The organism is Nocardia brasiliensis NBRC 14402 (assembly GCF_000308475.2).
GTDB classification, from domain to species: domain Bacteria; phylum Actinomycetota; class Actinomycetes; order Mycobacteriales; family Mycobacteriaceae; genus Nocardia; species Nocardia brasiliensis.
In genome coordinates this window covers 115,344-173,014 of record NZ_BAFT02000112.1, presented here as the reverse complement: position 1 = coordinate 173,014, position 57,671 = coordinate 115,344, and the positions used below count along the sequence as shown (strand labels likewise).

The window sequence follows — 57,671 nt, the reverse complement described above, 5'->3', positions numbered from 1 at the left end:
CGCGGCGGCTCCGGCGGGTACGACGGCGGCCGTCGGCGGGCTGACCGCGGTCTTCGTCGACTTCCAGGACGCGATGAACCGGGACTATCTGATCGTGTTCCCGGTGGCGGCGATCCTGATCATGATCGTGCTCGGTCTGCTGCTGCGCAGCCTGGTCGCACCGTGGTACCTGATGGCCTCGGTGTTCCTCGGCTTCGCCGCGACGCTCGGCGCTGCGGTGCTGGTGTTCCAGCACATCCAGGGCAATTCCGGGCTGATCTTCACCCTGCCGTTGATCATGTATCTGTTCGTGGTCGCGCTCGGCACCGACTACAACATCCTGATGGTCGCCCGGTTGCGGGAGGAAGCACGCGAAGGCCATGACCCGAAACAGGCTGCGGCACTGAGCCTGCGGCACACCGGCCCGACGGTCGCGGCGGCCGGGGTGATCCTGGCGGGCACGTTCGCCTCGATGATGCTCGCGGGCAACAACGTGCTCTCGCAGATGGGCTTCGCCATCTCGGTCGGCATCGGCATCGCCGCCTTCGTGATGGCGATGTTCTTCACGCCGGCGCTGACGGCGCTGCTCGGGCACCGGGCCTGGTGGCCGGGGCACGGGGACGAGCGGCCCGGCGACGCGGGCCCGTCCGCCGGGAGTGGTGAACGGCCGGACCTGAGGCACGATCCCGCTCCCGCGGGCGGTGGCTGGTCCAACGCCGGTGAACGACGGCAGTAACCCGAAATGACAAGGGCCGCCCTCTGGTTGATCCGGAGGGCGGCCTTCGTCGTTCAGTCGCGAGAGCCTGCCGCCAGTTTCGCGAGCGTGTCGCGGAGCAGACCGGGGGCCAGCCCGCGGTGCTTGACGGACAGCCGCTGCCAGACGGTCGCGGCGAGCGGGCGGTCGTATCTGATGATCGTCAGCAGGGTGACCTGCTGCTTCTCTACCTTGATCACGAGCTGCCCGACGAGCATCCACGAGTGCGCCTCGAGCCGGATCCAGTCGTCCCCGTGCCCTGCGATCCGCCATCCGGCGATATGCGCGGACGAGCGCCGCCACGCGAGCCGCATGCCGAGCAGCACCCGCCAGATGAATTGTCCGCCAAGGCCTGCGACGTCTTCGAAGGCCGCGTGCGCCCACTGGTCCGGGGTCCACTTCGGGCCCGCGTCGGTGCTCAGGGTGAAGGCGTCGGAGTAGTCGGCGTCGGCGAGGGTGCCGAGCGCGCGCAACGATGCGGGAATGTCCCGGAGTTCGAGCACGGCGGGCTCGAATTCGCTTGCGGGCGCGTCCTTCCGGTCGCCGGTCTGGACGGTGGTGGGCTGATTCGGCACGGCAGGCTCCTTCGACTGCGAACGCCGTTTCCGGCGTCGGATCGACCTGGTCGGCGCGTGCGACGAGCCGTTCGATCCATCTATACGGTTGCGTATAGATGGAGGTTAGCGCGCGATATACGGCGCCGTATAGACGATGTGACGGAGGTATCGCGAGGAGAACGCAAGCGCACCCTTCTGTATCCGCGCACCCGCGCTGGCATGCGGCTTCGGGTGCGGGAAGGCAGAAGGGGTGCGGAGTGACAGAAGGGGTGCGGAGTGCCGGCTAGCCGCTGATCGCGTACGGTCTGCGTACCTTCATGGCCGCCTCGACGGCACGATCGACGGCGGCGCGGGACACGCCGACCTCGTTCGCGATACCCGGTGTCGCCCAGGCCTCGTCGGCGAGGCGCAGGATCTCCGTGAGCTGCGCGGCGGGCAGGTTCGACATGCGGCGACGCACGATTTCGTGCGCTATCACCGCGATCTCGTTGTCCTCGTCGAACTCGTCTTCGTCCTCGTCGTCGAACATCTCGGGTTCCGGCTCGATCGGGGCGCGGGCCACGACGCTGCTCGGCTCGACGCGAGCGCGCGGCCGGGACGGTTCCGTGGGTTCCTCGAAAACCAGCTGCTCGATCTCGGCCTCCGCCCGAGCGCCGTTGTGCGCAGCGGGCTTCCGGCGAACAGCGGGCTTGGGCGCGGGTTCACCCGAGATCGCCTGGGCGACCGTGTCGGCGATGGTTGCGGCGGCTTTCCTGATGGGGTCACCAGGGTGAGGCTCTTCGGGATCGTCGCCGCGCGGCGCTTCGGCGCTGGGCTCGTTCACCGGCGGGACCGCGGTGCCGGGGCCGGGCTGTTCGCGAGCTACCTCGTGCATCGGGAACAGCGGAATGGCATGCCCGTTCGTCCCATTGGCGCGGGCCGCCTCGTCCCCATTGGTCAGCGGCCGACCGTTGGCCGCGCCGGTCCGTCCGTTGACGGCATGACCGTTCGTCACAGCATGGCCATTGGTCCGAGGCTGCTGCACCGTGCCGTTCTGCTCAGCTGAGACAGGCTGCGCGCCAGCGCCGTTGATCGGTGGTGTCGCCTGCACCGGCCGTGTTTCAGCGGGGCGGGTGTACCCGTTGACCGTCTGCCCGTTACTGCCGTGCTGGTTCGGCGCGGGCGAATGCGGCACGTCGTGCCCATTCATGCGCGGCGCGGCAGACGCATTCGGCTCGCCCGTAGGGATCGCATCGAGATCGTCGGCCGGGGAAGTCCGCGGCTCCGGGTGATCCTGCGTCGGGAACGCGGGAGCTGCCTGGTGATCATCGAGAATCGCCTGCTCCGCATACCCATTGACCGTCGCGTCGTGCAGGCCGAAGACGTGATCCAGCCGGTGCCCGTTGGTCCCGGGCGACGCGTGCCCATTTGTCGCCGAGCCGGCGGGCTCGGAGGAAGTCGACAGGGGCCGCTCGTTGCCGCTCGAAAGTCCGGGCACCACATGTTCGTTGGTCACTGGAGCGGCAGCTGCCCCATGTTCCTCGGTAGATTCACTCGCACCGTCGGGCGAAGTGCTCAGTGTCGACCGCTGGTGATCAGAAGTCGCCTCGAATGCGAACCGTCGCGGCTGCCCGTCATCGTCCAGGCTCGCATGCTCCCGATCCCCGTTGAGGGCCTTGGCCGAACGATCCACCGGCTGGTCGGTCCCGTGCACCGCCCGTCCGTCGCCCACCGCGGTAGCTGACGGCGGCAACGGGTGCCCGTCCGCCGGCGAAAGCCCATGCACCCCGTTGCCATTGGCGCCCGCCCCGGCCGAAAGGCCCTGGACAGCCCGGCCATTGGTGACCGAACCGGTGGATCCGTGCGCGTGGCTCGCCCGCCCATTGACCACAGGCACGGTGTGACCGTTGTTCGCGCGCAACGAATGCCCATTGGTCGACGAGGCCGCCGACTCGACCGAGTGCGCCAGCTCGTGACCATTGACGCCGGTAAGCCCCTGCGCTGCAAGTCCGTTGGCGGCGGAGCGGAGGGTGGAGGTGTCCCCGCGCGAGTGGCTATCGACGGTGCCCGCATACTCTTCGGCGATCGAAACCGCCTGGGCCGTGCGGAGGTCGGTCGCCTGACCGGCGGCTGCGGCCGGATGCCGCACTTGGTCGCCATCGGCGGACGGGAAGGCAGCACGCTCGGCCGGTGCGAGCCCGCTGCTCAACTGCCCACCGTCCACTTCCCGGGTGGGCAACCAGGCGCGGTCGTCGGGGGCGTCGAGGGTGAATCCGCGTTCGGCCGGCCGCCGCAGCATGCCGGGCTCGGGATCCACCACGGCCGCGCCGTCGATGAGTAGTGCGTAGCGGGCGGAAACCCAGGCGTGCAACCAGATCACGACGCCGACCATGACGGGTGCGATCGCGTATTCCGCGGCTTGCCCGTAGGAGCCGGACGCCAGATGCGGTCCCGCGTTGAGTGCGATGGTGGTGCCGAGCAACGCGGTTTCGAAGAACACCACTTTGCCGCGGTCGAGTTCGCGTCCCCAGCGGGCGGCGGTGGTGGCGGCCACCATGATGGTGATGATCGGGATGGAGATCATCGCTTCGATGCCGTAGCTCAGCCAGTACAGCGGGTCGGACATGTCGCCGCTGGGTACCAGGTTGTGCTGCACGTTCACCCCGGCCCACACCATGCCGAGCACGACCACCGCGATCAGTGCGCGCGAGGACCATTCGGCCCGCCGGTACAACTGCGCGAGCCGGGCGTCTTGGCTGGATACCCGTCGTCGCGCGGCCAGTGCGCGCCGATGCCACCGCGCGTCGTCTTCATCGGAGCGGCGAATGTGGGCCGCGGTGCGCCGGTCGCGTTTCTCCGCCGCGAGTTCCGCTTCGACGGCGCGCTTGCGCTGTTTGCGCCGTTGCGCGCGAACCCATTCCGCGAGTTCGCGTTCTGCCGCGATTTCGTCTTCGGACAACACGTCGAACAGGGCGGCATCGTGTTGCAGTGGCAATTTGCCGCGGGCGGTTTCGACCCGCTGCGCCAACGCGGCGATTTCGGAACTGCCGGTCGATTGTTCGTCGCGCATCGCGAGCCTTCCCGGAGCAGATCGTGCAGCAGACCTACTTGCTCGAACGTATGTGTGATCGGAGTGAGACTAAACCGGCCACCGGCCGCGGTCAACGCCGACGCTCGAAAACATGTGCGAAATTGTCCGCCCCGAAAAGGCGCTCCCGCCGAACGTCCCGGTAAACACCCTTTCACTTCCGACACACCGGTTCGGGCAACACGCCGGTGTTCGGACGGCGCGATAGGCGGGGAATTCCGCTGAGGGATGGCGGAATTCGGCGCGGGGAAACGCTCAGCTGAGGGTGGTGTGCCACACGATGGCGGCGGCGAGTGCGCCCGCGCCGTTGACCGACCAGTGCAGCGCGATCGGGGCGAGCAGGCTGCCGCTGCGGCGGCGCAGCCAGGTGAAGACGACGCCCGCCGCCGCGGTGGCGAGGACGGCGAGCAGAATGCCGGCGATCTGCCCGGCCACGCCTCCGCCGACGAACCCGGCCAGGCCGCGATTGCTGCTGGTGAGTCCGAGCGAGGAGGCGATATGCCACAGTCCGAACAGCAGTGAACCGGCCGCGAACACGCCGCGCACGCCGTAGACCCGGTCGAGCGTGCCGTGCAGTACCCCGCGGAAGGCCAGTTCCTCGGGGATCACCGTCTGGAGCGGAATAACGATCATCGAGGCGATCAGCGCGCCGGAGATGGTGGCGTAGCGATCGGCCAGAAAGAACGGGCGGGTGATGGGCAGTAATGCGCCGATGGCGACAGCGGCGAGCACCACGCCTACCGCACCGAGCGCGTAGAGCGTCCCGCGCTTCCATTGCCGCGGCGAAAGCCCCAGCTCGTGCCAGTGCATGCCCCGCCTGCGCATCAGCGCCAGCAGAACCACGGCGGCGACGGGCACGGTCACGATGCTCGCCCAGGCGGTGGTGAAGTGGGCGATGAGATTGGTGCCCGCCAGCGCGAGGACCACGACCGCCACATCGAGATAGGCGTGCAGTTTGTGGCGGGGCGGGGCCTCGTCCGCGAGTTCCGGTGCGAGCATCCCGCCTAGTGTACGGATGGTCGCCGGGGGTGCTGATCGATCGGTCATTTGTGGTCGGTCTACCCGAATTCGCCCGATCCACCGGTCTCGGTGTGCCGCCGCCATTCGCGAGCTACTCTGACTAGAACTCGTTTCAATTGAGTGGGCCACGCCCGGCGCGGCTCGAGCCACCGCGCCGGACGTCCGGGCCGGCTGACCGTCAGTGGGTCAGCCGGCCCACCCGGCCGGATCGGTCCAGGCCTGCAGCGTGCGAGTGGTCTCGAAACGGCGCGGCGCGCGGCTGATCGGATCGGTGAATTCCAGTGTCGCGGCGAGCAACTGCAACGGGCGGGTGAAGTCGTCGACCGGTTTGCCGGTGAGCATCGGATAGAAATCGTCGCCGAGGATCGGGATGCCGAGGCTGTTCATATGCAGCCGGAGTTGATGGGTGCGCCCGGTGCGCGGCCGGAGCCGGTAACGGCCGAGCCCGTCGCGATGCTCGATCAACTCGATCGCGGTCTCGGCGTTCGGCTCGCCCGCGACCTCCTGCGCGGCAAGGACATGCTTTTCTTTCACGATCCGGCTGCGCACGACCCGGGGCAGGGCGAGCGCGGGATCGTACGGCGCGATCGCTTCGTACTCCTTCAGGACCGTGCGCTTGTGGAACATCGTTTGATATGCCCCGCGCCGCGCCGGATCGATGATGAACAACACCAGTCCCGCGGTGACCCGATCCAGCCGGTGCGCCGGAATCAGATCGGGCAGCTCCAGGTCTCGGCGCAGCCGCACCAGGGCCGTCTGCAGGATGTGCTGACCGCGCGGGATAGTCGCGAGGAAGTGCGGCTTGTCCACCACCAGCAGTGCGTCGTCGCGGTGCACGACGGTGATCTCGAACGGCACGTCCGTCTCGACCGGAAGGTCGCGGTGGAACCACACCGCCCCGCCGGGTACGTATGGCGCGTCCGGGGCGATCGGACCGGTGAGGTCGACGATCCCGCCGTCGCGCAGCAACTCATCGATGCGGGCCGGGTCCACGCGGGGGAGTCGCTGCACGAGGTGGTCGCGAATCGTCGCCCAGTCGCCGTCCTCCGGCAGCCGGAGCCGGGCCGGGTCGAGGCCGTGCCGCTTGGGCAACGGCGGTTGTTGCCGCCTTCTCATCGGCATCGACCCTAGTCGCCGCCGGTTTTCCCGGTTGCGGCGGACCGTGCGCGCGGCTCAGAAACCGCGCAGCCGATCCGGCCGGATGCGCACGACGGCCGAATATTCGGCGTAGAACTGTTCGGCGCTCATCGAGAGGTCGGCCAGTCCGTCACGGTATTTCGTGGTGAAGGCGGCGACTTCCGCTGCGGACGGCGCGTTTTCGTCGATCCTGGCCGTGCCGGTGAACACGACGACGTCGCCGCCGTGCGGGGTGCTGTTGAGGTGCAGCGCGACCCGCGGGTTGCGCACGAGGTTGCGCAGCTTGGCCTGGTCGGGCTTGCTGAACAGCAGGAATTCGTCGTTGCGCCACTGGAACCAGACGGGATTGGGTTGCGGGGTGCCGGTGGCGCCGACGGTGGTCAGCCAGATCACCTGTTCGGTGCCGAGGCGCTCGGCCACCCGCGCGCCGAAGTCGGTGCCGGGGTCGAGGACCGGGGTGGAGCCGGAGGCCGTTGTGGTCATAGGTGGCACAACGCCGGCCCGCTCGGGGGGATTCCGCGGACCCCGAGACGATCGCCGAGCCGCGTCCCGCGGGTCCCGGATGGTCGGAGAGCAGCCAACTTAGGCTAGCCTATCTTCTCGGATCGTTCTGTGTTTGGATGAGTCCGATTCCGGGCGAGACATCTGATGATGGTCGAGAGGCGAAGAGATATGACGGTGGAGGTCGCGCCGCTGCCTGCGGCGGAGACGGGGAACCGACCGCCCCGAGCGGTACAGAAGGCACGCAAGAAGCAGGAGGCGCAGGCGCGCAAGGAAATCCTTGCCCCGGTCCGGCGCACGCTCACGCTGGCGAGCCTGATCATGGCGGTCGCCTCGGTGTGCACCGTCGTGCCGTTCGTGCTGATCGTCGAAGCCTGTCGGGAGCTGCTCGTCGCCGAGGTCGACACCGATCGGGTGTGGCGCCTGGTGTGGCTGGCGATGCTCGTGCTGCTGGCGCGCGGACTGCTGCAGGCGGTCGCGCTCACCTGGTCGCATCTGGTGGACGCCGGCTACCAGCTCACCGTCCGGCGGGCGCTCGCGGCCAAGCTGACCAGGGTGCCGCTCGGCTGGTTCGGCGAGCGCACCTCCAGCGAGGTGAAGAAGTATCTCCAGGACGATGTCGAAGCACTGCACTATCTGGTCGCGCACGCGCGGCTGGAGTTCGTCGGCGCGCTGATCGTGCCGCTGGTGACCCTCGGCTACCTGGTGACCGTCGACTGGCGGCTCACCCTCGTGCTGCTGATTCCCTTGGTGGCCTACGCGATCTCGCTCAGCAAGATGATGGATCAGGACAGCAGGGATCGGCTGGCCGTCTACAACCGGTGGGAGCGCCGCGTTCAGGAGGCGACCGTCGAGTTCGTCGACGGCATCCAGGTGGTGCGCGCGTTCGGTCAAGCGGGCAAGGCGCACAGCGAATTCCAGGCGGCGGCGGACGGGCAGGCCCGCAGCCTCGATCGGTGGAAGACGCCGATGATCCGGTTGCAGTCCGCCTCCGACATCACGCTCGCCCCGGTGTTCGTGATGGTGCTCATCGTGGTCGCCGGATTGGCGGGCGTCGGGCTCGACTGGTTCGCCCCGCTCGACGTGCTGCCTTTCCTGCTGGTCGGCCTGGGGCTCGGCAGTTCGCTGCTCGGCCTCGGCTACGGCGGCCAGGCGTTGCGCGCCGCGGGCGCGGCGGCACTGCGCCTGCACGAACTGCAGCAGACGCCCGAACTGGTGACCGGGACGGGCGCCGCACCGGCGGGCGATGCAGCGCAAGGCGTGGTCCGGTTCGAGGCGGTCGGCTTCGGCTACCGCAGCGACCACCAGGTATTGCGCGATCTCGACCTCGAACTGCGGCCGGGCACCATCACCGCGTTGGTCGGCCCGAGCGGCTCGGGTAAATCGACGCTCGGCAAACTGGTGCCGCGCTTCTACGACGTCGACTCGGGCCGAATCACCATCGGGGGTCGAGATATTCGCGACTACTCGACCGAAGAGCTGTATCGCACCGTCGGATTCGTCTTCCAGGACGTGCGGCTGATCCGCGGCACGATCCGGGAGAACCTGCGGTTGGCCGATCAGGACGCCGACGACGCGGCCCTGGAGCGCGCCGCTCGGGCGGCGCAGATCCACGACCGGATCCTGGCGCTGCCGCGCGGCTACGACTCCGAGATCGGGGTCGACGCCAGCCTGTCCGGCGGTGAGGCGCAACGACTCTCGATCGCCCGCGCGCTGCTCGCGGACAGTCCGGTGCTGGTGCTCGACGAGGCGACCGCCTTCGCCGACCCGGAATCCGAGGCCGCGGTGCAGGACGCGCTCGCCGTGCTCGTCGCGGGCCGGACCGTGCTCGTCATCGCGCACCGGTTGCACACCATCACCGGCGTGGACCGAATCCTGGTGCTGGAGAACGGATCCATCGTCGAGCAGGGCGACCATCAGAGCCTGTACCAGGCCGGCGGCACCTACCAGCGCCTATGGGAAATCAACGAGGCGGCGCTCGGCGCCGTCTCCCTCATCGAGAAGGAGGCGGCGCGATGATCCGCAAGTTGCTCGGGCTCGTCCCCGACGAGTTCGCCCCGCTGACACCGAAATTGTTCGCGGCGATCACCGCGCAGGCGTTGAGCCAGGCGGTCGCATATCTGCTACTGGTGCCGGTGCTCGAGGCGTTGTTCGATCGCGACCTCGGCCGGGCCTGGTTCTGGGCGTTGCTGATGATCGCGGCGGTCGCGAGCGTCGCGATCTTCGGTTATCTCCAGGCCGTGCTGGGCCTGCGGATCGCGGTCGGCATGCAGCTGAAGGTGCAGACCCGCATCGGCGATCAGCTGAACGCGTTGCCGCTCGGCTGGTTCGAAACCGCCAATGCCGGAAAGCTATCCCGGATCGCCGTGGAGAACGTGCGGGAAATCCAGGGCGCCGTCGCGTATCTGCTCGCCAAGGTGCTCAACAGCGTCATCGTTCCGCTCGGCGTCGCGGTGGGCATGCTGTTCATCGACTGGCGGATCTCGCTGGCGATGCTGCTGGCGGCGCCTGTGCTGTTCGTGGTGAACAGCTTGGCGAACCGGGCCTACACCAAATCCGATGAGCGAGTGCATGCCGCGGCCGCCGAGGCGGACGCGCGGGTGGTCGAATTCGCGCAGGCCCAGCCGGTGCTGCGGGCGTTCGGCGCCGTCGGCGCGGGCAACCGGGCGCTCGATTCCGCACTGCACCAGCAACGTTCGGCGATCACCCGGATGGTGTTCACCGCGGTGCCCGGCCTGATCGTGTTCGCGCTGTTCGTGCAGGCGGTGTTCCTGGTACTGGCCTACGTGGTGATCAGCCGGTTCACCGACGGCGCGGTCTCGGCCGCCGCCGCGATCGCCCTGATCGCGGTCAGCGCGCGGTTCATCGAGCCGTTGAACCAGGCCGCGCAGCTGGCGAACGGACTGCGCGCGGCCGCGGGCGCGGTCGGCCGGGTCACCGGGCTGCTCACCGAACCCGTACTGCCGGAGGCGAAGTCGGCGATCACGCCGGGCGCGCCCGCGGTGGTGTTCGACAACGTGAGCTTCGGTTACCGCCCCGGCGAACCGGTGGTCGCCGACCTGACGTTCAGCGTGCCCGCGGGCACGACGACGGCGATCGTCGGCCCGAGTGGCGCGGGCAAGACGACGCTGCTGCGGCTCGCGGCTCGTTTCTACGATGTCGACGCGGGCCGGGTGGTCGTCGGCGAGCACGATGTGCGGGAGCAGCCCTCGGAGACGCTGCTGGATCAGCTGTCGCTGGTCTTCCAGAACGTCTATCTCTTCAATCGTTCGGTGGCGGACAACATTCGGATCGGCAAGCCGGAGGCCACCGATGCGCAGGTCTGGGCAGCGGCGCAGGCGGCCCGGGTCGACGAGATCGTGCAGCGGCTGCCCGACGGGCTCGACGCCGCGGTCGGCGAAGGCGGTGTCGCGCTGTCCGGCGGTGAGCGGCAACGGGTTTCGATCGCTCGCGCGCTGCTCAAGGATGCGCCGATCGTACTGCTCGACGAGGCGACCAGCGCGCTCGATCCGCACAGCGAGGCGGTCGTGGTGCGCGGGATCCATCAGCTCACCAAGGACAAGACCGTGATCGTGGTCGCGCATCGGCTGGCGACCATCGCGCACGCCGATCAGATCCTGTTCCTCGACGGCGGCCGGATCGTCGAACGGGGCACGCACGCCGAGCTTTTGGCGGCGGACGGGCGCTACGCCGACTTCTGGAACGAGCGGTCCCGTGCCGCCGGATGGCGACTGGAGCCGGTCACGGTCTGAGCCGGGTCGCCTTACCGCACCGGCCCGCCGTGAATGTTGCGGTAGTGGGCCGCGGCCGCCCCGACATCGCCCTGGCCGAGTCCGAGTGGCGCCTGCAGGAACGCGGTGAGGATGTCGTTGGTCGCGCGCTGTGTTTCGCGCGGCCCGCGGGAGCCGCCCATCAGCTGGGCCATCAGGAATCGGGCCGGGTCGGCGAGGAAACGCGGCACGTCGGTGAAGCTGTAGTGATTCGCCTGCCCGATCTCGTAGCGATAGCCGCCGGCCCGCAACCGTTCGAGCAGGCACCGATTGCCGACCAGATACTCGACGCTGTGCCCGGTCTCCTCGTGATCGCTCTCCAGCAGCAGGAACGGCTTGGCCAGTGCCTGTTCGGGGAGCGTGCCGTACAGCGTGCCGTCGATGTTCGATCCCGCTTTGATCCGGGGGTCGTGCGCCACCGCCGCGGCCGCGGCCGCGCCGCCGAACGAATGGCCTATGGCCGCAACGTGTTCGGTGTCGAGGTGCGCCCCCAGCCGCAGTCCCAGGCGTTCGGGCTTGCTCAGCTGATCGACCACGAAGCGCAGATCGGCGGTGCGGACGTCGAGTTGCCCGGTCATGTACCGGGTTTGGTCCGGATCGTGGTCGAGAAAGCGTTCGCGCGGGGTCGCGAGGGTGCCGTCGGCGAGTTCGGTTACCGCGGATTCGTACGGATGGTCGACGGCCAGCACGACGAAGCCACGACTGGCCAGGTCGGCGAGCAGCCCGGTGTAAAAGGCGCGTGGCGCACTGTATCCCGGCGAGAACAGCACCACCGGCCAGCGGTCCCGTTTCGGACTGACCGGCACTTCGAGCGTGCCATGGGTCTCGATCCGGTCGTAGCCGCGCAGCAGCGCGCTGGGCAGCACGGAGATCCGGTCGGGGAGCCTGCCGTGACCGTCGAGATAGGCCGAAGGTCGGCCCGCCGCATCGGGATCGGCCGGATACCACGCCTGCACCACGACATTGCGCCGGTCGGCGGGCACGTCCGAACTCGGCTCCGGCCGATCCGGATCGACCCAGCGGAAGATCTCGGTGCCCACGCCATACTGCCCGCTCGGCCGCGGCAGGTCGGGCACCGGCAGCAGCGCCCAGGCGGCCATCGCGGGTACCACGAGAAGTCCGACCGCGACGCGCGCGACGATCGCCCATCGGGTTTCCGGCCGGTCCGCACGCCGGAACGCCTGCCGGGCAACGAGTCCGGCGGCGGCGCCCACCAGTAGGTACGTGGGTGCGAACTGCCAGTAGAACCCTTCGAGCAGCCACTGGACCACACCCCCGGCCAGCAGGACGGGCAGCGCGAAGGGAGCGATCCGGCGGGCGAGGTGCGGGGCGGCGATCGCCGTCACCGCGAACGCGAACGCCGCGACGGCGAGCAACGCGTCCAGCATCGACATGACAGGTGACCTCCCGCTCCGTTGCCGGTCCCGCGGGACCGGTCGTGCATCCGGGTCCCAGCTTGGCCGACAGGCAGGTCATCGCGCGTCTACAGCAGGTCGCTATCGAGTCATCCCGTGGGATGAACCGAACCCCGCCGGACGGCGGAGCGGTGTGCTACTTCCAGTAGGCCTGCGACTTGATCGCCGTCTTGGGCAGCTGGTGGGTGGTCTTGAGCGTCTTGACGATGGACCGCGTGGTGTGACCGTCGCAGGTGACCCAGCCGAACGCGTCCTTCGCGCACGACATCTCGTGCGCCTGTTCGCGCAGCAGGCGGCCGTCGTCGATGCGCTGCACCCAGGTGACCTGGTGGTGCGGCTTGTTGCGCACCGGCAGGGTGGTGTCGGATTCGTACTGCCATTCCAGCCAGACCCGGGCCGGGGTGTCGCCGATCGCGTCGAGCAGCGAGTTGATCGCGGGCAGCGAGGCGGTGTCGCCGAAGACGAGGTATTCGCTCGGTGTCGCCTCGGGCAGCCGGAAATTCGAGCCGAGCACGCAGGCCTCGATCTCGTCGCCGACCGCGGCGCGCTGTGCCCAGGCGCTGGCCGGACCGCTGTGCAGCGCGAATTCGATGTAGAAGTGGTCGTTCTCGGGATCTTGATCGACCAGGGTGTAGCCGCGCTGGTGCAGCTTGTCGCTCTCGGCGTCGGGGATCCACAGCCTGACCCACTGCGTGGGGTGCACGGGGTGGTTCGCCAGCAGGCCGCCGGCGGTGAAGCCGATGCGCTGGTATTTGTCCGTGATGCTCTCGGTCGAGGTGACCCGGAAGCGATAGTCGTCCGCCCGCCACGCCTTCAGGATGAGACCATTGGCTCCTTTACCCATGCGGCTAAGGCTAGCCTAAGTAAAGTCGAAAGTCTCGTGGTGGGCGGGCACATCGGGCCCCGCGCGCGGCACGGAGCCCGATGTCGTTGCGGCGCTACGAGATCAGCGCTGCTGTCCGGCGTAGTACGCGATGGTGTCGACGGACTCGCTGGTCAGCTTCCAGGCGCCGTCGATCTGCCGCCAGGCGATCTGGATCGGCGGGAAGGTGCCGTAGCCGGGCACGGTCACCATGAGGTCGGCGTTGAGGGTGTCGCCCGCGGCATTCGCGTTCTGCACCGCCCAGGTCAGGCCGGGCACGCTGCCCATGACGCCGCCGACCCGCTCGATCACCGCGAGGTCGGCCTCGCCGCCCTCGAGCTCGGCCGCGCGCGCGGAACGCGAAGCGCCGGAGTTCAACACGAGCGAGAGCTTGGACTGGAGCTCGCCCGCCGACGGCGCGGCGGTGCGCACGATGGACGGCGCTGCGGTCGCGGGAGCGGCGGCGGCCACCGTGCCGAAGGCGCCGAGAGCGGCGGCGGTGAGGGCGATTGCTGCGGTAGCCACGCGGGCATTGCGCTTGATCATGTGCGTTTCCATTCCTTTGGGGCGTGGTGGTGCTGCGCCTGGGTTCTTCGCCACAGTGCTGGCACTGCCCATAAATATAAGGTAAGCCTATGCATATTAGGGCGGGCCACCCGCCCGACGTCGTGCGGTCGACTGGCCGCCTCGACGTCATCGCAGCTGACGGCCCGATCCGATAGCTGCGAGGTGGCTGGAATCACAGATGGGAGCACCGGTGGACAGACTTCTCGTGGTCGGCGCTGGTCCGAAGGCGATGGCTGTTGCGGCGAAAGCGCATGTGCTTCGTGCGTTGGATCTGCCCGCACCCCAGGTCATCGTCGTGGAATCGCATGCGGTGGGCGGCAACTGGTTGCCCAGCGGCGGCTGGACCGACGGTCAGCACCGGCTCGGCACCAGTCCGGAGAAGGATGTGGGCTTCCCGTATCACTCCACCTGGGCGCGTGGCCACAACCACGCGATCAACGAGGCGATGATGGCGTTCAGCTGGACCTCGTTCCTGGTCGAACGCGGCACCTACGCCGAATGGGTGGACCGCGGGCGACCCAGTCCGCACCACCACGTCTGGGCCAAGTATCTGCAGTGGGTGGCCCGCAAGACCGAGCTGGAACTGGTGCTCGGTTCGGTCCGCAAGATCTCCGCGGCCGCCGACGGCTGGACGGTCTCCGTGACCGACGCGGACGGTGCGGTCAGTGAGATCGACGCGGACCGCTTGATGATCACCGGCCCCGGGCATTCGCGCCGGGCCCTGGCCGATCATCCGAAAGTGCTGAGCATCGCGGACTTCTGGGATCTCGCGGGTAAGCGCAGGCTGCCGGCCTCGTCGCGGGCCGCGGTGATCGGCGGCGGCGAGACCGCGGGCTCGGCGATGGACGAGCTGGTGCGCCACGACGTGCTCACGGTGTCGGTGATCTCACCGGCGGCCACCATCTATACCCGTGGCGAAAGTTACTTCGAGAACTCGCTCTACAGCGACCCGGCGAAGTGGCGGGCGCTGAGCATTCAGGAGCGCCGGGATGTCGTGCGGCGCACGGATCGTGGTGTCTTCTCGGTGCGCGTGCAGGAGAACCTGTTGGGCGACAGCCGGGTTCATCACCTGCAGGGGCGGGTGATGCGGGTGGCCGAGCAGGGGGAGGGGGTCGCGCTCACCCTGCGCAACGATCTGCGTCCGGATCAGGTGCACACCTTCGATCTCGTCGTCGACGCAACCGGCGGGCAACCTCTGTGGTTTCTCGAGTTGTTCGATTCGGACGCCGCGGATCTGGTCGAATTGGCCATCGGCGGACCGATCACGCAGGCGCGAATCGAGGCCTCGATCGGTCATGATCTGGCGATCTCCGGGCTCGATACCAAGCTCTACCTGCCCAATCTCGCGGGCCTCGCGCAGGGCCCGGGATTCCCGAACCTCAGCTGCCTCGGCGAATTGTCCGATCGCGTGCTCGCCTCGGCGCCCGCCCGATCCGCGGCGATACCGCAGGCGGCAACACAGCGGGCAACCAATAGGCTAGGCTAGCCTTACTTATTTTCGAGAATGAGGTTCGGTTCATGCGCATCGTGTCGTTCGGCTTCCAGACCTGGGGCCGCAAAACCCTGCAGGCGCTGCTCGATTCGGAGCACGAGGTGGTGCTCGCGGTGACCCACCCGGCCAGTGCGCAGTCCTATAAAGCGATCTGGTCGGATTCGGTCGAGGAACTCGCCCGCGAGCACGGCGTTCCGGTGCATCTGACCGAGCGCGCCGATGCCGCGACGATCGATCTGGTCAAGCGGGCCGAACCCGATGTCATCGTGGTGAACAGCTGGTACACCTGGATGCCCGCCGAGCTTTACGCCCTTCCGCCGCACGGGACGCTCAATCTGCACGATTCGCTGCTGCCCAAGTTCACCGGGTTCTCGCCCGTGCTGTGGGCGCTGATCAGTGGTGAGTCGGAGTTCGGGCTCACCGTGCACCGGATGGACGAGCAGCTGGACACCGGCGACATCCTGGTGCAGCGCTCGCTGCCGATTCCGCCGGATGCCACCGGGACCGAACTCGTGCTCGCCGGCATGGAACTCATCCCGGGCGCGGTGCACGAGGCCCTGCACCTGCTCGAGTCCGGTACCGCCGTCTGGCGTCCGCAGAACAAGGCCGAACGGACCTACTTCCACAAGCGTTCCGACCGGGACAGCCAGATCGATTGGCAGTGGAGCGCAGTCGATCTGGAGCGTTTCGTGCGCGCCCTCTCCGAGCCGTACCCGCGGGCGTTCGCCTACTACCGGGGCGAACGGATCGAGGTGCTCTCGGCGTCGGTGTCGGCGGCCTGCTACGGCGGCACCGCGGGGCGCGTCATCGTGCAGGAGGGCGGCGGCGCCGTGGTGTGCGGCCCGGATCCGGTGCGCGGCCGCAATCGCGGACTGGTGCTGACCCGGGTGCGCACGGCCGACGGCGTGGAGCACGACGGCGCCGAATTCTTCAGGCGCGGCGGCTATCTCACCGCTACGCCGGAGCCGGTCGCCGGCTGACGGTTGGGTAGGGGGTGCTCGCGGCTCGGACCGCGAGCCGGGAAGCGACGCTCAACCGGGGGGTGAAGGAATCATGTCGACCATTGCCAATACCCCGAACCGCCTGCGGGACAGTCGATCCGATCGGCTGTCGCACGAAATCAGCGAAGGTGCGCGGTATCCGCTGTCGGCCGCCCAGCGCCGCGCCTGGTTCCTGCAGACCCGCGATCCCGCGGACACCACCCTCAATATCTGTGTCGCGTACCGCTTGACCGGTCCGTTGGCCGTGCCCCGGTTACGGGCCGCGGTGAGCGCGGTCGTCGCGCGGCACGACATTCTGCACACCACGTACGGTTTGGCGGCCGACGGCGAACCGTTCCAGATCGTACGGCCGGACGTGTCACCGTCCTGGCAGGAACACGACCTGTCGGAGCTGGCCGAACCGAGTCGGGCCCGGCGCTCGGAAGTGCTGGCGCGCCGCGAATTCGGCCGTCCCTTCGATCTGGCCGCCGAGGCGCCGCTGCGCTGCACCCTGGTGCGCACAGGTGCCGAGGAGTTCGTCTTCATCCTGGTCGCGCACACCATCTGCTGGGACGACGACTCGTGGAGCGTGCTGCGCGCCGAACTGAACGCGGCGTACAACGGCATCGAGCCGCTCGCCGGCCCGGGCGCCCAGTTCGTGGATGTCGCCGTGCTCGGCGAGGCGCCCAGCACGCCCGACGACGCGGCGGTCGACTACTGGCGCCGCACACTGCGTCCGCTCCCCGAGCCGCTCGAGCTGCCGGGCAAGCCGATCGTCGCGGATACCGAGAACCGCCGGACGGGGCGCAGCGTGCTCGCGGTGCCGCCCGAGCTGCTCGCGCGGGTATACGCGTTCGCGGGTGAACACGACTCGACGCCGTTCGCGGTGGCGCTCGCCGCGTTCCACGCGCTCATCCACCGTTACACGGCGGCAACGGATTTCCTCGTCTCGGTGCCCGTCTCCACCCGGGACGCGTCCGCGGTCTCGGTGATCGGGTACTTCGGCAACACGGTGCTGCTGCGTGCGGCGGTCCGGCCGGGCGACACCTTCGCGGAGTTCGCCGCGGGCGTACGGGACACCTGTGCCGCGGCATTCGCGCACCAGGAAGTCGGTATCGATCGGGTGATCCGCGAGATCAACCCGGACCGCGGCAACGGCCGGGACGGCCTGGAACAGTTGGTACGGGTCGGTTTCGGCGTGCGTGAGGCGCCCCGCGGATTCGAGTTCGACGGCATCATCGCCACCGGGGTGGACCTCGGCCGCTCGGTGCCCCAGGTGCCACTGCGGGTCACGGCCGTGTTCGACGTGCACGGTGTCCACCTCGAGGCCGAGTACTGGGCCGACGAGGTCGAACACGGGCTGGTCGAGCAATTGCTCACGCACTACGTCCGGCTGCTCGGCAGTGCGCTGACCGCGCCGGGCGCCCAGGTCGGCGAGCTGGATATGTATGGCCCGCAGGATCGTTCGCTGTTGCTGGCGCAGTCACACGGCGTGCTGGTGGACACCCCGCCGGCCACGATGGTCGCGCTGTTCGAACGTGCCGTCGCGGCCACGCCCGGCGCACCGGCGGTGCTGGCGCCGCGCCACGACGGTGCCGACGACGTGGCACTGTCCTACGACCAGCTCAATCGTCGCGCGAATCGATTGGCGCACTGGCTGATCGGGCAGGGAATCGGTCCCGAGGACGCGGTCGCGCTGCGCCTGGGCAATTCGGTGGAGTTCGTGGTCGCGGTGCTGGCGGTGCTCAAAGCCGGTGGCGCGTACCTGCCGATCGATCCGGCCGACCCGGACGAGCGCATCGAGGAGTTCTACCGAGACGCGCGCCCGCGGCTGGTGTTCGGCATGGTCGAGCTGGTGGCCGCGGAAGAGTCCGCGGTCGAGTTGCCCGAGCACGATCCGGCCGATCCCGAACGGGTCCGCCCGCTGCGTCCCGGCAATCTCGCCTACCTCATCTATACCTCGGGTTCGACCGGAAAGCCCAAGGGCGTGGCGGTTTCGCACGCCGCGATCGCCGAGCACCTGGACGGCTTCCGCGCGGAGTGGGGGATGACGGCCGAGGACCGGCTGTTGCAGTCCTCGCCGGTGAGTTTCGACGCGTCGCTGCTGGATATCTTCGTCACGCTGACTGTCGGTGCGTGCCTGGTGATTCCGAAGCCCGCCGCGTTCCGCGACATCCCGTACGTCGCCGACCTGATCACCCGCTGCGGTATCACCGTGCTGCACATGGTGCCGTCGACGCTGAGCACCTTCCTGCTGCTGCCCGAAGTGAGCGAATGGCGTGCGCTGCGCCATGTTCCGGTCGGCGGCGAGGCGTTGCTCGGCGAGGTGGCCGATCGCTTCGCGGGGGTCTTCGACGCCGAACTACGCAACCACTACGGTCCGACCGAGGCGGTGGTCTCCGCGACGCATATGCCTGTCGACGGTCCGCAGGGCACCCGGATCGTGCCGATCGGCGTGCCGAACCGCAACGTGTACTGCTACCTGCTCGACGAGCGACTGCAGCTGGTCCCGCACGGCGTCGTCGGGGAAATCTATTTGGGGGGAGCGCAATTGGCGCGTGGGTATCTGCATCGGGCCGGGCCGACGGCGGACCGTTTCGTCGCCGATCCGTTCCTGCCGGGCGCACGGCTGTACCGGACCGGCGATCTGGCCCGGCGTGGAGCCGACGGCGTGCTCGAATTCGTCGGCCGCGCCGACGCCCAAGTGAAGGTGCGCGGGTTCCGCATCGAACTCGGCGAGGTGGAGGCCACCATCGCGGCGCATCCCGGCGTCGGGCACTGTGCGGTCGTCGCGGTGGCCGACCGCTCGATCGGCACCATGCTCGCGGCCTACGTGGTGCCCGCCGCCGGTGACCTCGACCTCGAGCAGGTGCGGGCGCGGGCTGCCGCCAGTCTGCCCGAGTACATGGTGCCCGCGGCGTTCATGCTGATCGACGAGATCCCGCTGACCAAGCACGGCAAGCTCGATCGTGACGCGCTGCCGGAGCCGGTCCGGATCGCGCACGGCTATCGAGAACCGGGCACCGCCACCGAGATTCGGCTCGTCGAGCTGTATCAGGAGATCTTCGGCCTGGACCGGGTCGGCGCCGATGACTCGTTCTTCGACCTCGGCGGGCATTCCTTGCTGGCCAACCGGTTGGTGCCGCGGCTGCGTGCCGAATTCGGGGTGGAGATCGACGTGCGGGTGGTCTTCGACAATCCGACGGTGGCCGGGCTGGCCGCGCTCATCGAGGCGACTCCCGTTGCGGCGCCGGAGGAATTGACCGCCGCCGAACGCGAGCGGGTGCTCGGCGAGTGGTCCACCGGCGTCGACCTCGCCGATGTGCCCGACCTGGCCGAGGTCATCCGCCGCGGCCACAGCTTTCCCAGCAGCCGGCCTGCGATCCGTTGCGGCACAAAGTCGTTGACCTACGGCGAGTTGTTCGCCCGCTTGGCCGCCGGTCGCCCTGACGAACTCGCGCCGGCCGACGACGCGGCCGAGCGTCTGGTGCGCTTGGTCACGACGCTGCTCGATGCCGCGACCGAGTCAGGCGAGGACACCTGCGTCCTGCCGCCCGCCGCGGCGCTGGCGGTGGCGGTCGCGGATCGCCGTGCGGTGGCGGCAGATCGGCGGTGCCGAAACGCCGACCCGGCCTACCGCGCACGAGATGTGCGGCTGCTCGCGGTGCGCCGCATCGATGCGCGTGCGGCGGTCGAACTGTTCGCGGCCCTGGCCGATGGCGCGCAGTTGATCGTCGCCACACCGGCGCAATGGTCCGATCCCGCCGAATTGGCGGCGCTGATCACGGAATTCGCGGTGACTCACGTCGTCACCGAGGTCGGCATCGCGGCCGGGATAGCACAGGTCCCCGCCGCGGCCGCCGCGACGGTCTGTCGCTGGGATCTCACCGGAACAGACACTGCGCCAACTCTTCCCGCGTTGCTCGCGACGGCGGCGCCGGGCTCGGCCGGCACCGTGGCCTACGCGGTGCCGGAGTATGTGGGCGCCGTGGCGCGCGGACCGCTGGACGGCACCGGGCGGGTGCGCCCGATTCCCGGCGCACGGGTGCTGGTGCTCGACGAGCGCGGTAGACCGGTGCGCCCCGGGGTGCTCGGCGAGGTCTTCATCGGCGGCGCGGCCCTGGGCCGGGTGGGCGACGCGGCGGCCGGGCCATTCCTGGCCGACCCGTTCGCACCGGGGTTGCTGGTGCGCACCGGCGATCGTGCATCCTGGACCGACGATGGTTGGCTGGTGTTTGCTTAGCCTTGCCTACTGCAGCAAGGATCGGACTTGAGGAGTGACGGAATGAAGCTGGGCCGAAGAACGGCGGGACGGGGTCGCGGCATGGTCGGCCGCGCTGTCGCGGTGCTCGCGGTGGGTCTGCTGCTGACCTCCGCGGCCTGTGGTTCCGACGACAAGAGCGACGACGCGTCCGGTGCGGTGACGATCACGCATTCGCTGGGGGAGACCGCCGTCAGCGGCACGCCGAAGCGCATCGTCACGCTGGGCAACCAGTGGCTCGACGCCACTTTGGCGCTGGGCGTGACGCCGGTCGGCTACGCGGACAACGTCTCGATGGGCAGCAAGTCGAAGGTGCCGTGGGTGCCGGATTCGCTGAACGAGGCCAAGGTGCTCAGCATGGGTTCCGACGTGGTGGAGCAGATCGCCGCGCTGGAACCGGACCTGATCCTGGTGCCCGGGTTCATGGTCGACAAGGCGATGTACGAGAAGTTGTCCAAGCTGGCGCCGACCATCGGACCGGTGACGCCCAACGCGCAGGTCGACCAGTGGTCGGATCAGCTCGCGACGCTCGGCAAGGTGCTGCATCGGCAGGCCGACGCGGACAAGGTGGTCGCCGACGTCAACGCGCGGATCGACGGGGTGGCGCACCGGTATCCGGGCTTGCGCGGCAAGACCTTTCTCACCTGCATGCTGACCGGCTCCGCGCAGTTGATGGTGCTGGCCGACCCGAAGGACGGCTCGGCCACGCTGTTCAATCGGCTCGGCATGTCGATTCCCGAGAAGATCGCGCAGGAGGCGCCCGCGGGCGGCCGCCTGGCGCTGTCGCCGGAACGGTTGGGCGACTTGACCTCCGACATGCTGGTCTGCGGCGCACTGCCCGCGTTCGAGGAGAAGTTCAAGCGGCTGCCCGGCTACGACGCGTTGCCGTCGGTGCAGCGCAACGGCATCGCCTTCGTCGACGTGACGACGATCAGCGCGATCAATACCCCGACGCCGCTGTCGGTGCCTTTCGTGCTGGACAAGTTGGATCCGACGTTCGCGGCTGTGAGCAAGTAGGCACGGCTGGTCCGCTGGCCACAGCTGGTTTAGGATAGGCTAACTTTAATCCGGGGGTGGGTAGCTACGTGCTGTCCACCCCCGATTGGTTGATCGGTAGATAGTGGCCGCGGCGGTTTCCCAGGTGGTTGCTGCGGTGCTCGGAAGGATCGAACATGTCAGATTCGCTGGTGCGAAACGCGAACAGGGCCACCACCACTGGTGATCGTGGCACGCCGCTGTCACTCGCGCAGCAGGCCGTGCTGCTGCCGGAACGCCTGCGGCGCACCGCCGCCGCGAATCTGTTCGTCGCGCTGGAGGTCACCGGCGATCTGGACGACGAGGCGTTCGAGCAGGCGACCATCGCGATGCTGGCCGAGCACGAGATTCTGCGCACGGTCTTCCCCGACGACCGCCGCGTGCCCTATCAGCGCGTGGTCGCCGTGCCGGACGCCGTGGTCGAGACCGTCCGCCTCGAGGAGGCCGCGCTGGACTCCGCGCTGCGCTCGGACGCGGTGCACCGCTTCGACCTGGTACACGATCTCCCGATCCGGCTGCGGCGCTATGCATTGCCGGGCCGTGCTGTCGTTTCGATCACGGTGCATCCGGTCGCCGCCGACGACCGCACGGTGGATCTGCTGGCGGCCGGGCTTTTCGCGGCCTACGAGCACGGCCAGGCCGAGCCCGCCGCGGCGCAGTACCGCAGCCTGGTCGCGGCGCAGCTGAAAGCGCTGGGCAGCACCGCCGCCGACGACCCGGACCTGGCCTACTGGACGGCGCGCCTCGCGGATCTGCCCGAACGCGCGACCCCGATCCTCGACGACGAGCCCGGTGCGGAGGGCCCGCGCCGGTCCTTCCGTCTTCCGCGGCCCGCGTTCGACTCCTTGCGTGGCGAGCACGACGCGACCGTGGTCTTTGCCGCGCTCGTGGCCAGGGCGCTCAGCGAAGCGGGCCTCGGCGACGATGTGCCGGTGGGTGTGCTGGAGCCCGCGCAGCAGGGCACAGTTCTCGGCAATACCGCCAATCAGCTGGTGTTGCGGCTGGATTCGGTGCGGACGGGCACCCCTCGGGAACTCGTCGACGCGACCGCGGCCTGCGCCACCGAGGCCCGTGCCCACGCGCAGACCAGGATCGAACGGCTCACCCATCAGCTGAAGGGCACCGGCGCGGTGGTGACCGGCGCGCTCTTCCAGGTGCTCGTCGGGGTGCGGGCCGATGGTCCGATCGCGCTCGGCACGACCGAATACACCGTGCGCGAACTGCACCGGCGCACCGCCCGCCCGCACGGAGTGGACCTCGTCGTGGACGTCGCGGTCGACTCCGACGGCGCCACCCTCACCCTCGAGTTCCCGGCGCTGTCGGGCCGCCGCGCCCTCGACGAGTTCGCCGCCCATCTCGAAAGCCGTTGCGCGGCATGGGCCGACGGCACCGACGTGGCCATCGACACGGCACTGTTCGCCGAGCCGGGTGCGCCCGATGCTCTCGCGGGCGGCCCCGGGCTCGGCGGCGCGCCGCAGACCGACGCCGAACGCGTTGTCGCGGCGGCGATCCGGAAGGTGCTCGAGCTCGACGAGGACGACGAGGTCGGCCGCGCGGACACCTTCTTCTCGCTCGGCGGTGACTCGATCGCCGCGCTGCGCCTGGTCACCGACCTGGCCGAGCAGGGCTACGTGCTCGACGTGCAAACCGTTTTCGCCTTCCCGACGGTGCACGAACTCGCCACGCAACTGGCCGAGGGCGAGCCCGCCGCGGCGGCGCCCGCCCCGGCGGCCGCGGCGCCGATGAGCGCGTCCGGCCTGGATCCCGCGGCGCTGGCGGCGCTCGGCAAGAAGTTCGGCGCGAAGTGAGCACCGAGATCCTCGACGTCGTCGCGCTGTCACCGCTGCAGCGCGGCCTCTATTCGGTCAGCACCATGTCGGGAGAGGTCGACCCGTACCTGGTGACGTTTGCCGCGCGGATCGACGACCTGCTCGATCTCCCCGGTCTGCGGGCGGCGTTCGACGCAGTGCTGCAACGTTATCCGCATCTGGGTGCGGCTGTACTGACCGACGGCCTGCCGCACCCGGTGCTGGTGATCACCTCGGACGGGCGGATCGGCTGGCGCGAGGTGGATCTGCGCGCGGCTGCGGACCCGGAAGCCGCCGCCCAGCAGCTCTATTGGGACGAAGGCCGGGTGCGTATCGACCTGGACAACGGCCCGTTGTTCCGGGTGACCGTGGCGCGGGTCGCCGAGCACTCCTATGAATTGATCTGCACCGCACACCACATCGTGGTCGACGGCTGGTCCATCCCGTTGATCTTCGCCGATCTGATCGCGTTGTACGGCGGCGGATCGGCGCTGCCGCCCGCCCCGCCGCTGCGCGAGCACGCGGCCTGGCTGGCCGGCCGCGATACCGCGGCCTCCATCGCGGCCTGGACCGAGGCGCTAGCCGGGCTGTCGCCGATGCCGATGCTCGCGCCGCCCGCGCCGGGGGACATCCCGGTGCTCGGCACCGCCGAATTCGACCGCGCGGAAACCGAACTGGTCGCCAACTGGGCCCGCTCACACGGCATCACCATGAACACCGTGTGCCAAATGGCCTGGGCCCGGGTGCTTTCCGGCCTCACCGGACGCGACGACGTGGTGTTCGGGCAGACCACCTCCGGGCGCGACGCGTCGCTGCCCCATGCCGATCGGCTGGTCGGTGCGCTCGTCACCACCATTCCGGTGCGGGTGCGGATGGACGAGCGCTCGCCCGCGCAGATCGGTGCCGAGCTGCAACGCACCGTGGCGCAGCTGCGGGCGCACGAATACCTGGGCATCGCCGAGATCACCAAACACGCCGGAGTGGGACAGCTTTTCGACACGCTGCTGGTCTTCGAGAACACTCCGCTCGGCGAGATCACCACCTCGATGCAGTTGACGGGTGGCGCCACGATGCGGCCGCGCCGGATCGATTCACCCAGCCACTACCCGATCGCGGTGGTGCCGGTGCTGGAGGACCAGCGGCTCGTCACCCGCGTCGAAATCCGCCCGGACCTGGTGGACCGATTCGATCCGGATCAGCTGGCGCGCCGGGTGCTCGCGGTCATCCGGCGGCTGGTCGACGTCGAGCGCGGTTGCGATATCGACCTTTTGCTCGCCGACGAGCCCGCCGCGCTGGCCGTCGCGCCGCAGTCGCCGGCACCGTACGCCTCGGTGCCTGCGGCATTGCTCGCGGCCGCGGATCGGGCCGCTGCACAGGTAGCCGTGGTCGACGCAGCCGGAGCGCAGTCCTTCGCCGAATTCGGTTCGGCTGTAAAGACTTTGGCCGCCAGCCTGCGCGCCGCTGGGGTGCGGCCCGGCGCCGCGGTAGCGGTCGTACTGCCCCGCGATCGCCGGGTGTTGCACGCGCCGTTCGCGATCGGCCTCGCCGGTGCGCTGTGCGTGCACGTGGACCCCGCGACGCCCGCGGACCGGCTGGCCTACATGTTCGAGGTGGCGAACGTCGGCGTAGTGCTCGGCGACGAATCGCTGGCCGACACCTTGCGCCTGGTCCGCGAGCAGGGACGTGAGTTCGTGCACGCGGTACCGGACGACCGCGGTGTGCTGCGGGTGCTCGGTGCGTCCGGCCCGGTCGAGGCGAATGTGCCGGTGCCGCAGCAGGATCGGAACGCGCCCTGCTATGTGGTGTTCACCTCCGGCACCACCGGCCGCCCGAAAGGGGTGGTGGTCCCGCACGGTGCGCTGCTGAATCACTGGTCGAACCACGAGCGCCGGATCTTCGCGCCGCTCGCCGCGCAGTCCGGACGGCAGCTGCGGATCGGGCACGGCTGGTCGACCGGTTTCGACGCCGCCTGGCAGCCGACGGTCGCGCTGCTCAGCGGGCACACGGTCGTCTTGCTCGAGGACAAGGTGCGCACCGACGCGGAGCAGATCGTCGCGGCGATCGAGCAGCAGCGCATCGACATCTTCGACACCTCGCCGTCGATGTTGAACCGTTTGATCGCGGCCGGCCTGTTCACCCCGCGTTCCGGCCCGGCCCAGCCCGCAGGGGAGTCCTGCCCGCTGCTGGTGCTCGCGCTGGGTGGCGAGGCGATCAGCCAGGACACCTGGACGCGACTGCGCCGCCTGCCGACCACCCGGGTCATCAACTTCTACGGCCCGACCGAGACCACGGTGGAAGCCCTGATGGCCGACGTGCACGAGCACGCGGCGCCGACGATCGGGCGTACCTTCGACAACCTGTCGGCCGAGGTGCTCGACCATCGACTGCGTCCGGTGCCGCCGGGTGGTCACGGCGAGTTGTACCTCTCCGGTGCGCAACTCGCGCTCGGCTATCTCGGCAGGCCGGCTACCACGGCGGCCGCCTTCGTCGCCGGAAGGAGCGGAAGGCGTTACCGCACCGGCGATCTTGTGCGCCGGACCGCCGCGGGCACGGTGGTCTACGAAGGCCGCATCGACAGCCAGGTCAAGATCAACGGTTACCGGGTCGAGCCCGACGAGGCGACCGTTGTGCTGCGCGAGCTCGACGGCGTAACGCACGCCGCCGCATTGGCTTTCGTGGAGAACGGCCGGACTCGCCTGGGCGCCCTGGTCGTCGCCGAACTGTCCGTTGCCGAGATCCGCGCCGCCCTCGCGCAGCGCCTGCCCCGGTTCCTGGTGCCGACCCGGATCGTGCACGTCGAACAGATCCCGTTGAACCGCAACGACAAACTCGACGTCCACGCCGCGACGGCGCTACTGCACGCACCGGTCACCGATGCCGTGCTGGCCGAGCCCGCTACCGAGACCGAGCGGACCCTGCTCGGGCTGATCGCCGCGATGGGTGAGGGTCGCGCGGCGGCGGTCGGTGTGCTGGACAATCTGGCCGATCTGGGCATCGACAGCATCGGCATCATCGACCTGGTCTCCCGGCTGCGTGGCGCGGGATACCGAGTCACCGCGAAAGACGTTGTCGCCGCTGGGGATCTGCGCGACCTCGCGAACAAGCTGGACACCGCGGCGGGCGACGACGTCGCCGAGGCCGCGCACACGCCCGCGGGCACCGTCCTGCCGCTCACCGCGCTGGCGCACGAGATCATCGCCAACGGCGACTACCGCTACCTCGCGCAGAGTCAGGTGATCATGCTGCCCGACGACGCGACGGTCGAACTGGTCGTCGCACGACTGCACGCTTTGGCCGCGGCGCACCCGACTCTGCGTTCGCGCCTCGACACCGAAACGCACGACACCCCGGTGCTGATCGTCGAGGAATCCATCGACGCGGCAACATGTTCGGCAGTGGTCACCGACACCGCTGCGGACCCCGCGGCGCGCCTGGCCGAGACCGTCGACCGGCTCGATCCGGCGGCGGGCCGTATGCTCTCCGCCACCGTGCTGGACGGCGGGCCGGGCCGGCGCCGCCTGCTGCTGTCCATCCATCACCTCGCCGTCGACGTGGTCTCCTGGTTGATCCTCGTCGACGACCTGCGCCGACTCGAACAGGGCGACCTCCCGCTGAACGAGCAACCCCGCGAACCGGATCCGAGCTCGGTGCCGACCGCGCCGCTGCCGATTCTCGGTACCGCCCTCGGCGGCCGGTTCTCCGATCCCGCCAGCGACCGTGCGGGCAAGGTGATCCAGCGGGTGCGCGAACTCGGACCCGAGCCCACCGAGCGGTTCCTCGCACGGTGTGCCGAAACCGGGATCCCGTTGGAGGACATGCTGATTCTGGCCTGCGCGCGCACCTTCGCCGACAGCGCCGACGCCGCGGGCCGAGTCGCGCTGACCAGGGAGTCGCACGGCAGGCCCGCCGAAGACGACACCCGCCAGGTCGGGTGGTTCACGGTGGAGGAGACGGTCCTGGTGCCGGTGACCGAACTCCGCGGCTGGACGCCGGGTGCGGGTCCGCTGCCGTGGCACGAGCGCACGCTCGCCGCGCGCGGCCAGCTTCGGCTCAACCATCTGGGCCGGTTCGATGTGCTGAGCTTCGGTTCGGGACCGTGGTCGCCCGCGCCGCTGGCGGAGTTCACCGCCGAGTTCGGCATCGCGGGTCACCCGGATCTGCCGGTGCGGTTCACGGTCGACGTGATGACGGCGGTCGTCCCGCGCGACGGCAGGCCGTCGCTGGTCGCCCAATTCGACGTGAATTCGGCGGTTCTGGACGAAACGGACACCGATGTCCGGGTCGACCGTTGGGCCGCGGTACTGACCGAACTCACCACTGGGTGAGCCGGTAACCGGCTATGTGCCGGTGACTAGACATAGCAAATAGGTTAGGCAAACCACACTCTGCCTCTGGGCGCCCCTCGTGGGTTACGATGCCTTGAGGTTAGGCAAGGCTTGCCTCTGCGGTCCGATGGGCTGTTTCTCGGCTGGTGAGGAGTCTGATGTTCGGCAAGGCTGAACTGCGCGACATGGTGGCAGCGGATCTCGGCGTAGCACCCGAAACGGTGGGTTACGACGACGATCTAGTGAGCCTGGGCATGCATTCGATGAAGCTCATGCACCTGGCCGCCAAATGGCGCAAACAGGGCTACGAGGTGCGTAGTTCGGCCCTCGCGCTGAATCCGACCATCGCCGGCTGGGCGGAGTTGCTGGGAGTGAGCCAGCAGGTCGAGGAGGTCGCGTCCGCGCCCGCTCCGGCCGCCGAAACCGCCACCGAGACGGACGAATTCGCGTTGGCGACGATGCAGCACGCCTACTGGGTGGGCCGACGGCAGGATCAGCGGCTCGGCGGGGTCGCGGCACACCTCTACGTCGAATTCGACGGCCGTGGCCTGCAGGCCGATCGGATGCGGCGCGCGGCTGAACGCCTGGTCGCGCACCATGCGATGCTGCGAGCCCAGTTCCTGGACAGCGGTACGCAGCGGATCCTGCCCGCGCCGTTGGTGCCGGTCTGCCACACCCTCGACCTGAGCGCGCACTCCGCGTCCGAGGTCGAGACCGCGCTCGACGGCATCCGCCAGGACAAGAGCCACCAGCGCATGGACGTCGCGGCGGGCCAGGTGGTGGACATCGCGGTGACGGTGCTGCCCGGCGGCGCGCATCGTCTGCACCTCGACGTCGACATGGTCGCCGCCGACGCCCAGAGCTACCGGCGCATCCTGGACGACCTCGCCACGCTCTACGAAGCCGACGACGACGCACTCGAGCCGCTCGGTTTCACCTTCCGCGAATACCTCGCCGCCAAAGCGCGCACCGCTCCGGACAATTCCGCCGACGTGCAGTGGTGGGCACAGAAGGCGCCGACCCTGCCCGATATCCCGTCGCTGCCGGTGGTGCCGGAGAACGAACGGCCGGACCCGTCGCGCAGCATCCGCCTGCACCACTGGTTCGACGCCGGGGAGAAGGCGCGGCTGCAGCAGTACGCGCACGGCAACGGCGTGACGCCCGCCGTCGCGCTGGCCACCGTGTTCAGCGAGGCCATCGCGCGCTGGTCGGCCCAGCAGCGCTTCCTGCTGAACCTGCCGTTGTTCGCGCGCGAGCCGCTGCACGACGACATCGACCGCGTGGTGGGCGATTTCACCAACTCCGTGCTGGTCGACGTCGACGCTCGCACCACCGAATCGATGGTGGCGCGGGCGAAGCGATTGCAGCGCGAACTGCACACCTCGGCCGTGCACTCCGGCTACGAGGGCTTGGACGTACTGCGCGATCTGGGCAGGCTGCGTGGCGCGCCGGTCACCCCGTCGGTGGTGTTCACCTCGGGCCTGGATCTGGGAGAGTTGTTCTCCGAGCGCGTCACTCGCGTGTTCGGCGAGCCGGTCTGGATCCTCTCGCAGGGACCGCAGGTCGACCTGGACGCGCAGGTCGTCGAGCTCGCCGGCGGTTTGCTCGTCAACTGGGACATCCGCCGCGACGCACTGCCCGAGGGCGTCGCGGCGGCGATGTTCGCCGAATTCCGCGACACCCTCACCGCACTCGTGCGGCCGGACGCGGACTGGTCCGCCGAACTGGCACTGCCGCTGCCGCAACCGCAACGCGCGGTGCGCGACTCGGCCAACGACACCGCCGCCGAGCTGGGCGCGCGCACCCTGCACGACGCGTTCTTCGCACTCGCGCAACAACATCCGGACCGCGTCGCGCTGTGCTGGCGCGACGGCGGGTCGGCCGGCTACGGGGAACTGGCCGCGCAGGCGCTCGCGGTCGCCCGCGCGCTCGCCGACGCCGGCGTCACCTCCGGCGACACCGTGGCCGTGGTGGTGCCGAAGGGACACCGGCAGATTCCCGCTGTGCTCGGTGTGCTCGCCGCGGGTGCGGCCTACCTGCCGATCGGCGTCGATCAGCCGAGCGCGCGCCGGGACCGGATCCTCGCGCGCGGTGGCGTGCGGGTCGCGATCGTCGACGATGCCCAGATCCTGCCCGACGCGGTGACCGGAATCGCGCTCACCGACGCGCTGGCCGGGCCCGGCCTGGACCGGCCGGTGCCCACGACGCCGGACGCCGTCGCCTACGTGCTGTTCACCTCCGGATCGACCGGGGAGCCCAAGGGTGTCGAGGTGAGCCACCGCGCGGCCGCCAACACCATCGACGCGATCGGCGCCCGTTTCGATCTCGGCCCGGACGATCGGCTGATCGGGTTGTCCGCGTTGAGCTTCGACCTGTCGGTCTACGACATCTTCGCGCCGCTGTCGCTGGGCGGGGCGCTCGCCTGTGTCGACGCGGATACCGAGCGCGATGCCGCCGCGTGGGCCACCCTCATCGCGGAGTCCGGTGTGACCGTGCTCAATTGCGCGCCGGGCCTGATCGGCATGCTGCTCGAACTCGCCTCGCCCGAGCAGCTGCGTTCGCTGCGGCTCGTGCTGACCGGCGGTGACAAGGTGAAAACCGAACTCGCACAGCGGATGCGCGCGCAGGTGCCCGGCTTGCGCTTCGTCGGCCTCGGCGGCACCACCGAGACCGCGATCCACTCCACCGTCTGTGAGGTCACCGACGATTTCCCGGCCGCGTGGGTCAACGTGCCCTACGGCACGCCGCTGGCCAACGTGCAGTTGCGCGTGGTGAACGAGCGCGGTGAGGACTGCCCGGACTGGGTGCTCGGCGAACTCTGGATCGGCGGCACGAGCGTCGCCGACGGTTACCGCGGCGACCCGCAACGCACGGCGGACCGCTTCGTTCAGGTCGACGGCGTGCGCTGGTACCGCACCGGCGATCTGGCCCGCTACCTGCCCGACGGCACCGCCGATTTCCTCGGCCGCGCCGACCACCAGGTCAAGATCCGCGGCTATCGGGTCGAACTCGGCGAGGTCGAGTCGGCGCTGCACGGGCTCGCCGCGGTGCGCGAGGCCGTCGCGCTGATCACGCCCTCCGGCCGGCTCGCCGCCGCGGTGACCGCCGCAGCGCCGGTCGAGCCCGCCGAGCTCACCGAGCAACTGCGAGAACTGCTGCCCGGCTACATGATTCCCGAGGTCGTCGAGGTGCTCGACGCGATCCCGCTGACCGCCAACGGCAAGCTCGACCGCGCGGCGGTAGGCGCCCGGTTCGCCGATGACGCCGGCACCCGCAATGTCTATGTGCCCCCGGCGAACGAGGTCGAAGCCGCGGTCGAATACATCACCGCCCAGGTGCTCGGCGTCGATCGCCTCGGCGTCGAAACCGACTTCTTCGACGTCGGCGGCAACTCGATCCTGGCGACCACGCTCACCGGCCAGATCCGCGGTCTGCTCGCGGTGCAGGGGTTCGGTGTCACCGGCGTGCTCGAAGGCCGGACGGTGCGCCGGATCAGCGCGGGTCTGCTCGCCGCCGAGCCGGCACCGGACCGGCTGGTCCAGGTGGCGCGCATCCTGCTCGAGCTGGCCGAGATCGACCTGCCCACGCCGGCGGCCCTGGTGTAGCGCGGAATGTGTTGCCGCACCGGTTGTTTCGAGAAAAGATTGGTTTGACGTAGATGCGATCGCTGGAAGACCTGCAGGAAGCGATGCGGGCGAGGCTCGCCGCCGAGGGCCTGGCGGGCACCCCCACCGTGCCGCAGCGCCGGGACCCGTCCCGCGCGGCCATGTCCTTCGGCCAGCGCTATGTGTGGGCGCACCAGCAGATCTCGCCGGACAGCACCGCATACAACCTGTGTCTGGCGCTGACCTTCGAGGGCGAGGTCGTCGACGACGCACTGCGGCAAGCATTTCTGGCTCTGGTGCAGCGGCACGAGGTGCTGCGCACCACCTATCACAACGACGAGCACGGCAACCCGTACCAGCGCATTCATCCCGAACTCGCGCCCAGGGTCCGCGAATTCGACCTGACCGGTCTGGTGGCCGAGGAAGCGCAGCGCACCCTCGACGCTCGGGTCGCGGCGGCCGCGCACGAGACCTTCGACCTGTCGAACGAGTCGTCCATGCGGCTCGATTTCGTACGGGTCGACGCGCGCAGGCTGGTCGTCATCGTCGTGATCCAGCACATCGCCTGGGACGGTATGACTCTGCCCGCGCTGTCGAAGGACGTCGAGCGGTTCTATCGCGAGGCGTTGACCGGCTCGATCACCGTCGAGCCGCTGCGCCGCCAGGTCGCCGACTTCGCGGAATGGGAGCAGGACCGCTTCGAGACCGCCGATCACCGCGCGGACAGCGAGTTCTGGGCGAGCCGCTTCGACGGCGAGGTGCCCGAGCTGCCGCTGCCGTACAACCGGCGTCCCGCGCTGGTCACCGAAACGGGCAGCCGTCTCGACCGCCTGCTCGGTGCGGCGGCGGACGCCAACCTGCGCAACCTCAGCGCGGCGCTGCGCACGACGCCGTTCTCGGTGTTCCTGGCCGCGTATTACGTTGCGCTGCGCCAGGTTACCGGCCAAGCCGACATCGTGATCGGCACCACGGTCGCCAATCGCGAAGAAGCCGGCATGGAACTGCTGATCGGCAATTTCAGCAACATGCTCCCGCTGCGGCTGAACCCGCTGGGGGAAGGCGCGGGTTCGACCGGCACCTTCGCCGAGCTGGTCGGCTATGTGCGTGCGGTGACCACGGAAGCGTTCCGGCACAAGAACTTCCCGCAGGAGGGCGTGGTGCGCGCGGTCAACCGCGCGACCGGCAACGTGGGCTCCGCGCTGTTCGACACCATGGTGCTGTTCCTGGATCAGAAGATCGACGGACCACAGCTGCCCGGCGCGGTCACCAGCTGGCAGCTGGCCGACCACGGTGCGTCGCTGCTGCCGATCGCCGTGGAGGCGTTCCTGCACAGCGACCGGGTCGATGTGCAGATCACCTATCGGACCGATCTTTTCGACGAGTCGACGATCGAGCGGCTGCACGACTACATCGACCAGACACTCGCCGCCGCCGCGGCGGACCGCCGGGTGGACGAGCTGCTCGTGCTCAGCGCGGCCGATCGCGCCGCGGTGCAGAGCTGGTCGCGCGGTGGTGCGGTGCCGATCGCGGCGGACAGCGTCGACGCGATGATTCGTGCATCCGCGCAGCGGTACCCCGATCGGGTCGCGGTGATCTTCGGCGAGCTGGAACTGACCTACACCGAATTCGACACGCGGGTGAACCGTTTCGCCCGGCGGCTGCTCGAACGCGGGGTGCGCGCGGGCGATCGGGTCGGCGTCTTCGCCGAGCGCAGCGAATGGCTGCCCGTGGTGTTCGCGGCGGTGCTGCGCACCGGCGCCGTCTACGTCCCGATCGATCCGAGCTACCCCGCCGATCGGATCGAGTTCATGCTCCGCGACGCCGAACCCGCCCTGCTGGTTCGATCGGCGCGTCCCGAGCGGCTGCTCGACCCGGAATGCATTGCGGGAGTGCCGGTCCTGGACCTCGCCGACGAGGCGGAGCGCGCGGCGGTGGCGCAGCTCGACGACAGCGCGATCCGGCCCGACGAACTCGTGCGCCCGATCCATCCGTTCGATGCCGCCTACCTGCTGTACACCTCGGGCACCACCGGCAGGCCCAAGGGCGTGGTGAACCATCACCGCGGCGTCGTCAACCACGTCCAGTGGATGCGCGACTACCTGGGCTTCGGCGCGGAACGCATCCTGCAGAAGGCGCCGATCGGCTTCGACGTCTCGGTCTTCGAACTGGTCAACGCGCTGTGCACCGGCTCGGCCACGGTGCTGCCGCCGCCGGATTGGTGGCAGGCCGATGTGGAGGCGCTGGCGGGCATCATCGACCGGCACCAGATCACCCAGATCTCGTTGGTGCCCAGCGTGACCCGGGCCTTCCTCGACGCCGAGCCCGATCCGGCCCGGCTGCAGTCCATGCGCTTCGTCTACCTCGGCGGCGAGGCGGTACCGCCGCCGCTGGTGGCGGAGGCGAGCCGGGTGTTCGGCGGCACCGTCCTGGGCCTCTACGGACCGACCGAGGCCGCCATGGACCTGATGCACGAGAACTTCGCGGGCGCGCTGGCAAAGCCGCCGGAGTTCCGGTCGGCGCTGATCGGCCAGCCGGAATGGAATTCGACGGTCTACGTGCTCGATGACCGGCTGCGGCAGGTGCCGCCCGGGGTGACCGGTGAATTGTATTTGGGCGGAGTGCAACTCGCCCAGGGCTACCACCATCGATCCGATTTGAGCGCGGCGACCTTCGTCGCCTGCCCGTTCGCCGACGAACCCGGCGCGCGGATGTACCGCACCGGCGACGTGGTGCGCTGGCATCCCAGCGGCAGCATGGAGTACCTCGGCCGGATCGACGATCAGGTCAAGGTGCGCGGTCACCGCATCGAACTCGGCGAGGTCGGCTCGGTGCTGCGCCAGGTGCCGGGCATCGCCGCGGCCGCGGCGATCGCGATCAACCGCGACAGCGACGCGGCACTGGTCGCCTACTACGTGCCCGAGGCGGGATCGGCGTTCGAGTCCGGCACCGAGGCCGAGAATGCCGGGGACATCAGGGTTTTCCTGGCCGATCGGCTGCCCGAATACATGATCCCCACGGCGCTGGTGAAATTGGCGGCACTGCCGCTCACCGCGAACGGGAAGCTGGACCGCAAGGCCCTTCCGGTGCCGGATCTCGGCGGGGACACCGGTCGCGGCCGGGCGCTGCGTGATCCGGCCGAGCAGGCGGTCGCCGAAGTGATCCGGCAGGTGCTCGGGCTCACCGCGCAGGTCGAGCTGGCCGCCGACGACGATTTCCTGGCGCTCGGCGGCGATTCCATCAGTGCGATCCGGATGGCTTCGGCCCTCAAGAAGCGTGGCCTGCTGATCAGCACCAGCGCGCTGTTCGCGGCGCGCACCATCGCGCTCATCGCGGCCGCCACCGCGCCGATCGACCTGTCGACCGCGCCCGCACTGGTCGAATCCGGCGACGGCACCGGCTGGATTCCGCTCAACCCGATCGCGACCCTGCTGACCGAACAGAGCACCGATTACGCCGCCTACAGCCAGGCGACGGCCGTGGTGACCCCGGCCGGCAGCACGCGCGAGCAGTTGGGCGCGCTGCTCGACGGGCTGGTCGACCGGCATCCGCTGCTGCGCGCCCGCCTGGCGGCCGGACCGGACGGACGGCCCGCGTACTACGTGCCGCACGCGGACGAGCCGTTCGCCCGGCCCAGCCTGCACGACATCGAAATCGATGGTGCCGCATGGGAATCGAGTGCGACAGAGGTCCTGAACGAGCAGCTGCGCCGGATCGCCGAGGAGCTGGATCCCGCGGCGGGCCGGATGGTCGGCGCGGCCTGGGTGCACACGGACGATCGCACCGCCGGACGCTTGCTGCTGGTGCTGCACCACCTCGTGGTCGACGGTGTCTCGTGGCGCGTCATCCACGAGGACCTGCGCAGACTCTGGGCGGGTGAAGAACTTTCGGCCGCCGACCTGGGTACGTCGGTGCAGGCCTGGAATACCGGGCTGGTCCAGCTGGCCCAGGCCGATTCGATGGTCGAGACGCTGCCGTGGTGGCAGGCTGTCGCGGACAGCGCCGATCCGCTGCTCGGCGACCGCGCGTTCGATGCCGCCGTGGACACGGTGGCGACGGTGCGCGAGGTCACCGCGGAGCTGGACACCGCCGATACGCACTACCTGATGACCACCGCGGCGCAGGCCTTCGGCTGCGACTTCCTCGACATCCAGGTGGCCGCCCTGGCCGTCGCGACCCGGCGGTTCCGGCAGGCTCGCGAGCGGGACGCCGACTCGGTCAAGCTCACCATGGAACGGCACGGTCGTGTCGAAACCCTTTTCGCCGGAGTCGATCTCGCGAATGCCGTCGGCTGGTTCACCACCGCGTATCCGGTCGCGCTCACCATCGCTGCCGAACCGGACATGGTCGGCGCGGTCAAGGCCGTCAAGGAGCAGTTGCGCGCGGTGCCGGACTCCGGCATCGGCTGGGGCCTGCTGCGGCGGCTCAACGCCGGCACCGCACCGCAATTGGCCGCCGCCGCGGCACCACAGCTCAGCTTCAACTACATGGGCCGGTTCGCCGTTCCCGACGCGGCGGGCGAGATCCAGGAATGGGACGCCGCACCGGAATTCGGCTACCTGGGCGGCCACGCCGACGCGACCATGCCCGCGCCCGCGCTGCTCGACATCAACACCGTCGCGTTGCTGGACAACGACGATCCGGTGCTGCGGGCGTCGTTCCGCTACCCGTCGGGCCCGTTGTCCGAGCCGGACGTGCGGGAACTGGCCGATCTGTGGACCGGCGCGCTGCGTGAGCTGGCCAAGACCGTGCGCGAGGATCCCGCGCGACGCTTGACCCCGAGCGACGTACTGGCCCGCGACGTGACGCAGCTCGATCTCGACCGCTGGCAGTCGCTCTACGGCCGCTACGCCGACGTGTATCCCCTTGCGCCCCTTCAGGCCGGGCTGTATTTCACGGCGATCAGCAGCGCGGGACGCGACGCCTACACGGTGCAGACCACCATCACCGTGCGCGGCGCGCTCGACGTGGCGCGGCTGACCCGTTCGCTGAACAACGTGCTGAATCGGTATCCGAATCTGCGCGTCGCCATTTCGGTCTCGCATGCCGGACAGCCGTACGCCGTCGTCGCCGAGCGGATGGAATTCCTGGTCGAGGAGGTCGATTTCGCGTCGAAACCGGACGCCCAGGAGCGGCTGCTGGAATTCCTCGACGCCGACCAGGCGGGGGTGTTCGATCTGTCCCGTGGCCCGTTGATGCGGGCGACCGTGGTGCACCTGCCGGCGGGGGAGCACATGCTGGTGCTCGCCTCGCACCACATCCTCACCGACGGCTGGTCGGGTCAGCTGCTGCCGCGCGAGATCTTCGCGGACTACGCCAGCGGCGGCACCGCCGAACCATTGGGCAACCCGGCCACTTTCGCCGAGTTCCTGCGGCTCACCGAGGACCGCGAAGCGGCGACCGAGGCCGTGTGGAACGAGTACCTGGCCGGCGTGCAGCCCTGCGTGGTCGCGCCGAACCGCGTGCCGGGCGGTTCGAAAGTGCCGGTGGCGCACCGCTTCCCGGTCGACGCCGCGGTCGCCGACGCGTTGACCGAGCTGGCCGCGACGGTCGGCACCACCTTCAGCGCGATCTGCCAGTTGGCCTGGGCCAACGTGCTGCGCTACGTGACCGGCGGCGACGCTGCGGTTTTCGGCGAGGTGGTCTCGGGTCGCCCGGCCGATCTGGACGAGGTCGACAACGCGATCGGCTGCTTCGTGAACACCGTTCCGGTCGCCATCGACCTACCCGCCGGGCAGAGCTGGCGGGACCGGCTCACCGACGTGCAGCGCCGCCGAGCCGAGCTCATGGAATTCCAGCAGTACCGCCTCACCTCGGCGAATCGGGCCGCGGGCGCGCGCAGGCTGTTCGACAGCATGTTCGTGTTCCAGTCCTATCCCTCGGGTCGCGACGAACTGGTGCGGCTGCTCGGCGAAGAGCACCTGGAGCTGGTGTCGTTCGAAGGCCGCGGCGCCACCGACAACGCGCTGCTGATCATGATCTTCCCCGCGGACCTGCTGTTCCCCGGTGAACCCCTTCAGGTCGTCGTCTTCTATGCCGAGGACTCCTTCGACGACAACGACGTTCAGATCATCGAGTCCGCTTTCACCAACACCCTGCGCGCCATCGCCGAGGACGCCGATCGCCGCATCGGCGACACCGAGGTCCTCGACGACTCGGACCTGGGGATGTTGGTCATGCGACGGATGTGGCAGTGACGCACCGCATTGCGGTGCCAGGCAGGAGAACAGGCAATGGCTAGTACACCGGGCTGGATCCGAAAGTTTCACAAACCGCGGTCCGCGGACAACCCACCACTGGTGATCTGTCCGCACGCGGGCGGTGGCGCCTCGACGTACCGACCCTTCTCCAAGGCCCTGAGCGCGAATTTCGATGTGGTGCTGCTGCAATACCCCGGCCGCCAGGATCGGGCGCAGGAGCCGGTGCGCGAGACCATCCAGGAGACCGCCGCCGACGCGTTCGAGGAATTCGCGCGGTCGCCGTTCAACCGGGGCGTGCCGATCACCATCTTCGGCCACAGCATGGGCACCATGGTCGCCTTCGAATTCGCCCGGCTGGCCGACGCCGCGGGCGTACCCGTCCGGCTGCTCGGCGTCTCCGGTGCCTGCGCACCGTGGCAGGTCGCCGATATGCCACCGCACCCGACCGAGGACGACGAACTGCTCGATCACGTGGGCGGCCTGCAGGGCACCGGCGCCGACCTGCTGGCCAACCGCGAGCTGATGCGGATGGCGTTGCCCGCCTTGAAGGGCGACTACCGCGCGTTCGACGCCTACACCTGCGGCAAGGACGTCACCGTCGGCACCGGCATCCACGTGCTGGGCGGCAGCGAGGACGAGTTCGTCGGTATCGGCGATCTGTTCGCCTGGCAGCAGCACACCGAGCAGAAACTGGCGGTGACGATGTTCGACGGCGGGCACTTCTATCTCCACGATCATGTCGAGGGCATCGCGGAAATCCTGTCCGCCGAGCTGGTTTCGGGGGAGGCGACCCGATGAGCGCACAGCGGATCGAAGACGACCCGATCGTCGTGGCGGGCTTGGCGGTAGAGGCGCCGGGCGGTATCGACACCCTCTCGGCGTACTGGTCCGCGCTGGCCGGATCACGCGATCTGATCGGCCCGTTTCCGCGGGACCGGTCCTGGCCGATCGAGCAGCTGATGGCCGCTGCCGGCACCGAGGGCTGGAGCCAGGTGCGCGACGCGGGCGGATTCCTCGACGGCGCGGCCGAATTCGATCCGACGTTCTTCGGCATCACGCCGCGCGAAGCCGTGGCGATGGATCCGCAGCAGCGGGTGGCGCTGCGGGTGGCCTGGCGGGCGCTGGAGAACGCGGGCATCAACCCGGCGAGCCTGGCCGGTGCGGAAATCGGCTGCTACATGGGCGCTTCCTACACCGAGTACGGTCCGCGCGGCGACGAGGCCAACGAGCACACCGGATATCGGGCGACCGGCGCGGCACTGGGCGCGGTGGCCGGACGGATATCGCACGCCCTCGGACTGTCCGGTCCGTCGATGACGGTGGACACCGCGTGCGCGTCGTCGCTGTCCGCGGTACACCTCGCCGCGTCGGCGATCCGCAACGGGGAATGCGACTGGGCGCTGGCCGGCGGTGTCTGCGTGATGGGCTCGCTCGCCGGCTTCTTCGAATTCGCCAAAGCCAACGCGCTGTCCACGGACGGGCAGTGCAAACCGTACTCGGCGGACGCCCTGGGCACGCTCTGGGGTGAGGGTGCGGGTGTCGTTGTGCTGGAACGTGAATCGCGTGCCAACGAGCTGGGACATCGAGTCTACGGGCGGATTCTCGCCACCCGGGTGAACCACAACGGCGCGGGTGCACCCATCGCGGTGCCCAGCGCGGCCGCGCAGGCGCAGCTGATCGCGAAAACGGTACGTGCCGCTGGTATCCCGGCGGAGCTGGTGGGCATGATCGAGGGACACGGCACCGGCACGGCGGTCGGCGATCCGCTCGAATTGACCGCGCTGGCACAGGTTTACGGTGCGGCGAGCGACGGCGGTCACCGTCCGCGACTCGGTTCGGTCAAATCGAACCTCGGTCACGCGCAGGCCGCCGCGGGCATGCTCGGCCTGATCAAGGTCCTGCTGAGCGGCCTGCACGGTCAGATCGCCCCGACCAGGCACACCGAAAACCCGACCACGCAGCTGGATTGGGCGCGGTCGGGGCTGTGCCTGGCCGAGCGGTTGGCGGACTGGACGCCCCACGACGGGGTGCGTTACGGCGCCGTCTCGTCATTCGGCGTCGCAGGCACGAACGCGCACGCGGTCATCGCGATGCCCGTGCTGGAGGAGGAGATCCATGTCTAGCCATCGCCTGCCGGACGGCAGCATCCCGGTGCTGCTGTCCTCGGACGCGCCGGACTCGTTGCGCCGCGAAGCCGCTGCCATCCTGTCCTACCTCGAGGCACATGCCGCGGTCGGCCCGGACCAGGTGGCCGACATGCTGTTCCGGACCAGGGTGGCGCGGCGGTACCGCGCGCTGGCCATGGTCACCGAGCGTGCCGAACTGGTCGAAGCGTTGCGCGCGGTCGCGGCGGGCGAGCCGCACGCGGCCGTGATCGCGACCGGCAGTGCCGCCAAAGCACGCAAGATCGGCTACATCTTCCCGGGCCAGGGCAGCCAGTACGCGGGCATGGGCCGGATGTTCTACGAGAATTCGCCCGCCTACCGCGCCGCGGTGGACGAGGCGGAGGCGGTCTTTCAGGACCTGTTCGAGCTGTCGCCGCGGTCCTACCTGCTCGCGGAATCGGAGCCGGGTCACAACCTGCTGCGTATCGTGCAGCCCGCGCTGTTCATGCAGATGGTCGGCCTCGCGGCGATGTGGCGGGCGGCCGGTGTGGTGCCGGCGGTCACCGTCGGGCACAGCCAGGGCGAACTCGCCGCCGGCGTGGTGTCCGGCGTGATCACGCTGGCCGACGCCGTGCGGGTGGTGACGCTGCGCGGTGGTCTGGTGGACACGATCGCCAAACAGGAAGACCGCGAAGACAAGTACTCGATGGCCGTGGTCGGCGTGGATCGCGAGGAATGCGAGGCCATTCTGGCGCGGCACTCCGGCTGGGCCGAACTCTCGGTGATCAATTCCCCGCACGTGCTCGCCATCGGCGGCGAGCGCCGGACGGTCGCGCAGGTGGTCGCCGATCTGACCGCGGAAGGCAAGTTCGCCAAGGAGATTCGCGTCGGCTACCCCGCCCACACCTCCGTGGTGACCGAGTTCCGGGACAGCTTCCTGGACAATTCGCTGGCCGCCAAACTGGATCGGCCGGAGTTCACCGCGACCGAGATCGAATGCATCGGTTCCACTTTGGGCACGGCGATCACACCCGATCTGCCGGTGGGCGACTACTGGTACTGGAACCTGCGAAACCGGGTCCGGTTCGATCTGGCGATCGCGCTGGCGGCCGAGCGCGGCGTCGACACCTACCTCGAAATCGCCGACCACCCGGCCCTTTTCCTCGCGGTGCAGGAGAACCTGAGCGCCGTCGCGCAGCAGCGTGACTTCCAGACGATCGGCACCTCGCGCCGGACGGCCACCGATCTGCGCGAGTTCACCCGCAATCTCGGACTCGTCGCGGTGAGCGACCTCGGTTACGACTGGTCCGCACTGCGTACGGATTCGGCGGGCGCGCCGCGGCTGCCGCTGCTCGACTTCCCGAACACGCAGATGAACCCGAAGCACCTGTGGGCGGCCTACGACCACACGGCGGCGCGGACCGCAGTACCGAACGCCGTTGCCAACGCACCGATTTCCGTCGTGGCCGAGCAGCGCACCGTGCCCGCCCAGCGCATCGTCGAGCAGTGGGTGCGCTTGCGCAGCCGGGCCCTGGTGCCGCCGCGCACCATCGCGGTGCTCGATCACGGTGGTCGCAGCACCGAACTGGTCGCGGCCCTGGGGGACGCCGCCGCGCTGCACGGGGTGACGATTGTCGATCCGGCGGCGGCCACGCACAGTGCCGGAACGGCTTTCGATACCGCGGTCGTCGTGCTGCCGGAACTCGACGACCTGACGACCGACGCCGCGGTGGCCGAACTCGCCGAATTCCTGGGCGATCGCACGTGGTTGCCCCGGCTCGACGGGGTGCGGGACATATGGCTGGTGACCGTCGGCGGCGAGCATGTGCTCGAGGCCGATGTGCCGAATCTGTTCCACGCGGCCGCCCAGGCCGGGTTCCGGTGCCTGGCCGCCGATCACCTCGGCGTCTCCTTCCGGCACGTGGATCTCGCTCCCGGCCGGCCGCTTCCGGACACGGCCAAGGCGCTCATGGTGGCGCTGCACACCGCACGGGAGCCGGAGCTGGCCCTGCGCGACGGCGGCGTCTATGCGAAACGGCTCGTCGCCGAAGACGTTTCGGCCGTGTCGCCACTCGGCGCGGACGACCTGCGTGAGGTCGTGATCGTCGGCGGAACCGGCAAGCTCGGGCTGGACTTCTGCGAGCGCTTCGCCCGCGACGGCGCCGGGCGGATCACCTTGCTGAGCAGGTCTGGCGGTGCTGCCGAGGCGCTCGCGCGGATCGAGCAGATCAGACAGCTCGGCGCCACCGAAGTGGTCGTGCGGCGCTGCGATGTCACCGACGAGGCCTCGGTGCGCGCCCTCGCCGACGAATACGGTTCGACGCCGGCGGATTTGATCGTGCACGCGGCGGTCGACTACGTCGCGGCCGCCGAGCTGACACCGGTGTCGGTGCGCGAGGCCGCGGCGCCGAAGGTCGTCGCGCTCGAGCACCTGGTCCAGCACTTCCCGCGCACGTCGAACGGCCGTGTCGTGCTGTGCTCGTCGCTGTCGGCCACCATCGGCGGCCGCGGCCACATGGCGTACGCCGCAGTGAACCGCATGCTCGACGCGGCGGCGGCGCGCTACCGCAGCCAGGGCATCGCGAGCACCTCGGTGCAGTGGGGTCTGTGGCGCGCGGTCGGCGCGGATCAGGCGGACGCGCTGGCGGCGATCAGCGGCACCGGCCTGCGGCCGATGGAACCCGCGAGCGCGATCGCCGCGGGCATCACCGCGCGCGCGGAGAACGTCATCATCGCGACCGCCGACTGGGACCGGCTCGCTACCTTGTTCTCCGCCTTCGGATTCGACCCGTTGTTCAGCACGCTGGATCTGGGCGACCTACCGGCGGAGCAGGCCGAACTACCGGCCGATCCGGTCCCGGCGCCCGCGCCCGTGCCCCCCGAGCCCCCAGCGGCGGCCGTTCAGGTGGCCGCACCGAACACCGCCGAGCAGGTGCGGTTCGCGTTGCGCGCGGTGATGGGCATGGACACCACCGAGACCATCGACGGGTCCGTGCCGCTCGTCGCCCTCGGGCTGGATTCGTTGCAGGCGTTGGACTTACGCAAGCGCATCGAGGTCGAACTACAGCGTGAGCTGCCGGTCACCGCGATACTGGGCGGCGCGTCCCTCGACGAGGTGGTGACATTGCTCGGCTGATCGCCCGGCTCGGGCAGGTAGACGACGGGCGGACTCGGCGGTGGCCGGGTCCGCCCTGATCGGGATTCACAGGCACCAACGACGATTCGTACGTAGCAAGGACGGAGAGCAGCACGGTGGATTCGAGCAGGGAAACGGCGGCGGGCACGGCTTCGGCCGATACCGCGATCGTCGTCGAGGGCGTGGAGAAGTCGTTCGGCGAGGTGAAAGCGTTGCGCGGCATCAGCTTCGAGGTGCCGAAGGGCAGTGTGCTCGGTGTGCTCGGCCCGAACGGCGCGGGCAAGACCACCACGGTGTCGGTGCTCTCGACGCTCACCAAGCCGGATGCGGGGCGGGCGCTGGTGGCCGGGTACGACGTCGTGCGGGAGGCCGCCGCGGTCCGGGCGTCCATCATGCTCACCGGCCAGTACGCGGCGTTGGACGAAATGCTGACCGGCCGGGAGAACCTGGTGCTGTTCGGCCGCCTGATGGGCTTGCGGCGCAAGGAGGCCAAGGCGCGCGCCGATGAACTGCTTCGGCAATTCGAGCTGGAGCAGGCGGCCGATCGCCGGGTCGGCCAGTACTCCGGCGGCATGCGCAGGCGCATCGATATCGCCTGTGGGCTGGTGCGCCCGCCCCAGGTGGTCTTCCTCGACGAGCCGACCACCGGCCTCGACCCCGTGAGCAGGCAGAGTCTCTGGGGTCTGGTGCGCGGGCTGAAACAGCAGGGCGTCACGATCCTGCTCACCACGCAGTACCTCGAAGAGGCGGATGTGCTGAGCGACAACATCATCGTCGTCGACAAGGGCACCGTGATCGCCGAGGGCACCGCCGACCAGCTCAAGGCGCGCACCGGCGCGAGCTACTGCGAGGTGGTTCCCGCTGATCCGGGCGAGCTGCCCGCCGTGGTCACCGCGCTCACCGGACTGGGCGAGATCACCGTCGCCGAATCCGCCGACCGGGTATCGCTGCCCGCGCCCGACGGCGCGGCCACGCTGGGGGAGGCGCTGCGGCGGATCACCGAGGCCGAGATCGAGCTCATCGATATCGCGCTGCGCAGGCCTTCGCTCGACGAGGTGTTCATCGAGCTGACCAAACCCGCCGCGGAGGCCACCGCATGACCGCGGGCACCGTCCTGCGGGTGCCGAACGGCATGCAATGGACCGCGTTGAGCGGCCGCGGTATTCGCGCCGCCGTGCGGGAGGGGGATCTGATCCTCGCCTTCGCCGCACCGCTGACCTTCTTCGTCTGTGTCTATGTGCCGCTGCGTCGTTCGATGGAGGCGACGGGCATCGACTACGCGCAGTACCTGCTGCCGTTGATCGCGGTCCAGGCCATGTTCTTCACCGCGATGTTCGCGGGTGACCGGGCGGCGCGAGAAGTGGCCGGTGGCATGGGAACTCGGCTGCGGTCCATGCCGGTGCCGCCGTGGGTACCGCCCGCCGCCCGGATCTCGGCGAACTCGGTGCGCGCCCTCGCCGCGCTGGCCGGCGCGCTGACCATCGGCTCGCTCTTCGGTTTCCGCTTCCACGGGACGGGCGCGACGGTGGCGTTCCTGGTGCTGATCCTGGCGTTCGGCGCGGCCGTGGTGGTCGCCGCCGACGCGCTCGGCACCGCGACGGCCAATCCGGAACTCGGCGCGACGGTGTTGTTCGCGCCGCAACTGCTGCTGTTGATGATGTCGACGGGTTTCGTACCCGCGCAAGGCTTTCCGGGATGGATCCAGCCTGTCGTGCGCAACCAACCGGTATCGCAGGTGGCGGGCGCGTTGCGGGAGTTGTCCGAGGGCCGGTTCACCTCGACCAGCACGGTGGCCGCGATCTGGGCGGCCGGACTGCTGATCGCGGCGATGGTCGTGGCGGTGCGGGTGGAAGGACGGCGGCGATGAGCACCCTGGTCGATCAGAGCCTGGTGGAAACCGGCAGGCTACTGCGCCGCTGGAGCAGGCAGCAGGAGGTGGTGACCACCACGTTGGTGCTGCCGATCCTGCTGCTGCTCATGTTCGATCTGGTGCTGAGCAAATCGCTCGACCTCGGCGACGGCACCGACGCGATCTACGGTTTCGTGCCGATGATCGCCGTGTCCGGCGCGATGTACGGGGCGATGGGCACCGGCCTCTCGCTGTACGGCGAACGGGAAAGCGGTCTGCTGCGGCGCTTCTGGGTGTTGCCGATCAACCGCTCGGCCGGACTGATCGGCAGGCTGCTCGCCGAATGCCTGCGCGCGGTGGCCGCGACGGCGATCGTGCTCATCGTCGGTGTGATCCTCGGACTGCGTTTCGAGCAGGGCCTGCTGGGCGTGCTGGGGGTGCTGCTCGTGCCGGTGATCGTCATCGCGGGATTCACGCCGATGGTGATCGTGGTCGGGGTCAGCCGGATCGGCGACAAGGTGGTGCAGATCTTCGCGGCGGTCGTGCTGCTCGCGATGTTCTTCAACTCCGGCTTCGTCCCGATCGAGAACTATCCGGGCTGGTTGCAGCCGATCGTGCGGGGCCAGCCGATGAGCTGCGCGGTGGAGGCGATGCGCGGATTCACCGTGGGTGGTCCGGTCGCGGTGCCGCTCTTGCAGACCATCGCGTGGTCGGTCGGTCTGGTGCTGGTCTTCGGCGCCCTCGCCGTGCGCGGGTACCGCAAGGCCGCGGAGAGTTGATCGGTCGCACTCGTCCGGCGGCCGCGAGCCCGGCTCGACAGGCCGGCCGGACGAGTGCGCCGGCCGGTTACAGTCGTCGACGATGAATTCCGTACCTGCCCTGCTGATTCTGTCGGTCGGCGTGTTCGCCGCGATCGTCACGGCCGGGCGCTGGCTGCTGGTGCGGGACTCGAGCATGGACCGGCTGCTCAATCGCCTGTGGAGCTGGGAGATCGGCGGCTTCCTGCTGCACGGCCTCGTCAACGCGGCCGGTGCGCCGGAGCTGGGTCGGCGATTGTTCCTGGGCTGCGGTTTGATGGCGGGCGCCGCCGCATACGGGTTCGCTCGGCTGCTGTTCGACGGCCAGGCCCGATACGAGGAGCGCGACCGGCAGCGCTGGTACGACACCACGGCCGCGGTCGCGGCGGCCACTCTCGTGCTGGCCGAATCCTTCCTGGACGGTCTGTTGCCCTTCCGCTGGGCCACCGGCGTGTGGGCGGGGGTTTCGCTCGCCGGCGGGATCGCCGGATACATGATGCTGCACGCCTGTATCCGGGAGTTGCGCTCCGGCGGCTTGACGATCAGGGAGAAGCTGCTGTTCGGCGCGCTGCTCGTGCTCGCCGTCTATTGGACCTGCGGTTCCACCATCGGCAGTGTCCGGACGTTGCTCGGCGCACCGCCCTCCGAGCCGGGGAAGGTGTGGACGATAGTCACTTTCGCCACGTTCTCCGTCGCCACCGCGTTGCTCTCGGTCCGACTGATCGACGTCCTGTCCGCGCGCCTGGGTTGGGACCGGGCGAGCAGGCATTGCCGCCGCCTCGACCCGATGTGGCGTGACCTCACCAGTGCCGTGCCGGAAGTGGTGCTGGCGCAGGACGAGTCGGGAGAACCGGATTCCGCGCACCGCCGGTATCGGATGACCGTCGAGATCTGGGACGCGCTGCTGCAACTGCGGCCGTATGTGCCGGACACCGCAGCGGTACCCGGCCCGTCCGACAACCGGAGTTACGCACTGGTGCTGGCCCGGGCCGGTCGCGCGAAGGCGCGAGGCGCGCCGCCGGCCACCCGGCCCGGCGCCCTGGTGCTGCCGCGTCCCGCCGATCGAACCTCGGAACTGCGGATGCTGCTCGGCCTGGCCCGGGTGTGGCCGTCGGACGCGACCTACAATCGGCGCCGATGAATTCCGCGCCGCCCGTGTTCACGACGATCATCGTCGTGCTCGTGCTGGGTGTGATCTGCGGCCGTTGGTTCCTGGTCAACGAGACGCTCACCGATCGTCTGATCAATCGCGCGCTGACCTGGGATGTCAGCGCGGTGTCCGCGTACGCGTTCGTCGCAGGCATCGGCTATCCGGATCTGGCGCAGCGGGTGTTCCTGGCCGTCGGCTTTTTGGCCCTGTCCAACGCTTTCGGGTTCGTCGTGACACTCGGCGGGAGGGATCTGCGGAAAGGATGGCGGCGGCAGCGTCGATACGACACGATCGCCACCTTGGCCGGGCTCGTGGTGGCGTGCTGCGCCGCGGTCAACGAGATGGCTTGGTTCCCAGCGGTATTGCCCGCTGTGGACTGGGACGGGGTGCTGTGGATGGCGGTCGACGCCTGTCTCGTCGTCATCGCGGGGTTACTCGGTCGTGCGTGCATTCGAGATCTCCGCATCCCCGGCGCGACGACCCGGGAAAAGTCGACCTATTGTGCGTTACTCGCGGTCGCGCTCTACACCGCCATCGCCTCCGTGTACCGGTCGCTGTGCACGCTCTCCGGTGTGTCGCCGCAGCACATGAGCGCCGGGTGGGCGGTGGGTTCGTTCACCGTGCTCGCGATCTTGGCCATGCTGATCTCGATCCCGCTGGTCGACGCGGTACTCATCCATGCGGGGCTGGATCGGGCCGGTCGATGCTGTCGGCAGTTGCGTCCGATGTGGCACGACCTCACGACCGCCGTTCCTGAGGTGGTGCTGCCACTGGCACACACCGAGCATCCTGGCTCGAATGCGCGGCTTTATCGGATGACCGTCGAGATTCGGGATGCACTGCTACATCTGAAGCAGTTCGTGCCGGACCCCGAGACGGGCGAGACCCCAGACCTCGGCACCTACGCTCGCGGTATTGCCGAGGCCACCCGCCAGAAGCTGCACGGTATGCCGCCGTCGTACCCGCGGCATGCCGTGCGCTTCCCAGCGGGTGACCGGACTACCGAACTTCGCAATCTGCTTGCGCTGTCGCGCGAATGGGCGTCCGCCCGCGTGGTCCTGGCGGGCGGACGCCTCGCGTCCTAGCCGGCTGGCCTACTTCGCCGCGGCGCCGAACGCGGGCTCCAGCCTGGCAGCGCACCGGTCGATCTTGATGGTTAGATCAGCTAACTATATAGTTTGCGGAGATAACGAATCGCGAGGGGACGCCGTGCCGATGCCATCCACCGATCTCGACCTGGGCGAGGTCAACACCATCCGCCGCAGGCTGCGCTATGACCGCGACCATCCGCGCTACAAGTGGATCGTGCTGACCAACACCACGCTCGGGGTGTTACTCACCGCGATCAACTCGTCCATCGTGTTGATCTCGCTGCCCGCGATCTTCCGCGGCGTCGGTCTGAACCCGCTCGAAGCCGGCAATGTCGGCTACCTGCTGTGGATGCTGATGGGTTACCTGCTCGCGACGGCCGTGCTAGTGGTGATGTTCGGCAGGCTCGGCGACATCTTCGGCCGAGTCCGGGTGTACAACCTGGGTTTCGCCGTCTTCGCGATCTGCGCGCTGGCCCTGTCCTTCGATCCGTTCCACGGCGGCGCGGGCGCGATGTGGATCATCATCTGGCGTGTGGTGCAGGGCGTCGGCGGTGCCATGTTGACCGCCAATTCCGCGGCTATCCTCACCGACGCCTTCCCGGCGAAACAGCGCGGCACCGCGCTGGGCATCAACATGGTCGCGGCGGTGGCGGGCTCGTTCCTCGGGCTGCTCATCGGTGGCGTGCTGTCGGAATGGGATTGGCGCGCGGTGTTCTGGGTCAGCGTGCCGATCGCCGTGCTCGGCGCGTTCTGGTCCTACCGCTCGCTGCACGAGGTCGGCATCCGCTCGGCGGGCAAGGTCGACTGGGCGGGCACGATCACCTTCGGGCTCGGTCTCACCGCGCTGCTCACCGGCATCACGTACGGCATCCAGCCCTATGGCGGACACGCGACCGGGTGGTCCAGCCCGTGGGTGCTGGGCTCGGTGCTCGGCGGCCTCGTGCTGCTCGGCGTGTTCTGTGTGGTGGAGAGCAAGGTCGCCGATCCGATGTTCCACCTGGGCCTGTTCCGTAACCGGGCCTTCGGGCTGGGGAACTTCAGCAACCTGATGGTGTCCATCGGCCGCGGCGGCATGCAGTTCATGCTGATCATCTGGTTGCAGGGCATCTGGTTGCCGTTGCACGGCTACAGCTTCGAGTCGACACCGCTGTGGGCGGGCATCTACCTGTTGCCGCTGACCGTGGGATTCCTTGCGGCCGGGCCGATTTCGGGATGGCTCTCGGACCGCTACGGCTCCCGCCTGTTCACCACCGGCGGCGCGCTGATCTCGGCCGCGACATTCTTGCTGCTGCTGATCATTCCCGTCGACTTCGACTACTGGCTGTTTGCCCTGATCGTGCTGCTGAACGGCATCGGCAGCGGGTTGTTCTTCTCGCCCAACACCGCCGCCATCATGTCCAGCGTGCCCGCCGCGCAACGTGGCGCCGCCTCCGGTATGCGCGGCACCCTGTTCAACGGCGGCAACGCGCTGTCGATGGGAATCTTCTTCTCGCTCATGGTCGTCGGCCTCGCCGCCAGCCTGCCTTCGGCGCTGGACACCGGCCTGCGCGCGCAGGGCGTGTCCGCGAGCGCCGCCGCCGAGGTCGCCGGGATGCCGCCGGTCGCCAGCATGTTCGCCGCGTTCCTCGGCTTCAACCCGATCCAGGAATTGCTCGGTCCCACCGGCGAATTGGCCAAACCCGGCGTCAACTCCGACACCCTGACCGGTCAGGAATTCTTCCCGAACCTGCTGACCGGCCCGTTCCACACCGGCCTCGTCGTCGTGTTCGTGGCAGCCGCCGTCATGATGCTCTTGGCCGCCGTGGCCTCGTACTTCGCCGGCAACAAGTACGTGCACGACGAACAGGCCGAACTCGCCGAAGCCGACGAACTGGCCGAACAGGTTCCGGTCGCCGCACGGTGAGAACGGTCGACGCCGTAACGTCGACGTGGGTGTGCCACAGCAGATTCCGGGTGGTCCGTACGGGCGGCGGAATCTAGGCTGGACACCGATGGACTCCGCACCACCCGCATTCATCGCGATCGTCCTCGTGCTCGATACGCTGGTGGTCGGGGGCCGCTGGGTGCTCGTGCACGACACGATCGCCGATCGGCTGATAAACCATGCGCTGAGCTGGGATCTCGGTTCGTTGCTGGGGTATGTGTCCGCGGCCGGGCTCGGCTATCCGGAGTTCGGCCAGCGGGTGTTCTTCGCCGTGGGCATGCTGGGCCTGTCCCATTGCTTCGGGTTCACGATGCTGCTCAACGGTGCCGACCCGCGGACGGTGCGGAGTCGTCAACGTAGATACAACGCCTGCGCGGCGATCGCCGGAATCGTCTGGCTCGCCTGCGCGGCGGTCGAGGCCGCGGGCGTGCCGCTGCATCGCACGCTCGACTGGGAGGGCGCGCTGTGGGCCGTGGTCGGTGTGGCCGTGGCCGCGATCGGCTTGCTGCTCGTGCGCGCCTGCCTGCGGGAGCTCCGCAGCGGGGGTCCGGTCCGGCACGAGAAGCTGACCTACCTGGCGTTGCTGACCTTCGGCGCGTATTGCATCGGCACCTCACTCGATTCCGCGCTGCGAGTCGCGGCGGGCACGTCGTCGGGGGCGCCGCGGCCACTGCTGGTGATCGGCACTTTCCTCGCCGCGCTCTCGCTGATCTCGCTGGTCGCGATCCCGTTGATCCATGCCCTGCTGCGCCGGGCCGAGTGGGACCGGACCGGCCGCCACTGCCGCCGGCTCCGGCCCCTGTGGCAGGACCTCACGACGGCGGTGCCCGAGGTAGTGCTGCATGCGTCGGGTTTCGACCAGCAGGACTCCGCGTCCCGGCTGTACCGGATGACCGTCGAGATCGGCGATGCCCTCATGCATCTGAAATACTTTGCTCCCGTGGCCGATTCGGGACACTCGGACCCCATGCACGGCTATGCGATCCGAATCGCTGCGGCCATCGACCTGAAGCGCCGGGGCGCGCCGGGCACGAATCACGGTCCCGGCTCGCCCATTCTGCCGCCCGCCGATGATCGCATCACCAATCTGGAGAACCTGCTCGCGCTGTCCCGCGCATGGTCGCGGGCGCGTGGCACAAACGAATCCGAACGGCGGGCGTCGCGCAAGCCCGGGAAATGGCGGCCGTATCCCAAGCCCGCGCGAGTCAGAAGGTGACGCGCTGGTCCGGGGGCAGGAACAGCTTGTCCGTCTCTTTCACGTCGAAAGCGGTGTAGAACTCCGCCAGGTTGCGCACGACCTGGTTGCAGCGGAATTCGGCAGGGGAGTGGGTGTCGGTGGCCAGGTACCGGACCGTCAGCTCTTTGGTCTGCTTTTCCCGCCAACTGCGCGCCCAAGACAGGAACATGGACCGATAGTCGGGATTCTCGACCCCGCGCCGTTTCTCCGAAATGCGGAAGGCGGCCAGCGTGATCTGCAGGCCGCGCAGGTCGGCGAGGTTCTCACCGACGGTGAGCTCCCCGTTGATGTGCTGGCTCGGGTCCAGGCCCTCGGGCACCAGGGCGTTGTACTGATCGATGAGCTGTTTGCTCTTCGCGTCGAACTTCGCCCGATCCTCCGGCGTCCACCAGTCGCGCCGGTTGCCGTCGCCGTCGTATTTCGAGCCCTGATCGTCGAATCCGTGACCGATCTCGTGACCGATCGTCGCACCCACCGCACCGAAATTGACCGCCGACTGCGCATCCTTGTCGAAGAACGGCGGCTGCAGATAAGCGGCGGGGAACACGATCTGGTTCGAGGTCGCCTGGTAGTAGGCGTTCACCGTCTGCGGCGACATGCCCCACTCGGTCTTGTCGACCGGGCCACCGAGCCGGGCGAACGCGCGCTTGCTCTCGAAAGTGTTGATGGCGAGCAGTGATTCGATCAGCTTGCCCTTGGTGATCTTCAGCTGCGAGTAGTCGACCCACTTGTCCGGATAACCGATCTTGGGATCGATCTTGTCCAGCTTCGCCAGCGACGCCTTCCTGGTCTCCGGCGACATCCACGAGGAGTTGGTGAAATTGTCCCGGTACGCGGCGATCACGTCGTCGAGCATTTCCTTCGCGCGCTGCTTCGCCTCGGGCGGAAAGTGCTTGTCCACATACACTTTGCCGAGCTGCTCGCCGAGATGTTCGTTGACGATCCCGACGCCGTACTTCCAGCGCTCCGGGCGCTCGTCCTGACCGTTGAGCACCTTGCCCTTGAACTCGAAGTTCGCGTCGTTCACGGCCTTCGGCAGATACGGCGCGTAGTTGCGGAGCACGCTCAGCTTCAAGAAGTCACGCCAGGTGGGGATGTCGACCTCGGTCCACAGCTGTCCCGCGGCCGTGATGAACGACGGCTGGGCCACGATCATCGTCGCGAACAGCTCGCGCGGCCGGTCGGTGTTCCCGGCCATCCACGGATCCCAGTCGAAACCCGGTGCGAGAGCGGTCATCTCGGCCCAGCTGAACACGTTGTAGGTGGCGTCGGCATCGCGGTTGCGCACGTTGTCCCAGTGCGCGGGCGCGATGCGCTTCTCCAGATCGAACACCCGCTGCGCCGTACCCGCCGGATCGGGGAAACCCGCTCCCGCACAGATACGTTCGAGGAACACCCGGTACTGCGCGAGCACCTCGGCATGCTCGGGCTTGCGGAAGTACTGCTCACCGAGGCCGAGGCCGGACTGTCCGACCGAGGGCACGTACGCGTTCGAGTTCTTCCGGTCGATGCTGATCCCGATGCCGATCAACCCGCTGATCGGCAGCTCCGCCATCACCTTGGCCAGATCGGCCTTCGTCGCCGCCTTGTCGACCTTGTCGAACAGCTCGGCCAGCGGGCTCATGCCGAGCCGTTCGATCTCGTCCCAGTCCACCCGCGCGTCGTACAGATCGCGGATCTGCTGCTCCTCCGAACCCGGCTTCGGATCCTTGATGCCGTCGATGATCTCGCGCAACTGCTGTTCGGTGCGCTCGGCGGCCTCGCTCGTCGAACCGAAGGCGGGCTTGTCCGGCGGCAGCTGGTACTCGCGCAGCCACTTGCCGTTCACGTGCCGGTACAGATCGTCCTGCGGCCGGATCGCCTCGTCCGCGCCGCCCAGGTCCACACCGGTGAGCGTCTTGCTCGGCTGCGTGGAGTCGCTCGAGCAGGAAGCCAACGCGGCCGCGGCCGGCACCAGGCCGAGCGCGATCAGGAACGCACGGCGGTCCAGCTGTCCGAGACGTGTCACGAGGATTCCTCTCCCGATGCGGCCCGCCGCATCCTCGTCAGGCCCAACTTGTTCGCCCGAGGCTACCTGCCACGGGCGCTACCCGGCTTTCCATCTCAGAGGCTGACGCGTTGGTCCGGCGCCAGGAACAGCTTGTCGCGCTCGGTGACGCCGAAGGCGGTGTAGAACTCGGCGATATTGCGGACCACCTGATTGGCGCGGAATTCGTTGGGCGCGTGCACGTCCTTGACGAGCAGTATCTCCTGGTACTGCTTGGTCGCGCGCTGCCGCCAGATCCGGGCCCAGGACAGGAACATCGTCTTGACGTCGGGCTCCTTACCGTCGCGCCGGGCCGCGGCGCGATACGCGGCCAGTGCGATCTGCAATCCGCGCAGGTCGGCCAGGTTCTCGCCGACCGTCAGCGCGCCGTTGACGTGCTTGCCCGGGTCGAGGCCCTGCGGCACCAGCGCGTCGTACTGACCGATCAACTGCCGGGTCTTGGCCTCGAATTTCGCCGTGTCCTCGGCGGTCCACCAGTCGCGCCGGTTGCCGTCGCCGTCGTACTTGGCGCCCTGATCGTCGAAACCGTGCCCGATCTCGTGCCCGATCACCGCGCCGATACCGCCGAAGTTGACCGCGGCCACCGCGTCGGCGTCGAAGAACGGCGATTGCAGGATCGCGGCGGGGAAGGCGATCTGGTTGGCGTTCGGGTCGTACATGGCGTTCACCGTCTGCGGCGGGAAGCCCCATTCTGTCTTGTCCACCGGGGTGCCGAGTTTGGCGAACGCGCGCTTGACCTCGAAAGTGTGTGCGGCCCTGATGGATTCGATCAACTTGCCCTTGGTGATCCGCAGTTCGGCGTAGTCGATCCAGCGGTCCGGGTAGCCGATCTTGGCGACTATCTTGTCCAGCTTGGCAATCGCGGCCTGCTTCGTCTGCGGCGACATCCACTCGGAATCGGTGAAGTTCTGCCGATACGCGTCCATCAGATCGGCGACCAACGCCTTGGCGCGGTCTTTCGCCGCTGCCGGAAAGTGCTCGGCCACATACAGTTTGCCGAACGGTTCGCCGAGATACCGGTTGACCGTGGCGAGTCCCTCGCGCCACGGCTCCGGGCGTTGGTCCAGGCCCTGCAACACTTTGCCGGTGAATTCGAAGGCCGGGTCCGCGATCGCCTCGGGCAGGTACTGCGCGAAGTCCTTGACCACACTCACGCGCAGGTATTCCCGCCACTGCGCGATATCGACCTCGGCCCACAACTGGCCCGCCGCGGTGAGGAACGACGGCTGCCGGACCACCACCTTGTCGAAGAGCTGCTTCGGCCGGTCGGTGTTGCCCGCCAGCCATGGATCCCAATCGAATTGCGGTGCGAGACCGGTCATCTCGGACCAGCTGAGCAGGTTGTAGGTGGTGTCGGGATCGCGGTCACGCACGCTGTCCCAATAGCCTGCGGCGATTTTGGTCTCCAGGTCGAACACCCGTTGCGCGGTACCCGCGGGATCGGCCAGGCCCGCGCCTGCCGCGATGCGCTCCAGATAGGTCCGGTACGCCGACATCTGCTCGGCGTACTCGGGCTTGCGGTAGTACTGCTCGTCCAGATTGCCGTCGATACCGGACTGACTCAGCTGCGCGATGTAGGCCCCCGAGTCCTTCTGATCTACCACGACTTGCAGGCCGATCAGTCCGTCGATCGGCAGTGCGCCCATCACCCGGGCCAGGTCCGGCTTGGTCGCCGCCCCCTCGATCGCGGCGAGCAGGTCCGCGATCGGTGCCGTGCCGAGTCGCTCGATCTCGGCGCGATCGAGCCTGGCGTCGTAGAGATCGCGGACCTGCTGTTCGGTGGAGCCGGCCCGCGGCTCGGAGATGCCCTCGACGATGCCGCGTAACTGCTGCTCGGTGCGATCGTTCGCCTCGTCGAATGCGCCGAACGACGACTTATCCGGCGGCAATTGGTACTGCTGCAACCAGAGGCCGTTCACATTGCGGTAGAGATCGTCCTGCGCGCGGATCGCCGGATCCGCGCCGGCCAGGTCCACGCCGGTGAGTTCGACCTTCGATCCTTCGGACCGCTGGGTGCACGCGGTCAGCGCCGCGACGGCGGGTATCGCCCCCAGGGCGGCGAGGAAAACGCGGCGATCGATGCGGCGTGGGCGAGCAGGCGAGTTCAAGGGCATCCTCTTTCGGTACGGTCGAGCCGAATGGTGCGTCTCCTTAGTGATCTTGCTCGGTTCGAGGGTAGCCGCGGATCGTGACTCGCCCGGGTGCCCGGACGGGCCGCGCGGCATGATCCGCGACCCCGATTTGGGCCGGACCTGCGCGGCCGCCTACACTAGACCGGTTGCCTGCGGGAGCTATGCCCGCAATCCGGCAGTGAACCCCCAGTGGTCGGGTCGCAAGATCCATCGAAACCGCTGGCAGGCGCGCGTCCGGAGGGTAACGGACCATGCCCGTCGGGTCGGCAATCCGGCGTGCGTATACATCCAGGTCAAGGAGGCTGAAGTGATTCAGCAGGAGTCGCGACTGCGCGTCGCCGACAACACGGGCGCGAAGGAAATCCTTTGCATCCGCGTTCTCGGTGGTTCGTCGCGTCGCTATGCCGGTATCGGCGACATCATCGTCGCCACCGTGAAGGACGCCATCCCCGGCGGCAACGTCAAGCGGGGTGACGTGGTCAAGGCCGTCGTCGTGCGCACCGTCAAGGAGCGTCGTCGTCCGGATGGCTCGTACATCAAGTTCGACGAGAACGCGGCCGTGCTGATCAAGGCGGACAACGACCCGCGTGGTACCCGCATCTTCGGCCCGGTCGGCCGTGAGCTGCGCGACAAGAAGTTCATGAAGATCGTCTCGCTGGCGCCGGAGGTGCTCTGACCATGAAGGTGCACAAGGGCGACACCGTGCTCGTCATCTCGGGTAAGGACAAGGGCGCGAAGGGCAAGGTCATCCAGGCCTACCCGACGCAGAACCGGGTCCTCGTCGAGGGCGTGAACCGGATCAAGAAGCACGTCGCGAACTCCGCCAACCAGCGCGGCGCCTCCTCGGGCGGCATCGTGACCCAGGAAGCCCCGATCCACGTTTCCAACGTGATGGTCGTCGATTCCGATGGCAAGCCGACCCGCGTCGGCTACCGGACCGACGAAGAGAGCGGCAAGCGGGTCCGGATCTCCCGTAACAACGGGAAGGACATCTGACATGACGACAACTGAGAACAAGGTTCAGCCCCGGCTGAAGCAGCGCTACCGCGCGGAGATCAAGGACGCGCTGAACAGCGAGTTCGACTACGCCAACGTGATGCAGATCCCGGGCGTCGTCAAGGTCGTCGTGAACATGGGTGTCGGCGACGCCGCCCGCGACGCGAAGCTGATCAACGGCGCGGTCAAGGACCTCGAGCTGATCACCGGCCAGAAGCCCGAGATCCGCAAGGCCACCAAGTCGATCGCGCAGTTCAAGCTGCGTGAAGGCATGCCGATCGGCGCGAAGGTCACCCTGCGCGGCGACCGCATGTGGGAGTTCCTGGATCGCCTGGTCTCCATCGCGCTGCCGCGTATCCGCGACTTCCGCGGTCTGTCGCCGAAGCAGTTCGACGGCAACGGCAACTACACGTTCGGCCTGAGCGAGCAGTCGATGTTCCACGAGATCGACGTGGACTCCATCGACCGCCCGCGCGGCATGGACATCACCGTGGTGACCACCGCGACCAACAACGAAGAAGGCCGCGCGCTGCTCAAGCACCTCGGCTTCCCGTTCAAGGAGAACTGAGCCCATGGCTAAGAAAGCACTGGTCAACAAGGCCAACGCCAAGCCGAAGTTCGCGGTCCGCGCGTACACCCGCTGCCAGCGGTGCGGCCGCCCCCACGCGGTCTACCGCAAGTTCGGCCTCTGCCGCGTGTGCCTGCGCGAAATGGCGCACCGCGGTGAGCTCCCGGGCGTGCACAAGAGCTCCTGGTGAGCCCGCGCTCCACGTGAGCGCACCCAACTGAACACCCGCAAAGGCACGGTCTCCCCAGACCGTGCCTTCGCGCGTTTCCGGAAGCGTTGCCGGCAGCCACCACCGGTCAGCGCTGTAAAGAGACTGACAAACCTGTCGGATCATTTGACAAACTAATTTGCTCCGGACATTGTGATGGCGTCTGTGATGTTCGAGCTCAGTGGGGGGTTGACCGTGATGACGGATAAAGCGGCAGGATCTGCGATGGCGGCCGACGGCTATCGGCGGGTGCATTGATGGCAGGCGGCTTCTATAACCACTATGACGACCCGGACGAATTCTGGGACGACGAGCCGCTACGGCCCACACGTTCGCCCTCGTCCCCCATGCCGCCGCCCGTACCGCCACCGTCGTTCAGCCCGCCGCACGTGCTCCCGCCGAGCCGAGAGATACCAACCGCGGGTGCGGCTGAACAGGACTCGATGGGCATCACAGGCCTGCCGAATTCTCTGACCGCTGCGTTCGGCGTCGATCTCCGAGGCCTGGTGGGTGATCTCAATCGGTTCCAGGATCGGCTGGGAGCTGAAGCGACCGAATATGCGTGGATCGATCAGGTTTGCCGCACATTGGAACGGGTTGGACGAGACCCGAGTGGCGCGGTGCAGACTGCCCTCGATGGACAAAATTTCCCGACACAGTTCGTGATATCGCGGGACTGGCAGGCGCGTCTGGTCGGCAGGCGGCTGGACGCCGCGATCCTGGACGCGGTGGCTATCGCGTACGCAGACGGGTGGCAGAGGGCTGCCAAAGAAGTCGACGATGCACGACGACGCGGGCAACGGCCACCCGAATCGGCTGCCCCGGCTATCGAGTTGGCGCCCCCCGAGCGGTCGATCGCTCGGCGACATAATCGAAGACGTTCTGGCCTTGTCTGCGAAGTCCACAGCAGCATTGATGGCAAATGAACCCGAGCAGCGGCCACGTGGAGAAACACGAGTTCGGTTCGAATTCTCGCAGTACGGTATTTCGACCTGCGAGATCGATCAGCAATGGGCCGAGCGTCATGCCGCAAGTCAGGTGACTACGGAGATAAACAACCAGCTGATCGCGCAACGCGATGAGTATTTCGCGACCAGGG

General features: G+C 68.7%; 36 protein-coding genes (2 of these 36 cut by a window edge). 26 read left to right on the top strand and 10 right to left on the bottom strand.

Annotated features, from left to right (window positions below; all coding sequences use genetic code 11):
• A protein-coding gene (locus TY25_RS39060; protein ID WP_042265154.1) for an MMPL family transporter crosses the window boundary here: on the top strand, window positions 1–715 show its 3' end. 1,481 nt of this gene lie to the left of the window's left edge; the window shows 715 of its 2,196 coding nt (coding positions 1,482–2,196); its start codon lies off the left edge, out of view; the stop codon is at window positions 713–715.
• A gap of 53 nt (window positions 716–768) precedes the next feature.
• Here the strand turns inward: TY25_RS39060 and TY25_RS39055 are convergent, their stop codons facing one another.
• The 5 genes from TY25_RS39055 to TY25_RS39035 all read right to left on the bottom strand — a co-directional run bounded on the left by TY25_RS39055 (window position 769) and on the right by TY25_RS39035 (window position 6,997).
• The gene (locus tag TY25_RS39055) at window positions 769–1,308 is read right to left on the bottom strand and encodes a hypothetical protein (protein ID WP_042265152.1); all 540 of its coding nucleotides are present in this window, start codon (window positions 1,306–1,308) and stop codon (window positions 769–771) included.
• Between the two features lie 265 nt (window positions 1,309–1,573).
• Window positions 1,574–4,339, bottom strand: coding sequence for a hypothetical protein (locus TY25_RS41110; RefSeq protein WP_052383489.1), 2,766 nt, complete (start codon window positions 4,337–4,339; stop codon window positions 1,574–1,576).
• 273 nt (window positions 4,340–4,612) lie between these two features.
• Window positions 4,613–5,356: a CPBP family intramembrane glutamic endopeptidase gene (locus TY25_RS39045; protein ID WP_042265150.1), complete on the bottom strand. Its 744-nt coding sequence runs from the start codon at window positions 5,354–5,356 to the stop codon at window positions 4,613–4,615.
• A gap of 207 nt (window positions 5,357–5,563) precedes the next feature.
• Window positions 5,564–6,493: an RluA family pseudouridine synthase gene (locus TY25_RS39040; protein WP_042265148.1), complete on the bottom strand. Its 930-nt coding sequence runs from the start codon at window positions 6,491–6,493 to the stop codon at window positions 5,564–5,566.
• A 57-nt stretch (window positions 6,494–6,550) separates the two neighbouring features.
• Window positions 6,551–6,997, bottom strand: a complete 447-nt coding sequence (locus tag TY25_RS39035; protein WP_081869381.1) for a TIGR03667 family PPOX class F420-dependent oxidoreductase — start codon at window positions 6,995–6,997, stop codon at window positions 6,551–6,553.
• A 189-nt stretch (window positions 6,998–7,186) separates the two neighbouring features.
• On the opposite strand from TY25_RS39035, the gene TY25_RS39030 reads away from it, so the two are divergent.
• Both TY25_RS39030 and TY25_RS39025 read left to right on the top strand, forming a co-directional pair.
• On the top strand, window positions 7,187–9,034 hold the full coding sequence (locus TY25_RS39030; RefSeq protein ID WP_088607042.1) for an ABC transporter ATP-binding protein: 1,848 nt from the start codon (window positions 7,187–7,189) through the stop codon (window positions 9,032–9,034).
• The gene (locus tag TY25_RS39025; protein WP_042265146.1) at window positions 9,031–10,767 is read left to right on the top strand and encodes an ABC transporter ATP-binding protein; all 1,737 of its coding nucleotides are present in this window, start codon (window positions 9,031–9,033) and stop codon (window positions 10,765–10,767) included. The genes TY25_RS39030 and TY25_RS39025 overlap by 4 nt, the downstream gene beginning before the upstream one ends.
• An 11-nt stretch (window positions 10,768–10,778) precedes the next feature.
• On the opposite strand, the gene TY25_RS39020 is transcribed toward TY25_RS39025, so the two are convergent.
• The 3 genes from TY25_RS39020 to TY25_RS39010 all read right to left on the bottom strand — a co-directional run bounded on the left by TY25_RS39020 (window position 10,779) and on the right by TY25_RS39010 (window position 13,587).
• Window positions 10,779–12,179: an alpha/beta hydrolase family protein gene (locus tag TY25_RS39020; RefSeq protein ID WP_042265143.1), complete on the bottom strand. Its 1,401-nt coding sequence runs from the start codon at window positions 12,177–12,179 to the stop codon at window positions 10,779–10,781.
• Between the two features lie 157 nt (window positions 12,180–12,336).
• Entirely contained in the window at window positions 12,337–13,044 is a 708-nt protein-coding gene (locus TY25_RS39015; protein WP_042265141.1) for a siderophore-interacting protein, read from the bottom strand.
• Window positions 13,045–13,146: 102 nt separating this feature from the next.
• On the bottom strand, window positions 13,147–13,587 hold the full coding sequence (locus TY25_RS39010; RefSeq protein ID WP_236639179.1) for an MTB12 C-terminal domain-containing protein: 441 nt from the start codon (window positions 13,585–13,587) through the stop codon (window positions 13,147–13,149).
• Window positions 13,588–13,807: 220 nt separating this feature from the next.
• Between TY25_RS39010 and TY25_RS39005 the strand changes: the two genes are divergently transcribed.
• From TY25_RS39005 to TY25_RS38920, 18 genes are all read left to right on the top strand, one after another.
• On the top strand, window positions 13,808–15,115 hold the full coding sequence (locus tag TY25_RS39005; protein WP_042265139.1) for a SidA/IucD/PvdA family monooxygenase: 1,308 nt from the start codon (window positions 13,808–13,810) through the stop codon (window positions 15,113–15,115).
• Between the two features lie 32 nt (window positions 15,116–15,147).
• Window positions 15,148–16,101: a methionyl-tRNA formyltransferase gene (locus TY25_RS39000; protein WP_042265136.1), complete on the top strand. Its 954-nt coding sequence runs from the start codon at window positions 15,148–15,150 to the stop codon at window positions 16,099–16,101.
• Between the two features lie 73 nt (window positions 16,102–16,174).
• The gene (locus tag TY25_RS38995) at window positions 16,175–20,344 is read left to right on the top strand and encodes a non-ribosomal peptide synthetase (RefSeq protein ID WP_042265134.1); all 4,170 of its coding nucleotides are present in this window, start codon (window positions 16,175–16,177) and stop codon (window positions 20,342–20,344) included.
• A 42-nt stretch (window positions 20,345–20,386) separates the two neighbouring features.
• Window positions 20,387–21,379, top strand: coding sequence for an ABC transporter substrate-binding protein (locus tag TY25_RS38990; protein ID WP_042265131.1), 993 nt, complete (start codon window positions 20,387–20,389; stop codon window positions 21,377–21,379).
• Between the two features lie 155 nt (window positions 21,380–21,534).
• On the top strand, window positions 21,535–23,205 hold the full coding sequence (locus TY25_RS38985; protein ID WP_042265128.1) for a condensation domain-containing protein: 1,671 nt from the start codon (window positions 21,535–21,537) through the stop codon (window positions 23,203–23,205).
• On the top strand, window positions 23,202–27,530 hold the full coding sequence (locus TY25_RS38980; RefSeq protein WP_042265125.1) for a non-ribosomal peptide synthetase: 4,329 nt from the start codon (window positions 23,202–23,204) through the stop codon (window positions 27,528–27,530). Before TY25_RS38985 ends, TY25_RS38980 begins: the two co-directional genes overlap by 4 nt.
• 158 nt (window positions 27,531–27,688) lie before the next feature.
• Complete coding sequence (locus tag TY25_RS38975) at window positions 27,689–31,135, top strand: non-ribosomal peptide synthetase (RefSeq protein ID WP_042265123.1); 3,447 nt, start codon at window positions 27,689–27,691, stop codon at window positions 31,133–31,135.
• Between the two features lie 53 nt (window positions 31,136–31,188).
• Window positions 31,189–37,329 carry a non-ribosomal peptide synthetase gene (locus tag TY25_RS38970; protein WP_042265121.1) on the top strand — a complete coding sequence of 2,047 codons (6,141 nt, stop codon included), beginning with the start codon at window positions 31,189–31,191 and terminating at the stop codon, window positions 37,327–37,329.
• Window positions 37,330–37,365: 36 nt separating this feature from the next.
• Window positions 37,366–38,130, top strand: a complete 765-nt coding sequence (locus TY25_RS38965; protein WP_042265118.1) for a thioesterase II family protein — start codon at window positions 37,366–37,368, stop codon at window positions 38,128–38,130.
• A complete protein-coding gene (locus TY25_RS38960; protein ID WP_042265116.1) occupies window positions 38,127–39,455 on the top strand; it encodes a beta-ketoacyl [acyl carrier protein] synthase domain-containing protein in 1,329 nt (442 codons plus the stop codon). The genes TY25_RS38965 and TY25_RS38960 overlap by 4 nt, the downstream gene beginning before the upstream one ends.
• Window positions 39,448–42,573, top strand: coding sequence for a nocobactin polyketide synthase NbtC (gene nbtC / locus TY25_RS38955; protein ID WP_042265114.1), 3,126 nt, complete (start codon window positions 39,448–39,450; stop codon window positions 42,571–42,573). Before TY25_RS38960 ends, nbtC begins: the two co-directional genes overlap by 8 nt.
• Before the next feature lie 116 nt (window positions 42,574–42,689).
• Window positions 42,690–43,673 (top strand): daunorubicin resistance protein DrrA family ABC transporter ATP-binding protein, encoded by a 984-nt coding sequence (locus TY25_RS38950; protein WP_042265112.1) that lies wholly within the window; start codon window positions 42,690–42,692, stop codon window positions 43,671–43,673.
• Window positions 43,670–44,440, top strand: coding sequence for an ABC transporter permease (locus tag TY25_RS38945; RefSeq protein WP_042265109.1), 771 nt, complete (start codon window positions 43,670–43,672; stop codon window positions 44,438–44,440). The genes TY25_RS38950 and TY25_RS38945 overlap by 4 nt, the downstream gene beginning before the upstream one ends.
• Window positions 44,437–45,201, top strand: coding sequence for an ABC transporter permease (locus TY25_RS38940; RefSeq protein ID WP_052383488.1), 765 nt, complete (start codon window positions 44,437–44,439; stop codon window positions 45,199–45,201). The genes TY25_RS38945 and TY25_RS38940 overlap by 4 nt, the downstream gene beginning before the upstream one ends.
• An 82-nt stretch (window positions 45,202–45,283) precedes the next feature.
• Complete coding sequence (locus TY25_RS38935; RefSeq protein ID WP_042265106.1) at window positions 45,284–46,360, top strand: MAB_1171c family putative transporter; 1,077 nt, start codon at window positions 45,284–45,286, stop codon at window positions 46,358–46,360.
• Window positions 46,357–47,454: an MAB_1171c family putative transporter gene (locus TY25_RS38930; RefSeq protein ID WP_146154092.1), complete on the top strand. Its 1,098-nt coding sequence runs from the start codon at window positions 46,357–46,359 to the stop codon at window positions 47,452–47,454. The genes TY25_RS38935 and TY25_RS38930 overlap by 4 nt, the downstream gene beginning before the upstream one ends.
• Before the next feature lie 130 nt (window positions 47,455–47,584).
• Window positions 47,585–49,363: an MFS transporter gene (locus TY25_RS38925; protein WP_042265101.1), complete on the top strand. Its 1,779-nt coding sequence runs from the start codon at window positions 47,585–47,587 to the stop codon at window positions 49,361–49,363.
• A gap of 88 nt (window positions 49,364–49,451) precedes the next feature.
• Complete coding sequence (locus TY25_RS38920; protein ID WP_042265099.1) at window positions 49,452–50,600, top strand: MAB_1171c family putative transporter; 1,149 nt, start codon at window positions 49,452–49,454, stop codon at window positions 50,598–50,600.
• Here the strand turns inward: TY25_RS38920 and TY25_RS38915 are convergent.
• Together TY25_RS38915 and TY25_RS38910 are read right to left on the bottom strand one after the other, a co-directional pair.
• A complete protein-coding gene (locus TY25_RS38915; protein ID WP_042265097.1) occupies window positions 50,590–52,629 on the bottom strand; it encodes a M13 family metallopeptidase in 2,040 nt (679 codons plus the stop codon). The two genes, TY25_RS38920 and TY25_RS38915, sit on opposite strands and share 11 nt — an antisense overlap.
• Window positions 52,630–52,724: 95 nt before the next feature.
• Window positions 52,725–54,782 (bottom strand): M13 family metallopeptidase, encoded by a 2,058-nt coding sequence (locus TY25_RS38910; RefSeq protein WP_081869380.1) that lies wholly within the window; start codon window positions 54,780–54,782, stop codon window positions 52,725–52,727.
• Between the two features lie 325 nt (window positions 54,783–55,107).
• On the opposite strand from TY25_RS38910, the gene rplN reads away from it, so the two are divergent.
• The 5 genes from rplN to TY25_RS43120 form a co-directional block, all read left to right on the top strand.
• Window positions 55,108–55,476 (top strand): 50S ribosomal protein L14, encoded by a 369-nt coding sequence (gene rplN, locus TY25_RS38905; RefSeq protein ID WP_014981702.1) that lies wholly within the window; start codon window positions 55,108–55,110, stop codon window positions 55,474–55,476.
• A gap of 2 nt (window positions 55,477–55,478) precedes the next feature.
• On the top strand, window positions 55,479–55,796 hold the full coding sequence (gene rplX / locus TY25_RS38900) for a 50S ribosomal protein L24 (protein ID WP_014981703.1): 318 nt from the start codon (window positions 55,479–55,481) through the stop codon (window positions 55,794–55,796).
• Window position 55,797: 1 nt separating this feature from the next.
• On the top strand, window positions 55,798–56,364 hold the full coding sequence (gene rplE, locus TY25_RS38895) for a 50S ribosomal protein L5 (RefSeq protein ID WP_014981704.1): 567 nt from the start codon (window positions 55,798–55,800) through the stop codon (window positions 56,362–56,364).
• A gap of 4 nt (window positions 56,365–56,368) precedes the next feature.
• Entirely contained in the window at window positions 56,369–56,554 is a 186-nt protein-coding gene (locus tag TY25_RS38890) for a type Z 30S ribosomal protein S14 (RefSeq protein ID WP_014981705.1), read from the top strand.
• Window positions 56,555–57,352: 798 nt separating this feature from the next.
• Window positions 57,353–57,671: the 5' portion of a globin family protein gene (locus tag TY25_RS43120; RefSeq protein WP_146154091.1), read on the top strand. 89 nt of this gene lie beyond the right edge of the window; 319 of the gene's 408 nt are visible here — the first part of the coding sequence; its start codon is at window positions 57,353–57,355; its stop codon lies beyond the right edge, outside the window.

Excerpts from the sequence above, each read along its gene's own strand:
- TY25_RS41110 (WP_052383489.1), bottom strand. The coding sequence starts at position 4,339 with ATGCGCGACGAACAATCGACCGGCAGTTCCGAAATCGCCGCGTTGGCG.
- TY25_RS39045 (WP_042265150.1), bottom strand. The coding sequence starts at position 5,356 with ATGCTCGCACCGGAACTCGCGGACGAGGCCCCGCCCCGCCACAAACTG.
- TY25_RS39040 (WP_042265148.1), bottom strand. The coding sequence starts at position 6,493 with ATGAGAAGGCGGCAACAACCGCCGTTGCCCAAGCGGCACGGCCTCGAC.
- TY25_RS39035 (WP_081869381.1), bottom strand. The coding sequence starts at position 6,997 with ATGACCACAACGGCCTCCGGCTCCACCCCGGTCCTCGACCCCGGCACC.
- TY25_RS39030 (WP_088607042.1), top strand. The coding sequence starts at position 7,187 with ATGACGGTGGAGGTCGCGCCGCTGCCTGCGGCGGAGACGGGGAACCGA.
- TY25_RS39025 (WP_042265146.1), top strand. The coding sequence starts at position 9,031 with ATGATCCGCAAGTTGCTCGGGCTCGTCCCCGACGAGTTCGCCCCGCTG.
- TY25_RS39020 (WP_042265143.1), bottom strand. The coding sequence starts at position 12,179 with ATGTCGATGCTGGACGCGTTGCTCGCCGTCGCGGCGTTCGCGTTCGCG.
- TY25_RS39015 (WP_042265141.1), bottom strand. The coding sequence starts at position 13,044 with ATGGGTAAAGGAGCCAATGGTCTCATCCTGAAGGCGTGGCGGGCGGAC.
- TY25_RS39005 (WP_042265139.1), top strand. The coding sequence starts at position 13,808 with ATGGGAGCACCGGTGGACAGACTTCTCGTGGTCGGCGCTGGTCCGAAG.
- TY25_RS39000 (WP_042265136.1), top strand. The coding sequence starts at position 15,148 with ATGCGCATCGTGTCGTTCGGCTTCCAGACCTGGGGCCGCAAAACCCTG.
- TY25_RS38995 (WP_042265134.1), top strand. The coding sequence starts at position 16,175 with ATGTCGACCATTGCCAATACCCCGAACCGCCTGCGGGACAGTCGATCC.
- TY25_RS38990 (WP_042265131.1), top strand. The coding sequence starts at position 20,387 with ATGAAGCTGGGCCGAAGAACGGCGGGACGGGGTCGCGGCATGGTCGGC.
- TY25_RS38985 (WP_042265128.1), top strand. The coding sequence starts at position 21,535 with ATGTCAGATTCGCTGGTGCGAAACGCGAACAGGGCCACCACCACTGGT.
- TY25_RS38975 (WP_042265123.1), top strand. The coding sequence starts at position 27,689 with ATGTTCGGCAAGGCTGAACTGCGCGACATGGTGGCAGCGGATCTCGGC.
- TY25_RS38970 (WP_042265121.1), top strand. The coding sequence starts at position 31,189 with ATGCGATCGCTGGAAGACCTGCAGGAAGCGATGCGGGCGAGGCTCGCC.
- TY25_RS38965 (WP_042265118.1), top strand. The coding sequence starts at position 37,366 with ATGGCTAGTACACCGGGCTGGATCCGAAAGTTTCACAAACCGCGGTCC.
- TY25_RS38960 (WP_042265116.1), top strand. The coding sequence starts at position 38,127 with ATGAGCGCACAGCGGATCGAAGACGACCCGATCGTCGTGGCGGGCTTG.
- nbtC (WP_042265114.1), top strand. The coding sequence starts at position 39,448 with ATGTCTAGCCATCGCCTGCCGGACGGCAGCATCCCGGTGCTGCTGTCC.
- TY25_RS38945 (WP_042265109.1), top strand. The coding sequence starts at position 43,670 with ATGACCGCGGGCACCGTCCTGCGGGTGCCGAACGGCATGCAATGGACC.
- TY25_RS38940 (WP_052383488.1), top strand. The coding sequence starts at position 44,437 with ATGAGCACCCTGGTCGATCAGAGCCTGGTGGAAACCGGCAGGCTACTG.
- TY25_RS38935 (WP_042265106.1), top strand. The coding sequence starts at position 45,284 with ATGAATTCCGTACCTGCCCTGCTGATTCTGTCGGTCGGCGTGTTCGCC.
- TY25_RS38930 (WP_146154092.1), top strand. The coding sequence starts at position 46,357 with ATGAATTCCGCGCCGCCCGTGTTCACGACGATCATCGTCGTGCTCGTG.
- TY25_RS38925 (WP_042265101.1), top strand. The coding sequence starts at position 47,585 with ATGCCATCCACCGATCTCGACCTGGGCGAGGTCAACACCATCCGCCGC.
- TY25_RS38920 (WP_042265099.1), top strand. The coding sequence starts at position 49,452 with ATGGACTCCGCACCACCCGCATTCATCGCGATCGTCCTCGTGCTCGAT.
- TY25_RS38910 (WP_081869380.1), bottom strand. The coding sequence starts at position 54,782 with ATGCCCTTGAACTCGCCTGCTCGCCCACGCCGCATCGATCGCCGCGTT.
- rplX (WP_014981703.1), top strand. The coding sequence starts at position 55,479 with ATGAAGGTGCACAAGGGCGACACCGTGCTCGTCATCTCGGGTAAGGAC.
- rplE (WP_014981704.1), top strand. The coding sequence starts at position 55,798 with ATGACGACAACTGAGAACAAGGTTCAGCCCCGGCTGAAGCAGCGCTAC.
- TY25_RS38890 (WP_014981705.1), top strand. The coding sequence starts at position 56,369 with ATGGCTAAGAAAGCACTGGTCAACAAGGCCAACGCCAAGCCGAAGTTC.